The 54891-nt window shown below is 68.2% G+C and carries 54 protein-coding genes, 2 tRNA genes and 14 pseudogenes (1 of these 70 only partly in view); 37 read left to right on the forward strand and 33 right to left on the reverse strand.

The window, feature by feature from the left end:
- A partial coding sequence (gene fliF / locus x551_RS02280; protein ID WP_036247436.1) for a flagellar basal-body MS-ring/collar protein FliF occupies nt 1–982 on the reverse strand: 982 nt, incomplete at its 3' end.
- Nucleotides 983–1167: 185 nt separating this feature from the next.
- Here fliF and fliE point away from each other — a divergent pair.
- Nucleotides 1168–1500 (forward strand): flagellar hook-basal body complex protein FliE, encoded by a 333-nt coding sequence (fliE, locus tag x551_RS02285; RefSeq protein WP_011828164.1) that lies wholly within the window; start codon nt 1168–1170, stop codon nt 1498–1500.
- A gap of 33 nt (nt 1501–1533) precedes the next feature.
- Here the strand turns inward: fliE and x551_RS02290 are convergent, their stop codons facing one another.
- From x551_RS02290 to glmS, 4 genes and pseudogenes are all read right to left on the reverse strand, one after another.
- A complete protein-coding gene (locus tag x551_RS02290) occupies nt 1534–1893 on the reverse strand; it encodes a translation initiation factor Sui1 (RefSeq protein WP_036229650.1) in 360 nt (119 codons plus the stop codon).
- A 38-nt stretch (nt 1894–1931) separates the two neighbouring features.
- Nucleotides 1932–3058 (reverse strand): annotated as a pseudogene (locus x551_RS02295) (aminotransferase class V-fold PLP-dependent enzyme).
- 291 nt (nt 3059–3349) lie between these two features.
- Nucleotides 3350–3850 (reverse strand): hypothetical protein, encoded by a 501-nt coding sequence (locus x551_RS02300; RefSeq protein WP_152543376.1) that lies wholly within the window; start codon nt 3848–3850, stop codon nt 3350–3352.
- Nucleotides 3851–3896: 46 nt separating this feature from the next.
- Nucleotides 3897–5755: pseudogene (gene glmS / locus x551_RS02305) on the reverse strand (glutamine--fructose-6-phosphate transaminase (isomerizing)).
- Between the two features lie 152 nt (nt 5756–5907).
- Here glmS and x551_RS02310 point away from each other — a divergent pair.
- The gene (locus x551_RS02310) at nt 5908–6396 is read left to right on the forward strand and encodes an Lrp/AsnC family transcriptional regulator (RefSeq protein WP_036229646.1); all 489 of its coding nucleotides are present in this window, start codon (nt 5908–5910) and stop codon (nt 6394–6396) included.
- A 140-nt stretch (nt 6397–6536) separates the two neighbouring features.
- Here the strand turns inward: x551_RS02310 and x551_RS02315 are convergent, their stop codons facing one another.
- Nucleotides 6537–6902 carry a DnaJ domain-containing protein gene (locus tag x551_RS02315; RefSeq protein WP_036247447.1) on the reverse strand — a complete coding sequence of 122 codons (366 nt, stop codon included), beginning with the start codon at nt 6900–6902 and terminating at the stop codon, nt 6537–6539.
- Nucleotides 6903–7146: 244 nt separating this feature from the next.
- Nucleotides 7147–8520: pseudogene (gene glmU, locus x551_RS02320) on the reverse strand (bifunctional UDP-N-acetylglucosamine diphosphorylase/glucosamine-1-phosphate N-acetyltransferase GlmU); the annotation flags it as partial.
- On the opposite strand from glmU, the gene x551_RS02325 reads away from it, so the two are divergent.
- Entirely contained in the window at nt 8519–9394 is an 876-nt protein-coding gene (locus x551_RS02325; RefSeq protein ID WP_148210875.1) for a DUF6279 family lipoprotein, read from the forward strand. The pseudogene glmU and the gene x551_RS02325 overlap by 2 nt on opposite strands.
- Before the next feature lie 4 nt (nt 9395–9398).
- On the opposite strand, the gene x551_RS02330 is transcribed toward x551_RS02325, so the two are convergent.
- The 4 genes from x551_RS02330 to x551_RS02345 are packed head-to-tail and all read right to left on the reverse strand — an operon-like array spanning nt 9399 to nt 12174.
- Nucleotides 9399–10034 (reverse strand): DUF4136 domain-containing protein, encoded by a 636-nt coding sequence (locus tag x551_RS02330; protein ID WP_011828155.1) that lies wholly within the window; start codon nt 10032–10034, stop codon nt 9399–9401.
- Between the two features lie 19 nt (nt 10035–10053).
- On the reverse strand, nt 10054–10995 hold the full coding sequence (ttcA, locus tag x551_RS02335; protein WP_011828154.1) for a tRNA 2-thiocytidine(32) synthetase TtcA: 942 nt from the start codon (nt 10993–10995) through the stop codon (nt 10054–10056).
- Nucleotides 10992–11393 carry a dihydroneopterin aldolase gene (locus x551_RS02340; RefSeq protein WP_036229644.1) on the reverse strand — a complete coding sequence of 134 codons (402 nt, stop codon included), beginning with the start codon at nt 11391–11393 and terminating at the stop codon, nt 10992–10994. Before x551_RS02340 ends, ttcA begins: the two co-directional genes overlap by 4 nt.
- A gap of 1 nt (nt 11394) precedes the next feature.
- On the reverse strand, nt 11395–12174 hold the full coding sequence (locus tag x551_RS02345; RefSeq protein WP_036229643.1) for an SDR family oxidoreductase: 780 nt from the start codon (nt 12172–12174) through the stop codon (nt 11395–11397).
- A gap of 78 nt (nt 12175–12252) precedes the next feature.
- Here x551_RS02345 and x551_RS02350 point away from each other — a divergent pair, with 78 nt between their 5' ends.
- Nucleotides 12253–13329, forward strand: coding sequence for an SAM-dependent methyltransferase (locus x551_RS02350; protein WP_152543377.1), 1077 nt, complete (start codon nt 12253–12255; stop codon nt 13327–13329).
- 15 nt (nt 13330–13344) lie between these two features.
- On the forward strand, nt 13345–13539 hold the full coding sequence (locus x551_RS02355; RefSeq protein ID WP_011828150.1) for a DUF2905 domain-containing protein: 195 nt from the start codon (nt 13345–13347) through the stop codon (nt 13537–13539).
- Nucleotides 13540–13549: 10 nt separating this feature from the next.
- On the opposite strand, the gene x551_RS02360 is transcribed toward x551_RS02355, so the two are convergent.
- Nucleotides 13550–13948: a hypothetical protein gene (locus x551_RS02360; RefSeq protein ID WP_011828149.1), complete on the reverse strand. Its 399-nt coding sequence runs from the start codon at nt 13946–13948 to the stop codon at nt 13550–13552.
- Between the two features lie 121 nt (nt 13949–14069).
- On the opposite strand from x551_RS02360, the gene x551_RS02365 reads away from it, so the two are divergent.
- From x551_RS02365 to x551_RS02375, 3 genes are all read left to right on the forward strand, one after another.
- A tRNA-Met gene (locus tag x551_RS02365) sits at nt 14070–14146 on the forward strand.
- A gap of 122 nt (nt 14147–14268) precedes the next feature.
- A complete protein-coding gene (locus x551_RS02370; protein ID WP_036229640.1) occupies nt 14269–14514 on the forward strand; it encodes a hypothetical protein in 246 nt (81 codons plus the stop codon).
- Nucleotides 14515–14626: 112 nt separating this feature from the next.
- A complete protein-coding gene (locus x551_RS02375) occupies nt 14627–14875 on the forward strand; it encodes a hypothetical protein (RefSeq protein ID WP_041929503.1) in 249 nt (82 codons plus the stop codon).
- Between the two features lie 35 nt (nt 14876–14910).
- On the opposite strand, the gene x551_RS02380 is transcribed toward x551_RS02375, so the two are convergent.
- Complete coding sequence (locus tag x551_RS02380) at nt 14911–15363, reverse strand: DUF3568 family protein (protein WP_036229638.1); 453 nt, start codon at nt 15361–15363, stop codon at nt 14911–14913.
- Between the two features lie 377 nt (nt 15364–15740).
- Between x551_RS02380 and x551_RS02385 the strand changes: the two genes are divergently transcribed.
- Together x551_RS02385 and miaB are read left to right on the forward strand one after the other, a co-directional pair.
- Nucleotides 15741–15992, forward strand: a complete 252-nt coding sequence (locus tag x551_RS02385) for a hypothetical protein (protein WP_231497506.1) — start codon at nt 15741–15743, stop codon at nt 15990–15992.
- Entirely contained in the window at nt 15989–17362 is a 1374-nt protein-coding gene (gene miaB, locus x551_RS02390; RefSeq protein WP_036229637.1) for a tRNA (N6-isopentenyl adenosine(37)-C2)-methylthiotransferase MiaB, read from the forward strand. The genes x551_RS02385 and miaB overlap by 4 nt, the downstream gene beginning before the upstream one ends.
- 18 nt (nt 17363–17380) lie before the next feature.
- Here the strand turns inward: miaB and x551_RS02395 are convergent, their stop codons facing one another.
- The 7 genes and pseudogenes from x551_RS02395 to x551_RS02425 form a co-directional block, all read right to left on the reverse strand.
- A complete protein-coding gene (locus x551_RS02395; protein ID WP_011828131.1) occupies nt 17381–18025 on the reverse strand; it encodes a hemolysin III family protein in 645 nt (214 codons plus the stop codon).
- 24 nt (nt 18026–18049) lie between these two features.
- Nucleotides 18050–19318: an 8-amino-7-oxononanoate synthase gene (gene bioF, locus x551_RS02400; RefSeq protein ID WP_253950275.1), complete on the reverse strand. Its 1269-nt coding sequence runs from the start codon at nt 19316–19318 to the stop codon at nt 18050–18052.
- On the reverse strand, nt 19308–20021 hold the full coding sequence (gene bioD / locus x551_RS02405) for a dethiobiotin synthase (protein ID WP_036229634.1): 714 nt from the start codon (nt 20019–20021) through the stop codon (nt 19308–19310). Before bioD ends, bioF begins: the two co-directional genes overlap by 11 nt.
- A complete protein-coding gene (bioA, locus tag x551_RS02410; RefSeq protein WP_036229632.1) occupies nt 20018–21349 on the reverse strand; it encodes an adenosylmethionine--8-amino-7-oxononanoate transaminase in 1332 nt (443 codons plus the stop codon). Before bioA ends, bioD begins: the two co-directional genes overlap by 4 nt.
- Nucleotides 21346–21735 (reverse strand): 6-carboxytetrahydropterin synthase, encoded by a 390-nt coding sequence (locus x551_RS02415; RefSeq protein WP_011828127.1) that lies wholly within the window; start codon nt 21733–21735, stop codon nt 21346–21348. The genes bioA and x551_RS02415 overlap by 4 nt, the downstream gene beginning before the upstream one ends.
- Nucleotides 21736–21881: 146 nt before the next feature.
- Nucleotides 21882–22516 (reverse strand): annotated as a pseudogene (queE, locus tag x551_RS02420) (7-carboxy-7-deazaguanine synthase).
- A 10-nt stretch (nt 22517–22526) separates the two neighbouring features.
- Complete coding sequence (locus tag x551_RS02425; protein WP_036229630.1) at nt 22527–22802, reverse strand: hypothetical protein; 276 nt, start codon at nt 22800–22802, stop codon at nt 22527–22529.
- A 116-nt stretch (nt 22803–22918) separates the two neighbouring features.
- On the opposite strand from x551_RS02425, the pseudogene hemA reads away from it, so the two are divergent.
- The 6 genes and pseudogenes from hemA to x551_RS02460 all read left to right on the forward strand — a co-directional run bounded on the left by hemA (nt 22919) and on the right by x551_RS02460 (nt 28167).
- Nucleotides 22919–24249: pseudogene (hemA, locus tag x551_RS02430) on the forward strand (glutamyl-tRNA reductase).
- A 66-nt stretch (nt 24250–24315) separates the two neighbouring features.
- Nucleotides 24316–25394: pseudogene (prfA, locus tag x551_RS23215) on the forward strand (peptide chain release factor 1).
- A 2-nt stretch (nt 25395–25396) separates the two neighbouring features.
- Nucleotides 25397–26235: pseudogene (gene prmC, locus x551_RS02445) on the forward strand (peptide chain release factor N(5)-glutamine methyltransferase).
- 177 nt (nt 26236–26412) lie between these two features.
- On the forward strand, nt 26413–27102 hold the full coding sequence (locus tag x551_RS02450; protein WP_036229620.1) for a hypothetical protein: 690 nt from the start codon (nt 26413–26415) through the stop codon (nt 27100–27102).
- 90 nt (nt 27103–27192) lie between these two features.
- A pseudogene (gene grxD / locus x551_RS02455) lies at nt 27193–27524 on the forward strand (Grx4 family monothiol glutaredoxin).
- Nucleotides 27525–27603: 79 nt separating this feature from the next.
- Entirely contained in the window at nt 27604–28167 is a 564-nt protein-coding gene (locus x551_RS02460; protein WP_036229617.1) for a UbiX family flavin prenyltransferase, read from the forward strand.
- A gap of 13 nt (nt 28168–28180) precedes the next feature.
- Here x551_RS02460 and x551_RS02465 read toward each other — a convergent pair whose 3' ends face one another.
- Together x551_RS02465 and x551_RS02470 are read right to left on the reverse strand one after the other, a co-directional pair.
- A complete protein-coding gene (locus x551_RS02465) occupies nt 28181–28801 on the reverse strand; it encodes a lytic transglycosylase domain-containing protein (RefSeq protein WP_011828118.1) in 621 nt (206 codons plus the stop codon).
- Nucleotides 28695–30545 carry a proline--tRNA ligase gene (locus tag x551_RS02470; protein ID WP_081771185.1) on the reverse strand — a complete coding sequence of 617 codons (1851 nt, stop codon included), beginning with the start codon at nt 30543–30545 and terminating at the stop codon, nt 28695–28697. The genes x551_RS02465 and x551_RS02470 overlap by 107 nt, the downstream gene beginning before the upstream one ends.
- 149 nt (nt 30546–30694) lie before the next feature.
- Between x551_RS02470 and x551_RS02475 the strand changes: the two are divergent.
- Nucleotides 30695–31294: pseudogene (locus x551_RS02475) on the forward strand (RNA pyrophosphohydrolase).
- 15 nt (nt 31295–31309) lie between these two features.
- Here x551_RS02475 and x551_RS02480 read toward each other — a convergent pair.
- The 5 genes from x551_RS02480 to rplU form a co-directional block, all read right to left on the reverse strand.
- On the reverse strand, nt 31310–32215 hold the full coding sequence (locus x551_RS02480; protein WP_011828115.1) for a DMT family transporter: 906 nt from the start codon (nt 32213–32215) through the stop codon (nt 31310–31312).
- 80 nt (nt 32216–32295) lie between these two features.
- The gene (gene proB / locus x551_RS02485; RefSeq protein ID WP_036229614.1) at nt 32296–33414 is read right to left on the reverse strand and encodes a glutamate 5-kinase; all 1119 of its coding nucleotides are present in this window, start codon (nt 33412–33414) and stop codon (nt 32296–32298) included.
- A 36-nt stretch (nt 33415–33450) separates the two neighbouring features.
- Complete coding sequence (cgtA, locus tag x551_RS02490; RefSeq protein ID WP_011828113.1) at nt 33451–34563, reverse strand: Obg family GTPase CgtA; 1113 nt, start codon at nt 34561–34563, stop codon at nt 33451–33453.
- 103 nt (nt 34564–34666) lie between these two features.
- Nucleotides 34667–34924, reverse strand: coding sequence for a 50S ribosomal protein L27 (rpmA, locus tag x551_RS02495; RefSeq protein ID WP_011828112.1), 258 nt, complete (start codon nt 34922–34924; stop codon nt 34667–34669).
- Nucleotides 34925–34950: 26 nt separating this feature from the next.
- Nucleotides 34951–35262, reverse strand: a complete 312-nt coding sequence (gene rplU / locus x551_RS02500) for a 50S ribosomal protein L21 (protein WP_011828111.1) — start codon at nt 35260–35262, stop codon at nt 34951–34953.
- Nucleotides 35263–35515: 253 nt separating this feature from the next.
- Between rplU and ispB the strand changes: the two genes are divergently transcribed.
- The 8 genes and pseudogenes from ispB (at nt 35516) to x551_RS02540 (ending at nt 42228) form a co-directional block, all read left to right on the forward strand.
- Entirely contained in the window at nt 35516–36460 is a 945-nt protein-coding gene (gene ispB, locus x551_RS02505) for an octaprenyl diphosphate synthase (RefSeq protein WP_129452174.1), read from the forward strand.
- Between the two features lie 38 nt (nt 36461–36498).
- Nucleotides 36499–36575, forward strand: a tRNA-Pro gene (locus x551_RS02510).
- A gap of 146 nt (nt 36576–36721) precedes the next feature.
- Nucleotides 36722–38440, forward strand: a complete 1719-nt coding sequence (gene pilB / locus x551_RS02515) for a type IV-A pilus assembly ATPase PilB (protein WP_036229607.1) — start codon at nt 36722–36724, stop codon at nt 38438–38440.
- Between the two features lie 33 nt (nt 38441–38473).
- Nucleotides 38474–39698: pseudogene (locus tag x551_RS02520) on the forward strand (type II secretion system F family protein).
- 14 nt (nt 39699–39712) lie between these two features.
- Nucleotides 39713–40563: pseudogene (locus x551_RS02525) on the forward strand (A24 family peptidase).
- Between the two features lie 6 nt (nt 40564–40569).
- Nucleotides 40570–41193, forward strand: a complete 624-nt coding sequence (gene coaE / locus x551_RS02530; RefSeq protein ID WP_011828106.1) for a dephospho-CoA kinase — start codon at nt 40570–40572, stop codon at nt 41191–41193.
- Nucleotides 41194–41262: 69 nt separating this feature from the next.
- Nucleotides 41263–42014: pseudogene (gene zapD / locus x551_RS02535) on the forward strand (cell division protein ZapD).
- 19 nt (nt 42015–42033) lie between these two features.
- Complete coding sequence (locus x551_RS02540) at nt 42034–42228, forward strand: DNA gyrase inhibitor YacG (protein ID WP_011828104.1); 195 nt, start codon at nt 42034–42036, stop codon at nt 42226–42228.
- 16 nt (nt 42229–42244) lie between these two features.
- On the opposite strand, the gene x551_RS02545 is transcribed toward x551_RS02540, so the two are convergent.
- The 5 genes and pseudogenes from x551_RS02545 to argB form a co-directional block, all read right to left on the reverse strand.
- Complete coding sequence (locus tag x551_RS02545) at nt 42245–42658, reverse strand: NUDIX domain-containing protein (protein WP_011828103.1); 414 nt, start codon at nt 42656–42658, stop codon at nt 42245–42247.
- 8 nt (nt 42659–42666) lie between these two features.
- The gene (locus tag x551_RS02550) at nt 42667–43578 is read right to left on the reverse strand and encodes an ATP-binding protein (protein WP_036229602.1); all 912 of its coding nucleotides are present in this window, start codon (nt 43576–43578) and stop codon (nt 42667–42669) included.
- Between the two features lie 53 nt (nt 43579–43631).
- Nucleotides 43632–44293: pseudogene (gene slmA, locus x551_RS02555) on the reverse strand (nucleoid occlusion factor SlmA).
- Nucleotides 44271–45002, reverse strand: coding sequence for a pyrimidine 5'-nucleotidase (locus x551_RS02560; protein ID WP_011828100.1), 732 nt, complete (start codon nt 45000–45002; stop codon nt 44271–44273). Before x551_RS02560 ends, slmA begins: the two are co-directional and overlap by 23 nt.
- Nucleotides 45003–45005: 3 nt before the next feature.
- On the reverse strand, nt 45006–45920 hold the full coding sequence (gene argB, locus x551_RS02565; protein ID WP_011828099.1) for an acetylglutamate kinase: 915 nt from the start codon (nt 45918–45920) through the stop codon (nt 45006–45008).
- A 133-nt stretch (nt 45921–46053) separates the two neighbouring features.
- Here argB and x551_RS02570 point away from each other — a divergent pair, with 133 nt between their 5' ends.
- The 12 genes and pseudogenes from x551_RS02570 (at nt 46054) to dmeF (ending at nt 53563) form a co-directional block, all read left to right on the forward strand.
- Nucleotides 46054–46416 carry a hypothetical protein gene (locus x551_RS02570; RefSeq protein WP_011828098.1) on the forward strand — a complete coding sequence of 121 codons (363 nt, stop codon included), beginning with the start codon at nt 46054–46056 and terminating at the stop codon, nt 46414–46416.
- 108 nt (nt 46417–46524) lie between these two features.
- Nucleotides 46525–46866 carry a hypothetical protein gene (locus x551_RS02575; RefSeq protein WP_011828097.1) on the forward strand — a complete coding sequence of 114 codons (342 nt, stop codon included), beginning with the start codon at nt 46525–46527 and terminating at the stop codon, nt 46864–46866.
- A gap of 10 nt (nt 46867–46876) precedes the next feature.
- Nucleotides 46877–48321 (forward strand): annotated as a pseudogene (locus x551_RS02580) (TolC family protein).
- Between the two features lie 20 nt (nt 48322–48341).
- On the forward strand, nt 48342–49766 hold the full coding sequence (locus tag x551_RS02585) for a copper oxidase (RefSeq protein ID WP_036247453.1): 1425 nt from the start codon (nt 48342–48344) through the stop codon (nt 49764–49766).
- Between the two features lie 42 nt (nt 49767–49808).
- Entirely contained in the window at nt 49809–50315 is a 507-nt protein-coding gene (locus x551_RS02590) for a cupredoxin family protein (RefSeq protein WP_036229593.1), read from the forward strand.
- 6 nt (nt 50316–50321) lie between these two features.
- Nucleotides 50322–50798, forward strand: coding sequence for a DUF411 domain-containing protein (locus x551_RS02595; protein ID WP_036229654.1), 477 nt, complete (start codon nt 50322–50324; stop codon nt 50796–50798).
- Nucleotides 50799–50840: 42 nt separating this feature from the next.
- Complete coding sequence (locus x551_RS02600; RefSeq protein WP_343252105.1) at nt 50841–51110, forward strand: copper-binding protein; 270 nt, start codon at nt 50841–50843, stop codon at nt 51108–51110.
- Entirely contained in the window at nt 51107–51406 is a 300-nt protein-coding gene (locus x551_RS26780; protein ID WP_253950276.1) for a hypothetical protein, read from the forward strand. Before x551_RS02600 ends, x551_RS26780 begins: the two co-directional genes overlap by 4 nt.
- A 152-nt stretch (nt 51407–51558) precedes the next feature.
- Nucleotides 51559–51759 carry a hypothetical protein gene (locus tag x551_RS26785; protein WP_253950277.1) on the forward strand — a complete coding sequence of 67 codons (201 nt, stop codon included), beginning with the start codon at nt 51559–51561 and terminating at the stop codon, nt 51757–51759.
- 17 nt (nt 51760–51776) lie between these two features.
- Entirely contained in the window at nt 51777–52109 is a 333-nt protein-coding gene (locus x551_RS02610) for a heavy metal-associated domain-containing protein (protein WP_036229588.1), read from the forward strand.
- On the forward strand, nt 52106–52528 hold the full coding sequence (locus x551_RS02615; RefSeq protein WP_231497504.1) for a hypothetical protein: 423 nt from the start codon (nt 52106–52108) through the stop codon (nt 52526–52528). Before x551_RS02610 ends, x551_RS02615 begins: the two co-directional genes overlap by 4 nt.
- A gap of 9 nt (nt 52529–52537) precedes the next feature.
- Nucleotides 52538–53563 (forward strand): CDF family Co(II)/Ni(II) efflux transporter DmeF, encoded by a 1026-nt coding sequence (gene dmeF / locus x551_RS02620; protein ID WP_036229587.1) that lies wholly within the window; start codon nt 52538–52540, stop codon nt 53561–53563.
- Nucleotides 53564–53608: 45 nt separating this feature from the next.
- Here dmeF and x551_RS02625 read toward each other — a convergent pair whose 3' ends face one another.
- On the reverse strand, nt 53609–54891 hold the 3' portion of the coding sequence (locus tag x551_RS02625; protein ID WP_036229584.1) for an SDR family oxidoreductase. 724 nt of this gene lie beyond the right edge of the window; 1283 of the gene's 2007 nt are visible here — the last part of the coding sequence; the start codon falls outside the window, past its right edge — the gene reads right to left on this strand; it ends in the stop codon at nt 53609–53611.

Genomic DNA, 54891 nt, shown 5'->3' on the forward strand with positions numbered 1-54891 from the left:
CGCCAGCCGGCGTGGCGCTGCCGCCGCCGCTGGCTTCGCTGACCTGGTGGCTGCGCAGCGTGGCCGCGGCCGGCTTGCCGTCGGCGCCCAGGCCCTGGTTCGGCGCATAGGCCTCGGAGGTGGACTCGGTCTGCGAGAAATCGACTTCAGCGGTGACCTGGGCACGCAGGTTGTCGCGGCCCAGCACCGGCTCGAGGATGTCGAACACGCGCTTGGTGTAGTTGCCCTCGATCTGGCCCACGTACTGCAGTTGCTGGGCATCCAGGCCACCCGCCGAACCGGCATCGCCGGCGCCGGAGATCAGCGCGCCGGTGGCGTCGAGCACGGTCACCGCCTTCGGGTCCATCTCGGGAACGCTCGACGACACGAGGTGGACGATGCCGGCGATCTGCGTGCGGTCGAGCGTGCGGCCGGGGTGCAGCGTCAGCAACACCGAGGCGCTGGGCTTCTGCTGTTCGCGGAAGAAGCCGTTCTGGTTGGGGAGCGCCAGGTGAACGCGGGCGCTCTGCACCGCAGCCAGCGCACCGATCGAGCGGGTCAGCTCGCCTTCGAGGCCGCGCTGGAAGGTCAGGCGCTCCTGAAACTGCGTCTGGCCGAACTTGGCGTTGTCCATCAGCTCGAAGCCGACGATCGAGCCCTTGGGCAGGCCGGCCGAGGCCAGCTTCAGGCGAACGTCGTGCACCTTGTCGGCCGGCACCAGGATCGCGGCGCCGCCGTCGGCGTGCTTGTAGGGCACGTTCATCGTCGACAGCTGGGCCAGGATCGCGCCGCCGTCCTTGTCGGACAGGCCGGCGTACAGCACCTTGTAGTTGCCCTGCGAGGACCACATCGACATCGCGAAGGCGATGCCCACCAGCGCGGCCAGGCCGATACCGAGCGTGAACTTGCGGCCGGCGGGCAGCGCGGCGAGGCGCGAGCCGAAGCCGTCGGCGTTGGCCGGCGTGAGCGGCAGGGAATTCACGGGGGCAAGTGCGGTGTCCATCGGCAGGGGTCGGGCGTCGCGGCGTGTCCGTGTCGGATCGTGGGTCGAAAAGCGCGACGGGACCATTCCCATCGGCGCCTCGGCATTGTTTCGTTACCCTTGAGCCGGAAAAGCGGCGAACAGGCCGGCCAAATCCCGCCAGTTCCCTCCATTGCGCCGCGAGCCCCTGGCTACGATCCTTCCCCATGGACGTGAAGCTCAAGCCCTTCGACTTTGCCCAAGCCGCCGCCCGCGCCGGGATGCCGCAGGTGGCCGAGCGCGTGCGCCTGGCCACGCAGTCGCAGGGCGTGGAGCCGGCGAGCTTCCAGACCAGCTTCAGCGCCGCGCTGAAGTCGGTGAGTTCCGCACAGAACCAGGCCACCGAGCTGCAGAAGCAGGTTCAGCTGGGCAACTCGTCGGTCTCGCTGGAAGAAACGATGGTCGCGATGCAGAAGGCCCAGATCGGCTTCCAGGCGACGCTGCAGGTGCGCAACAAGCTGGTGCAGGCCTACACCGACATCATGAACATGGCCATGTGAGGCCGGTGAGCGACCGCCCGGCGTCGCGGTCGGTCAGCCGCCGGCGCGCTTGACCGTATGTCCGCGGGCCTGGAGCCAACCGATCACGCGTTCGCAGTGATCGCCCTGCACCTCGATCACCCCGTCCTTCGTCGTGCCGCCCGATCCACAGGCGGCCTTCAACTGCTTGCCCAGTTGAGCCAGCGCGGCCGGCTCCAGCCCCAAGCCCTTGACGAGCGTGACGCCCTTGCCGTTGCGACCCTTGGTTTCGCGCGAGACGCGAACGATGCCGTCGGTGGCCGGCACGGCGCCGGCGCTGCGGCAGGCGCACTGGGCGATCGCCTGGCGGCAGGCCGGGCAGGTCCGGCCGAGTTCGGTCGAGTAGACCAGGCCGCCGGTCGACCGGCTCTTCATGCCGGACGCTCCGGCACGGTGCAGCGCCGATCCATCGGCTAGAGGATGCGGGTCAGCGCCTCGTCGAGGTGACGGACCGTGCGCTCGATGTGATGCAGCTTGTCGAGACCGAACAGGCCGATGCGGAAGGTCCGGAAGTCGGCCCCTCGTCGCACTGCAAGGGCACGCCGGCGGCCACCTGCAGGCCCAGCCCGAGGAACTTCTGCCCCGACTGGATGGCCGGGTCCTCGGTGTAGCTGACCACCACGCAGGGCGCCTGGAAGCCTTCGGCCGCCACGCTGCGCAGGCCCTTGCGCACCAGCAGCGCACGCACCTGCTCGCCCAGTTGCTGCTGTTCCGCGCGCACCTTCTCGAAGCCATAGGCCTCGGTCTCGCGCATCACATCGCGCAGGCGGGCCAGCGAATCGGTCGGCATCGTGGCGTGATAGGCGTAGCCACCGGCCTCGTAGGCCTCCATGATCTGTAGCCACTTGCGCAGGTCGCAGGCGAAGCTGGTGCTCTGCGTCCCGTCGATGCGCTCGCGCGCCAGAGCGCTCATCGCGATCAGCGCACAGCAGGGCGACCCGCTCCAACCCTTCTGGGGCGCGCTGACCAGCACGTCGACACCGGTCGCCTGCATGTCGACCCACAAGGTGCCCGATGCAATGCAGTCCAGCACGAACAGCCCGCCGACCTCGTGCACGGCGTCGGCCACGGCGCGCAGGTAGCCATCGGGCAGGATCATCCCGGCCGAGGTCTCGACGTGCGGCGCAAACACGACCGCCGGACGCTCCGCGCGGATCGTGGCCACCACCTCGTCGATCGGCACCGGCGCGAAGGGCGCCTGCGCGCCCGGCCCGGTGCGGCGAGCCTTCAGCACCGTGGCGTCGGAAGCGATGCGGCCCATGTCGAGAATCTGCGTCCACCGGTAGCTGAACCAGCCGTTGCGGATGACCAGAACCTTGCGGTCGGTAGCGAACTGTCGCGCCACCGCCTCCATGCCGAAGGTGCCGCTGCCGGGCACGACGACGGCCGACTTCGCGTTGTAGACGCGCTTGAGCGTGGCCGAGATGTCGCGCATGACCCCCTGGAAACTCTGGGACATGTGGTTGAGGGCACGGTCGGTGTAGACCACCGAGTACTCGAGCAAACCCTCCGGGTCCACGTTCGGCAGCAAGCCAGGCATCGATCACTCCACTGAGAAAAACTGTCTCTGTTGTAGGGGCTGTGGCCGCCATGCGGGCCACGGGTGCCACACGAAAACCTGCCGTCGGCGCAGAGCGCTGCCGAGAGCCGTGCCGGGAGAGGCACACCGCCCACTGTGTACCAAAACATCACTGCAGCACGCTGAGGTCAACCCGAATGACCCGGCTCCCGTTTCGAGCCGTCGCGCTGCGTTGACTGGCCCGCCAACCTCTGCATTGTCTCCTCGGCCGAGAAACCGCGCACGGCGCGGCCCATCCGATCGGACCTCGCATCAGGTGCGGCCTGCGCCCGGAAAGTACTTGCGGATCAGCGCGGGCGTGAACTCGAAGGGTTCGGCGGTGAAGGTGGCCGTGAAACACGACCGCTGCGCATCGCCGTCGACCGGCAGCACGCTCACGTACACCCACTCTCCCGGCCCCTTGTCCCACAGCATGATCTGCACCGGCGCGAACGCGCTGCGGTCGAGCACACGGTAGAGCGACAAGGCCGCGCCCTGGAATCGTTCGCGATCTTCGGGATCCAGCAGCGCGCGCGGGTCGCCCCTGGCGAAGACCAGCGGCGGACTGCCCTCCACGCAGCTGGCCATGACGAGCGCACCGCCATCACGCGCTGCCCCTGAGCCGTTTTCAGCCGCGGAGACGCGAAGCGCCGGCAGAAGGACCAGTGCCGTTGCCACCAGCAGGCCACTCAGCGTGGCAACCGATTCCTTGCTTCCCATCGCGCGCCCTCCGCCGGCAGATCCCCTCGTCGGGTCGATCTTCAGCCGCGGCACCGGAGAAAGCAATGAGGAGTCACGCCAGCGACGGCGCCTCGTTCTATCACTCCACCGTCACGCTCTTCGCGAGGTTGCGCGGCTTGTCGACATCGGTTCCCCGCGCGCAGGCTGTGTGATAGGCCAGCAGCTGCAGCGGCACCACGTGCAGTAGCGGCGACAAGGCGCCGTAGTGCTCGGGCATGCGGATCACGTGCACGCCTTCGCTGCTTTCGATCCGCGTGTCCGCATCGGCAAACACGAACAGCTCGCCGCCGCGTGCGCGCACTTCCTGCAGGTTGCTCTTGAGCTTCTCGAGCAACGCGTCGTGCGGCGCCACGGTGACGACCGGCATCGCGCTGGTCACCAGCGCGAGCGGGCCGTGCTTCAGCTCGCCGGCCGGGTAGGCCTCGGCGTGGATGTAGCTGATCTCCTTGAGCTTGAGCGCGCCTTCCAGCGCCACCGGGTAATGCAGCCCGCGGCCCAGGAAGAGCGCGTTCTCCTTGCGGGCGAACTCTTCCGCCCAGGCCATGACCTGGGGCTCGAGCGCCAGCACGGCCTGCAGCGCCACCGGCAGGTGGCGCAGTGCCTTCAGGTGCCCGGCCTCGGCGTCCTCGCTCAGGCGCCCACGGGTCTTGGCCAGCATCAGTGTGAGCAGGAACAGGCCCGCCAGCTGCGTGGTGAAGGCCTTGGTGGAGGCCACGCCGATCTCGACGCCCGCCCGCGTGATGTAGGCCAGCGAGCACTCGCGCACCATCGCGCTGGTGGCCACGTTGCATACGGTGAGCGTGTGCTTCATGCCCAGCGAGCGGGCATGCTTCAGCGCGGCCAGCGTGTCGGCGGTCTCGCCGCTCTGCGTGATGGTGACGACCAGCGTCTTGGGGTTGGGTACGCTGTCGCGGTAGCGGTATTCGCTGGCCACTTCCACCTGCGTCGGAATCTGCGCGATGGACTCCAGCCAGTACTTGGCGGTGCAGCCGGCGTAGTAGCTGGTGCCGCAGGCCAGGATCAGCACCGAGTCGATCTCCTTGAACACGCGGTGCGCGCCGTCGCCGAACAGCTCCGGCACGATGCCCTGCACGCCTTCGAGCGTGTCGGCAATGGCGCGCGGCTGCTCGAAGATCTCCTTCTGCATGTAGTGGCGATAAGGCCCGAGTTCGGCCGCGCCGGTGTGGGCATGCACGGTGCGCACTTCGCGCTGCACGCGCTCGTGGCGGCCGGTCGTTGCATTGCGCGCCACGATCCAGTGCTTGCCGAGTTGGAGGTCGACCACATCGCCCTCTTCCAGGTAAACGATCTGGTCGGTCACGCCGGCCAGCGCCATGGCGTCCGACGCGAGGAAGCTCTCGCCCTGCCCCACGCCCAGGATCAGCGGCGAGCCTTCTCGCGCACCCACCACGCGGTGCGGTTCGTCGCGGCAGAACACGGCGATGGCGTAGGCGCCCTTGAGCCGCTGCGTGGCCTGCTGCACGGCGTCGAACAGGTCGCCGTCGTACAGCGAATCGATCAGATGGGCGATGACCTCGGTGTCGGTCTGGCTCGCGAAGACGTAGCCGCGCGCCTGCAGTTCGGCGCGCAGGTCGTCATGGTTCTCGATGATGCCGTTGTGCACGAGGGCGATACGCGCCGGCCGCGCAGCATCGGCGCCCGGGCCGCTGGAGAAATGCGGGTGGGCGTTGTGCACCGCCGGCGCACCGTGCGTGGCCCAGCGCGTGTGGGCGATGCCGGTCGTTCCCTGCACTGCGTCGGCGGCCACCTGCACGTCGAGTTCCGCAACGCGCGACGTACTGCGGCTGCGGCGCAGCGCGCCGTCCTGATGCACCGCGACTCCGCAGGAGTCATAGCCCCGGTACTCGAGCCGCTTCAGGCCTCGACGAGGATGGGGACGATGTTGCGCGCGCCTACCGCGCCGACGATGCCGCACATGAGATGGCCTTGCTGAGCTGTGGATGGCGCATCCTAGGGACGGCAGCAACAAATATGCTTTCTAAATTCATCATGAAACGGCATAAAAATCTCAAAACTTTCTACAATGAAAATTTAGAGCAAAATTTATTTAATTAGATATAATTTATTTCGTGAACAAGATCACGCTGGATCCCCTCGACCTCCGGCTGCTCGCGCAACTGCAGCGCGACGCGTCGCTCTCGAATCAGGCGCTGGCGGCCGAGGTCCACGTGGCCACGGCCACCACGCACCGCCGCGTCCGACGCTTCCATGCGCTGGGATTGATCGAGCGCGTGACCGCCCAGTTGTCGCCGCAGCGCCTGGCCGACGCCGGCCTGCCGCAACTGCATGCGCTGCTCGAGGTCACGCTCGACGTGCAGACCAGCGAGGGCCTGGACGCGTTCGAGGCACGCGCCGTGGCCGACGCCAGCGTTCAGCAGTGCTGGCGGGTCTCTCCAGGGCCTGACTTCATGCTGGTGGTGGGTGTGCGCGACATGGAGGCCTACCAGGCCTTCACCGCGCGGCTGCTGACGGCCGATGCCAACGTGCGCAACGTGCGGGCCTTCTTCAGCATCAAGCGCGCGAAGTTCGGCAGCGAACTGCCGCTGCCCGCGCGGTGAGCTGCGCCGACCGGCGAGCGCCGCCGCGGCGACCACTCCTCAGTTCGACGCGGATGCCGCGCCTTCCGCCGCGGAAAGCGACTTGTGCAGCGCGGCCGGCGACGTCAATCCGCTCAGCACGTCGTCGTGCGGCAACAGCATCACCACCAGGCCACCGAGACCGAGCCCCAGGCCACCACGCCGACGGCACCGACCGCCAAGCGCTGGGCGCCGGTGAGGTAGGTGAGCCAGGCTTCCCCGAACGACAAGCCGCCCTCCCGCACGCCGGACGCCAGCAACTGCAATCGCACCCGCAACCCGGGTGCCGGTTGATCTTCAGGATCGCGATAACCCAGGCGGATCTCCTCGCGCCGGATCCACTGGTCGTGGGCGGCACGCCGGTCGGGGTCGAGCAGCACGTCCTGCGCCTTGTTCAAGGCCGTCAGCACCAGCTCATGGCGGACGCTGCCGTGATGGCGATCGGGGTGGTACTTCTGCACCAGCGCCTTGTAGGCGGCACGGATCACTTCGGGCGGCGCGTCGGGCGCCACCTTCAGGCGGCCGTAGTAATGGGGGATCTTGGGGCGTCGCATCGGTTTCCGATGCTACTGGCGCGATGTCACGGCATGTCGTGCAGAGTTGGCGCGTCTGCAACCGGAACGATATCCTCCAACCCGCTGTTGCAACTGTGCCGCCGGCGCGCCCACCGTGCCCACGCAAGGCCGCGCGCCCGCTCGGCCCGCCGTTACCGGCGTAACAACTGCTAGCGTTTTTCTGCGGCCGTTGCCAGCCTGCGATCACGGTCTGCCGCGCCCGGGCCACACCCAGTTGCCCAGCCGGCACGTCCTTGCTGATCGTGCTGCCGCCGCCGATCGTGGCGCCCGCGCCCAGCGTGACCGGTGCAACGAGCACGCAGTTGCTGCCCACATGCACGTCGTCGCCGATCACGGTGCGGTGCTTGTTCGCGCCGTCGTAGTTGGCGGTGATGCTGCCGGCGCCGTAGTTCACGCGTTCGCCGACCGTCGCATCCCCCAGGTAGGCCAGGTGGTTGGCCTTGGCGCCGCGCGCGAGCGTGGAATTCTTGACTTCGACGAAGTTGCCGATGTGCACCTCGGCGCCCAGTTCGGCGCCCGGCCGCAGGCGCGCGAACGGCCCGACCAGCGCGCCCGCACCGACCTCGGCACCGTCGATGTGCGTGAACGGATGGATCACCGCACCCGCGGCGATGCGCGCGTCGCGGATCACGCAGTGGGCCCCGATGCGCACGCCGTCGCCGAGTTCGACCCGACCTTCGAAGACGCAGTTGACGTCGATCTCGACATCGCTGCCGCAGCCCAAGGTACCGCGCAGGTCGAAGCGCGCCGGGTCGGCCAGCCGCACGCCGGCCTCGAGCAGTGCCTCGGCCTGCTTGCGCTGCAGACGGCGCTCCAGATCCGCCAACTGCAGCGGGCTGTTGACGCCCAGCACCTCGGTCTCGCTGGCGGGCTGCGCAGCGACCACCGCCACGCCGTCGGCAACGGCCATCGCGACCACGTCGGTGAGGTAGTACTCGCGCTGGGCGTTGTCGTTGGACAGGCGCGCGAGCCAGCGCTTCAGCAGCGCGGTAGGCGCGGCCATCATGCCGGTGTAGACCTCGCGGACGGCGCGCTGTTCCGCGCTGGCATCCTTGTGCTCGACGATGCCGAGCAGCTTCTCGCCCCGCCCGTCGCCGTCACGGAGGATGCGGCCGTAGCCGGTGGGGTCGGCCAGGTCGATGGTCAGCAGCGCGAGCCGTGTGCCGTCGCAGGCATCGACCAGCGCACGCGCCGTCGACGCCTCGATCAGCGGCGTGTCGCCGTTGAGGATCAGGGTGGTGCCGGCATCGTCGAGCAGCGGCACCGCCTGCTGCACGGCGTGCCCGGTGCCGAGCTGCGGCTCCTGCCGCACGAAGGCGAGCGGCGCCGCGGGAAAGGCCGAGCGCATGGCCGCCTCCACCTGCTCGGCGCCATGACCCGTGATCGTGATGAGTCTTTGCGCCCCCAGACCGGCGGCCGTGGCCAGCACGTGCTGCAATAAGGTTCGCCCGGCCAGGGTGTGCAGCACCTTGGGCCGACTCGACTTCATGCGGGTGCCCTTGCCGGCGGCCATGATCACGATGTCCAGCATGCTGATGGTCAGGTGGTTGAGAGGTTGGAGAATTATCGCGGCCTGTGTGCTGTTGGCACTGGGCGGCTGCAGCGCGCTGCGGTTGGCTTACACGCAGGCCGGGGAATTCGCGTACTGGTGGCTCGACGGCTACGTCGATTTCAACGGCGATCAAACGCTGCGCACGCGCGACGCGATCACCCGGTGGTTCGCCTGGCATCGCAGGACCGAGCTACCGGACTATGTGGCGCTGCTCGACCGCGCGGCGGCCGAGGCAGGCCAGGACGCCACGCCCGCCCAGGCCTGCCGCTGGTTCGACGAGGTGCGCCTGCGCATCGATCGCGCTGTCGACCACGCACTGCCCGACACCGCAGCCATTGCCATGAGCTTCAGCCCGGAGCAATTGAATCGCCTGGAACGCAAGCAGGCGAAGAACAACGCCGAGTTCCGAGACGACTTCCTGCAGCCCGACCCGGCCGAGCGGCGCGCGGCGGCGGTCGAGCGCGTGGTCGATCGGGCCGAGCAGCTGTATGGCCGGCTCGACCGCTTGCAGCGCGAGCGCATCGCGCAATCCTTGAGCAAATCGCCGTTCGAGCCGGAACGCTGGCTGGCCGAGCGGCAGCGTCGGCAGCGCGACCTGCTGCTGATCCTGCGGCAGGCGCAGTCCGGCGCACTGTCGGTCACCTCGGCCACCGACGCACTGCGGACTCACTGGCAAGAGGTCAAGCGCTCGCCGGACGACGCCTACCAGAGCTACCAGCGTCGCCTCGACGCGGCGAACTGCGAACTGCTCGCGCAGATCCACAACCGCACGACGCCCGAGCAACGGCACGAGGCCCAGCGCAAGCTCAGAGGGTGGGCGGCCGACCTGCGGCGTCTCGCGACGCCCGCCTGATCGATCAGCGCGCCGAGGGGGGCAACGCCACCGTCACCGTCCGCGGCGTCAGCGCCGGCAGCGGAAAGTCCTTCATCGCCGCCTCGAACATCGCCGGCAGCAGCGCCTCCGAGGTCCAGCGACTCGAATAGGCGGCACGCGTCTCGTAGACGATCTGCTGGCTACGCCGATCACGGATCAGGATGCCGACCTCGCGCTGGTAATCCGGGATGTCGTAATAGTCATAGCCGAACCCCGGTGCATAGCCGAAGCCCGGCCCATGGAAGAACGGTCGGCGCGCGCCGTAGAACCACCAGTCGTTGCGCCAGGCCCAATGGCTCATGTAGGGATCGCGGCGCGCCACCTCGAACACCCGGGCCCCGACCTGGATCAGCACATCGGCCTGCTCGGACGGGACGCGAGTGAAGCCGGCTGCCTCGAGCGCCGGCAGGGCCGCGGCCTCGATGCGGTCCTGCTCGGCCGCGTTCGCCTGTTGCGACGGCAGGCGTTCGACCGCGTAGCTGCCCGGCTTGCGATCGGCCGGCCAGCTCCCTTGGCTGGACACGTCAACGGCCACGCTGTTGAGGCTGGCGCAACCGGCGACGAGCAGCGCCGCGGCGCATGCCGCCAGCGATGCCATGGCGGATCGGGTTCGATGCATGCGGACTCCTTGCCCTGACTCAGCCTTGCCCATGCCAACGGATAGGCATCGCGGCCTCGATGACCGACGCCGCGCCGGGCGGCGCACAGGTCTCGTCGTCATCGAAGGCCTTGTCGCCCAGTTCGTCGGCTCTTCCGGTGGCTTGGAGGGTGGTGAAGGGGTAGAGGTTCCGGTCCTGCAGATGAGAAGGCACCACGTTGGCCAGCGCGCTGGCCATGTTGTCGAGCCGGCCGGGGTGCTGGCGCTCCCAGTCGCGCAGCATCTGCGCGATCTGCTTGCGCTGCAGGTTCTCCTGGCTGCCGCACAGGGTGCAGGGGATGATGGGGAACTGGCGGTGCGCGGCCCACGCTTCCAGGTCGTGTTCGGGCACGTAGGCCAGCGGGCGGATCACGACATGCCGGCCGTCGTCGCTGACCAGCTTGGGCGGCATGCCCTTGAGCTTGGCGCCGAAGAACATGTTGAGGAACAGCGTCTGCAGCATGTCGTCGCGGTGGTGGCCGAGCGCGATCTTGGTCGCCCCCAGCTCACCGGCCACACGGTACAGGATGCCGCGCCTCAGCCGCGAGCACAGGCTGCACATCGTCTTGCCTTCTGGCACCACGCGCTTGACGATGGAGTAGGTGTCCTGGTTCTCGATGTGGAAAGGCACACCGCGGCTCGCCAGGTATTCGGGCAGCACGTGCTCGGGAAAGTCGGGCTGTTTCTGGTCGAGGTTGACCGCGACGAGCGAGAAGTCGATCGGCGCGCGCTGCTGCAGGTTCAGCAGGATGTCGAGCAGCGCGTAGCTGTCCTTGCCGCCCGACACGCAGACCATGAGCTTGTCGCCGGGCTCGATCATGTTGAAGTCGCCGATGGCCTGGCCGACCAGCCGGTGCAGGCGCTTGCTGAGCTTGTTGGCCTCGAAGGCGGGCTTGCCGGCCTGACGTTGCGTGACGCCGGGCTCGATGACGACGGCACTCATGCGTCGCTCTCCTTGATGTGGAACACCTCCACGCCGACCGCAGCGCAGTCGGCGTAGACGTCGGGTTTCTCGGTCGACACGCGTACCGCGCGCACCTGTGGATGGGCCAGCATGCGCGCGGCGATCTCGTCGCACAGCGTTTCCTGCAGCCCGATGTGGCCCTGCGCCACGCGCTCGGCGATGGCGTGGCGGATGAAGTCGTAGTCGACCACCTCGTCGAGCCGGTCGTCGCGCGGCGTGCTGGCCACCAGCGGCACGTACAGATCGACGTCGATCAGCAGCCGCTGCGGACCCACGCGCTCGAAGTCGTGCACGCCGATGCGCACCGGCAGCGCATACGACTTCAGGAACACACGCCGGCACGCCGCCAGCCGGGGATGCAGGGTCCAGTGCGGCACCTCAAACCCCCTCGCGCGCAAGGAACAGCACGTCGCGCGGCTGCGCGGACAGGTGCTGCCCGCCGTCGACCAGCAGCGTGGTGCCGGTGATGGCCGGCGACTCGATCAGGAAGCGCACGGCACGGGCCACGTCCTCGGGCGTCGATGAACGGCGCAGCGGCGTCATCGCGTGTGCGCGCACGAACTCCGTGCTGTCCATCGGGCCCGACGGCAGCGTGACGCCGGGCGCGACACCAACCACGCGCAGCGTGGGCGCGAAGGCCTGCGCCTGCAGCGTGGTCGCCGCCTCCAGCGCGGCCTTCGACAGCGTGTACGAAAAATGATCCGGATTCGGGTTCCACAGCTTCTGGTCGAGCAGGTTGACGACACAGCCACGCCCCGCGCTACCGCTCAGCCGCTGGTGCAGCGCGGCCGCCAGCAGCACCGGCGCGGCGGTGTTGACCTGCCAGTGCTCGGCCATCGACGCGTAGCTGCAGTCCCCTGCGCCGTCGTACTCGAAGCGCGAGGCGTTGTTCACCACCGCGTCGATGCGCCCCATGCGCTCGGCCACGGCAGGCAGCAGCGCGCGGCAGGCGGTCTCGTCGGCCAGGTCGGCCACGAAAGCCTCGGCGCGCGCACCGGCCGCGCGGGCTGCCTGCAGCGTGTCGATCGACTCGTCGCTGGCCCGATGGCTGTGCACCGCCACGTCGAAGCCGTGCGCGGCCAGTTCGAGCGCGATGGCGCGGCCGACGCGCCGTGCGGCACCGGTGACGAGCACCACGGGACGGGAATCGACGCTCATGTCGTGCGGGACAATGGAGGGGTGGAATCGAGCCCCGTCAGTGTAGCCAGCCCCCCTTTGCCGAGCCTGCAAGAGGCCTTGAAAGCGCGGATCGCAACGGAGATCGAGCGCGCCGGAGGCTGGCTCGGCTTCGAGCGCTACATGGAGCTCGTACTGTATGCACCCGGTCTGGGCTACTACGTGCGCGGCGATCGCCAGTTCGGCCTGATGCCGGGCTCGGGCAGTGATTTCGTCACCGCACCCGAGCTGAGCCCGGTGTTCGGCCGCGCCCTGGCGCGCCAGATAGGCCAGGCCCTGGACGCCACCGGTACGCGCGAAGTGTGGGAGTTCGGCGCCGGTTCGGGAGCGCTGGCCACGCAGTTGCTGGAGGCACTGGGCGAACGGATCGACCGCTACGTCATCGTCGACCTGTCCGGAGCGCTGCGCGAGCGTCAGCGAACCACGATCGCCGCGCGGGTGCCGACGCAGCACGCGGCGAAGGCCGTGTGGCTGGACCGCCTGCCGGAGCGGATCGACGGCGTGCTGGTCGGTAACGAGGTGCTCGATGCGATGCCGGTGGCCCTGCTGCACTTCGATGGCCGCCAGTGGCTCGAGCGCGGCGTGGTGTTCTCCGACGGCCGCTTCATGTATGCCGACCGCCCGACCTCACTGCGCCCGCCGCTGGCCGCCGACCGCGTACCTGGCACCACCGTCGAACTGCAGCGCCAGGGCGAGGCCTTCATCCGCACGCTGGCCGCCACGCTCCGGCGCGGTGCGGCCTTCTTCATCGACTACGGTTTCCCCGAGGCCGAGTTCCATCATCCGCAGCGCATCGGCGGCACGCTGATGTGCCACCGCGCGCACCAGGCCGACGGCGACCCGCTGAGCGACGTGGGCGACAAGGACATCACCGCCCACGTCGATTTCACCGGCATCGCGCTGGCCGGCCAGAACGCCGGGCTCGCGGTGCTGGGCTACACCACCCAGGCGCGTTTCCTGATGAATTGCGGCCTGCTCGACGACCTGCAGGGCGCCGACCTGCGCGCCATCGCCGCGGCGCAGAAGCTGCTGACCGAGCACGAGATGGGCGAGCTGTTCAAGGTGATCGGCTTCGCGGCCTGCGAGCCTTTCGATGCGATCGGCTTCGCCCAGGGCGATCGCAGCCACATGCTCTGAGACCGGAACCCCACCATGCTGCGCTGGCTGCTCGTTGTCGTCATCACGCTGGTCGTCTTCAACGGCCTGCGGCCCTGGCTCCAGAAGTTCGGCCTCGGCCGCCTACCCGGCGACCTGAACTTCCGCCTAGGCGGCCGGGAATGGTCGCTGCCGATCGCGACGACGCTGCTGCTGAGCTTCCTGGCCATGGCCGTCGGCGAACTGATCTGACAGGCGCTCCTCAGCGCGTGATCGTCCACTCCTGCCCGCAGCCACGACATCGGACGGCGACCGCATCGGCCTCGGCCTGCGGCCCGGCAGCCACATCGAAGCGGGCATAGGCATCGCACTGCGGGCACACCGCCTGGTTGGCGGTGGTTTCCGCATGCAGCAACAGGAACAGGTAGCGGCGCAACGCCCACAAGCCGATCCCCGCCGACAACAGCACCGAGATACCCGTCACCATCTGGTCGCTCAACGGCGCGCGGCGGTCGTAAACCTCCAAGCCGCCCAGCAGCCCGACCATGCACATGAAGGTGAGCACCAGATGCGCATGGCTGGAGATCAACTCGCGCTCGTACCACTTGCGGAATCCGCGCTTGCGGATCCCATCCGCGAGGTCTGATCGCCACCAGCCCATGGAACACCTCGTTCGATGCGTGCTGCGCATCGCGGCCCGATGCTGGCACAGGCAGGGCGCTGCCCCGAAAACCGTGCGGCACTCGCAAGCCAAGAGAAGGCTCGCTATAATGCGCGGCTTTGGCGCTTTAGCTCAGTCGGTTAGAGCGACGGAATCATAATCCGCAGGTCCGGGGTTCGAATCCCTGAAGCGCCACCAAGACACCCGAGCCCCGCCCCGTGCGGGGCTTCTCGTTTGCGGCGTGGCGTCGGTCCACCCGCATCTGCGGGGCCCGCGAGCGCGGGATTCAGCACGGCTGGGTGCAGGCAGACACTGCGCGCATGCGCCACGACACTCAAGCCTTCAACTGGGACCGCGAGCGGACCGACGACCGGCCGAGCGAGTTCAAGACCTCCACGTCCTATTCGCTGCTGCATGGCGAAGATGACCATGCGCATCGACAACGCCGGGCCCCACCGTCGCGTCACCACAGGAGCGGTGCGTTCAATGCCTGGCGTGCGCTATCCGTGGTGCTGTTCGCCGGCACGGTCGCCATCTATCTGCTTGCCAAACATGTCCGTGGCTGAACAGCTCGACCTCCCCCATTCGGGGCGGACGCCAGTGAGGGATGGTTCGCTGCCGGCGAATCACCGATGCTTCGATTCAACTTTGGCGACCGCCGCCGAAAAGGAGCTCTGGATGAACCTGCAAGAACGTGAGGTCGGCGATTTCCGCATCTACGCCGGCGCCCTGGACGCCGCCCGCGGCGGCTACACGGCCGCGGTCGAGGTGCATCGCGTGCGCGGTGCTGACCAACCGCCCGAAGTGGTGTTCAGCAGCGACCGGGTCTCCGGCGGCCACCGCTTCGAGGCGCCGGCCGCGGCGCTGCGGCATGCGCTCGACATCGGTCACCAGGCGATCCGGCTGCGCGAGGCCGTGGCCTCCTGACATCCGCCGTCAAGGTCCCGGGCAAATGCTCCGGATCACAGTGAGCCCGAAGCCCTGACCAGGTAGCTGGTGGTCGCGGCCTTGGCACGCTTGTCGGCCGCCGCCATGGCGCGCTCGGTCTGCTCGACGATCTCCTTCGCCGTGGCGGCATCGTGGACGAACAGGTTGCGCTTCGCCGAAGCGCGCATCTGCGTCGTGGACTTGCTCATCGCCTCGAGTTCGACCTCGATGCTGCGATCCGCAGAGTTGCCCTTGATCAGTTCACCACTCTCGGTCTTGGCGATGCCTTCGACGGTGACGCCCATCTTGCTCAGGGCCGCGAGCGAGGCCGCCTTCACCTGCGTGGCGCTGGCTGTGAAAGTGCGGTAGCTCGTGCCGCTCGCCGTGTGCGAGACGCCGGCCGAGGCGCCGACGCCGAGTGCGGTGATCGCCAGCGCGCCGCAGCCGGACAGCGACGCCCCCATCCCCACCAAGGCCAGCAAGCGCATCCACGACGCCAGGATCCGACCAGGGTTCGATGACATTCCGCGCTCCGGCACTTGAGAATCGAAGGGGCAAGGCAACTTCCGCGCCATGAGGCGGCATGCGGCCAGGGTCGTTCAAACCTCCCGAAACCTGCCAGCGTTCGTGACGGATCTGGCATCCGCGAAAGTCACCGCCGGTACGTTTTCGAACAAGTCCGACAGGCTCTGCGGGTCACTACAATTTCGAGCTTCCCCCTCTGCAGCCACTGGATCCACACCATGTACCGCTGTGCCCTGCTCGTGCTCGCTCTGAGTGCCCCGTTCGCCGCGTCTGCCCAGGTGCAGCGCAACTTCCCCTACAACGCGCTGCGCGGTGAGATCGCGATGGTGAATCCCCCGACGTGCTGCTCAACGGCAAGCCGGCTCGGCTCGCGCCCGGGGCCAGGCTGCGCGACACCAACAACCTCGTGCAGGTGTCCGGGGCACTGATCGGCCAGCGTTTCATGGCGCACTACACCGTCGACACGCTGGGCCTGGTCAAGGACGTATGGGTGCTGCGCGCCGAAGAGAAAACCGGCCTCTGGCCGAAGACCGCCGACGAGGCCGCGCGCTGGTCCTTCGACCCGGCCGCGCAGGCCTGGACCAAGCCATGAGCGCCGCCGGCACCGGCAAGAAGGTCTTCATCAAGACCTTCGGTTGCCAGATGAACGAGTACGACTCGGACAAGATGGCCGACGTGCTGCGCGCGGCCGAGGGCTATGAGCCCACGACCGACGTGGAGCAGGCCGACCTGATCCTCTTCAACACCTGCTCCGTGCGCGAGAAGGCACAGGAGAAGGTGTTCAGCGACCTGGGGCGCGTGAAACACCTGAAGGCCAGGGGCGTGAAGATCGGCGTGGGCGGCTGCGTTGCCAGCCAGGAAGGCGCGGCACTGATCGAGCGTGCGCCTTACGTCGACGTGGTGTTCGGTCCGCAGACGCTGCACCGCCTGCCGGAAATGCTGGCTCGTCGCGATGCGCAGCAGCGCCCGCAGGTCGACATCAGCTTCCCCGAGATCGAGAAGTTCGACCATCTGCCGCCGGCGCGCGTCGACGGCGCGACCGCCTTCGTCTCGATCATGGAAGGCTGCTCCAAGTACTGCAGCTACTGCGTCGTGCCCTACACGCGCGGCGAGGAAGTGTCGCGGCCGTTCGACGACGTTCTCACCGAAGTGGCCAGCCTGGCCGACCAGGGCGTCAAGGAAGTGACGCTGCTGGGCCAGAACGTCAACGGCTACCGCGGCCGCATGGGCGACACGGCCGAGATCGCCGACTTCGCGCTGCTGCTGGAGTACGTGGCGGAGATCCCGGGCATCGCCCGCATCCGCTACACCACCAGCCATCCGAACGAGTTCTCGCAGCGGCTGATCGACGTGTACGCCCGCGTGCCGCAGCTCGTGAACCACCTGCACCTGCCGGTGCAGCACGGCAGCGACCGCATCCTGAGCGCGATGAAGCGCGGCTACACGTCGCTGGAGTACAAGTCTTCGATCCGCAAGCTGCGCGCGATCCGGCCCGACATCAGCCTGTCGACCGACTTCATCGTCGGCTTCCCCGGCGAGACCGATGACGACCACGCGCGCACGATGAAGTTGATCGAGGACGTGGGCTTCGACCACAGCTTCAGCTTCATCTACAGCGCCCGCCCCGGCACGCCGGCCGCGGCACTGCACGACGACGCGCCGCGCGAACTCAAGCTGGCCCGTTTGCAGCAGGTGCAGGAAGCGATCGAGGCCAACGGCCGGCGCATCGGCCAGAGCCGCGTCGGCACCGTGCAGCGCATCCTCGTCGAAGGGCCGTCGCGCCGGCCTGATCTCAATGCCGGCCACGAGTTGATGGGCCGCACCGAGTGCAACCGCATCGTCAACTTCGCCGGTCCGGCCCGCCTGACCGGACAGCTGATCGACGTGACGATCACCGAGGCCTACCCGCACTCGCTGCGCGGCGAGGTGCTGCTGCGGGAGCGCAGCCCGCAGCCGGCCTGACGGCTGCTGCGCGGCCGCTCAGACGGCCGGCCCCAGCACCGCAAAGAAGTGGCAGGTGCTGCCGGCCAGCACGAACAGGTGCCAGACGAAGTGCCCGAAGCGCAGACGCGAGTCGAGCACGAAGAACACGACGCCCACCAGGTAGGCCAGGCCGCCCGCCAGCAGCCAGGCCAGCATGCCCAGCGGCAGGTCGCGCAACACCGGGCCGGCGGCAAACACCGCGAGCCAGCCCATCGCCACGTAGAGCGCGGTCGACAGCAATGGATTCGCCAGCCGCCGGGTGATCTTGAGCAAGGCGCCGATGACGGCCAGCGCCCACACCAGACCCAGCAGCGTCCAGCCCGGCCCGTCGGGCAGCCGGCCCAGCGCGACCGGTGTGTAGCTGCCTGCGATGAAGAGGTAGATCGCCACATGATCCAGCGTGTTGCACCATCGCTTGGCCCGCCCCGGCGGCAGCGCGTGATACAGCGCGGACGCGAAGTACACCAGGATCATCGTCGCCGAGAACACGCTGACGCCGACCAGCTTCACCGGGCTGCCGTGCCGCGCCGCGAACTCCACGACCACCGGCAAGGACGCCAGCGCCAGCAGCAGCCCGAGGCCATGGCTGACCGCGTTGGCCAACTCCTCGGCGGCAGTCTGTGGGCGCTCGGGCAGGACCATGGCGCACGCTCCGGCTTCTCTGCATCACGGTGCTGCGATGCGATGCCTTGATTGTGCGAAGCGCCGTGCGCAGCGGCGCGGCTCACCCCGCGAAACGGGCAGCTCAGACAGGGGCCGGGCGCTGGCCGCGAGCAGCGCGGCGCACAGACGATCCACGTCATCCGGCGTGTGAGCGGCCGACATCGAGATGCGCAGGCGCGCGGTGCCGTCCGGCACCGTGGGCGGGCGGATCGCCGGCACCCAGATGCCCTGGGCATCGAGCGCGGCCATCACCCGCAGCGCCGTGCCGTTGTCGCCCAGCAGCAGCGGCTGGATGGCGCTTTGCGAAGCAGGCGCCGGCCAAGGCAGCGCGGCCAGTCCGCAAGCCAGGCGCGTGCGCAGCTGCAGCAGCCTTTCGCGCCGCCAGCCTTCCGACTCGATGACCTGCAGGCTGGCGCGCAGCGCCTCGGCGATCATGGGCGGCGCACCGGTGGCGAAGAAGAAGGTGCGTGCCTTCTGCACCAGCCACTCGATCACGGCGGGTGCGCCGGCGATGAAGGCCCCCGCAACGCCGGCGGCCTTGCCCAGCGTGGCCATGTAGATCAAGCGTGACGACATCGCGTCGGTCGGCACGCGCCAGTGCGACAGGCTTCCGCGCCCGCCCTCACCGAGCACGCCGAAACCGTGGGCGTCGTCGACGTAGAGCCAGGCGTCATGGCGCTCGCACAGGGCGAGCATCTCCGGCAGCGGCGCCAGGTCGCCGTCCATGCTGAACACCGCGTCGGCCACGACGAGCCGCCGGCGCGCGCCACGCGTCGCGACCAGCGCCCGCTCCAGCGCCGCCAGGTCATTGTGCGGGTAGACCGTGAGGTCGGCCCGCGACAGGCGGGCGCCGTCGATCAGGCAGGCGTGGTTCAGGGCATCGGAGATCAATGCATCGCCGCGCTCGACCAGCGCCGGGATCGCACCGGCATTGGCCGCGTAGCCCGCGTAGAAGTACAGCGCGCGCGGCAGACCGACGAAACGCGCCAGCTCCTGCTCCAGCGCCTCGTGCGCCGGGCTGTGACCGCAGATCAGCGGCGAGGCTGTCGCACCGACACCATAGCGCGCCGCGCCCTGCCGGGCGGCCTCGATCAGTGCCGGGTGCTGCGACAGGCCGAGGTAGTCGTTGCCGGCAAAGGCGAGGCGCGGCTGCGTGTCGGCCTGCACCATCGCGCCGTCGAGCGCCGAGACCACGCGGCGGTGGCGGCGCAGTTGCTGCGTGTCGAGCGCGGCGAGCGCCGACACGAAAACGTCGTGGATGTCAGGCGGCATCGAGAACTGGCTCAGGGGGAAGTTGCAACAGCAGCGTGCCCGGGTCGGCATCGGGCTGCCAGGGCCAGTCGGCCAACAGGGGTGCATCGAGCTGCCGGCGCAGGTAGTCGACGTTGGCGTCCTGCTCCGGCATCGCGGGATCGAGCCGGCTGACGATCCAGCCGGCCAGTGGCAGGCCACGTTGCCGGATCGCGTCACGCGTCAACAGCGCGTGGTTCAGGCACCCCAGGCGCAGGCCGACGACGAGGATCACCGGCAGGCCGAGCGCCGCGGCGAGGTCGGCACCGGTCAGCGTGTCGGACAACGGCACGAGAAAGCCTCCTGCGCCTTCGACCACCACCGCATCGGCTTGCGCGGCCAGCGCGCGGTAGGCCGCGACCAGCGGTTCGATCTCGATCGTTCGGCCGGCGCGCCGCGCGGCGAGGTGCGGCGACATCGCGTCGTGGAGACGCACCGGGTTGTCGAGCGCAGCGGCCACGCGTGCCGTGCCCGCGGCACGCAGCGCCAGCACATCCTCGTTCTCTCGCTCGCCGCCATCGGGCGCCGGCTCGGTGCCTGCCGCGACCGGCTTCATGCCGACACAGCGCGCGTGTCGCGCGCGCAGCGCCCGCAGCAGCGCGACGCTCGCGCGGGTCTTGCCGACCCCGGTGTCGGTGCCGGTCACGAACCAGCCGCGCGCGGCGGGTGTCTGCTGTGCCGTCATGCCAGCGCGACCTCGAGCGCGCGCAGCGCACCGCCGGCCAGTTGCTCCAGCGCCCCGTCGTCCAGCACATAGGGCGGCATGAAGTACAGCGTGTTGCCTATCGGTCGCAGCAGCAGGCCCTGCTCACGCGCCGCGAGGTGGTAGGCGCTGGAGAAACCCGCCACGCCGTCGTCGTCGATGTCCCAGGCCCACAGCATGCCGAGCTGGCGCACCGCGCGCACGCGCGGGTGGGCGTTCAGCGGCTCGCACAGCGCGGTCAGTCGCGCGGCGGTGCGGCGGTTGTGCGCCAGCACCGGCTCGCCTTCGATCGGCTGCTCGAACAGATCGAGCACGGTCAACGCCGCGCGGCAGGCCAGCGGATTGCCGGTGTAGGAGTGCGAATGCAGGAAGCCGCGCGACGCCAGGTCATCGTAGAAGGCCTCGTAGACCGCGTCGGTCGTCAACACCGCCGACAGCGGCAGCGTGCCGCCGGTCAGGCCCTTGGACAGGCAGATGAAGTCGGGCCGGATGCCGGCCTGCTGGTGCGCGAACAGCGTGCCGGTGCGGCCGAAGCCGACCGCGATCTCGTCGCAGATCAGGTGCACCTGGTAGCGGTCGCACAGCGCGCGCGCCAGCCGCAGGTACTCGGGGTCGTGCATGCCGAAGCCGGCAGCGCACTGCACCAGCGGCTCGACGATCAGCGCTGCGGTGCGCTCGTGGTGCCGATCCAGATAGGCCTCGAGCGTCGCCGCACAGTGCCGGGCGTGGGCCACGGCGTCCTCGCCCGGCGCGGCATGACGCGTGTCCGGTGACGGCAGCGCGGCACTCAGGCGCACCAGCGGCGCATAGGCTTCGCGGAACAGCGCGATGTCGGTGACCGACAGCGCACCCACGGTCTCACCGTGATAGCCGCCGGCCAGTCCGACGAACTCGCACTTCTGCGGCCGGCCGCGGTTGCGCCAGCTGTGCGCGCTCATCTTCAGTGCGATCTCGGTGGCCGAGGCGCCGTCGCTGGCATAGAAGGCGTGGCCCAGGCCGGTCAGCGCGGCGAGGCGCTCCGAGAGCTCGACCACCGGCTCGTGCGTCAGGCCGGCGAGCATCACGTGGTCGAGCGTCGCCAGCTGCTCGGCCAGTGCGTCCCGCAGCTGAGGGTGGCCGTGGCCGAACAGGTTGACCCACCAGGAACTGACAGCGTCGAGGTAGCGATGCCCGTCGGTGTCGAACAGCCACGGTCCCTGCGCGCGTGCGATCGCCAGCAGCGGCTCGCGCTCGTGGCGCTTCATCTGCGTGCAGGGGTGCCAGACCGCGCGCCGGCTGCGCTCGGCCAGGGTGTCGGGTCCGCGCGTCATCGCCGGCGATCCGCGAGCACCGGCCGGAAGGTACAGCGGTCCCCACTGCTCTGCCGCCCGACGCTGACGCTGGCGATCGCCGGCACCGTGGTCAGCAGCCGCTCGTGGATGAAGCGGCACAGGTTCTCCAGCGTCGGCAGCCCCAGGCCGGGCACCTCGTCGAGAAAGTGATGGTCGAGCTGCTCACGCACCGTGGCGATGGCGGAACGCAGCAGCGCCAGGTCCACCACCATGCCGGTGGCAGGATCGGCCTCGCCACGGACGGTGACCTCGGCCGTGTAGGTGTGGCCGTGGACACGCCGGCTGCCGTCGGCCTCGTTGCGCTCGACCTGGCGGCGAAGCGTGTGCGCCGACTCGAAATAGAAGGACTGGCTCAGTTCGAACATCTCAGAGGTCCATTGCGCTCTGCGCCACCCGCGACGCACGAGGCGGCAAGGTCCGAGCAGCCGCCGCGGACCGGCTCTGCCGGGCCGCCCCAGCGGCTCCCCCTCGAGGGGAAGCGGCATAGCCGCAACGGGAGTGATTCATATGTTCAGCGGATGCCGAGAAGTTTGTGGGTTTGCAAGCTGAGCTGCCAGCGTGGATGCGCCAGGCACCAGCGCACGGCCCAGTCGGTGTTGGCGGCCAGATCGGGACCGTCCATCGGCTGCACGCGGCGCTGCGCGAAATCGAGTGCGTCGAGTTCACCGAGATCGATGCCGTCCTGCGGCACCACCACCTTCAGCTCCTGGCCCGAGCGCTGCAGCAGCGGCGCACCAGCCTTCGGACTGACGCAGAGCCAGTCGATGCCGGGCGGCGCCGGCACGCTGCCGTTGGTCTCGACCGCGATCTCGAAGCGCTGTGCGTGCAGCGCGTCGATCAACGCGGCATCGACCTGCAGCAGGGGTTCACCACCAGTCAGCACGACGAAGCGGGGACCCGCATCGCCCACGGGCCAATGCGCCGCCACATGCGATGCGAGCGATTCGGCGATGGTGAACTTGCCGCCGCCGGTGCCGTCGGTACCGACGAACTCGGTATCGCAGAAGCGGCAGACCGCATCGGCCCGGTCCGCCTCGCGCCCGCTCCACAGGTTGCAGCCGGCGAAGCGGCAGAACACCGCCGGGCGGCCGGCATGGCTGCCTTCTCCCTGAAGGTATAGAAGACTTCCTTGACCGAGTAAGTCATCGGTTGCGCCTCAATGCCGGCCCCAGCCGGCCCAACCCAGCGCCGCGGCACAAGCCAACACCATGGCGCCGTAGGTCAGCATCGCGCCGTCGCGGCCCGTCAGCAGCAATCCGCCGACCAGGGCCGCCGTGGCAGCCGCGCTGGCCCAGCCGGCCAACCGCCGCAACGGCACGGATTTCAGTGCACGGAACCACACCAGCTTCGCCAGGCCCGCGGCCAAGCCCCCGAGGAGAAGGGCCGGCAGCACGAAGTTGAGCAGATGGGTCAGGGCGTCAAGCGCGGTCATGGGGTGTGCGGGCGGCATCAGAGCCGGGGCCGCTGGCCGTTGCAGAAGGCGCCGATGGCGCTCGAACTGCTGGTAAGTACGGCCGTTGAAGTCGACATCAATTTTATAATCAGGCCATGTCAGTGTTTGCCCTGGGCCTGAACCACACGACCGCGCCTGTGGATTTGCGCGGTCGTTTTGCGTTCACGCTCGAACAACTGGCTCCCACGCTGCAAGGATTTCGCGAACGCCTGACCACAGGGCAACGCCCCGGCACGCCCGAGGCCGCCATCCTCTCGACCTGCAACCGCACCGAGCTGTATTGCGCCGCCGAGCCGCAACTGGTGCGCCCGGCGCTCGAGTGGCTGGCCGGGGTGGGCGGCGTCGGCGCCGACACGCTGAGCCACCACGCTACATGCTGGAGGGGGGCGAGGCGGCCCGCCACGCCTTCCGCGTGGCCAGCGGACTGGACTCCATGGTGCTGGGCGAACCTCAGATCCTGGGTCAGATGAAGCAGGCGGTGCGCGAGGCCGACGCCGCCGGCACCCTGGGCAGCACCTTGCACCAGCTGTTCCAGCGCAGCTTCGCGGTGGCGAAGGAAGTGCGGACGGCCACCGAGATCGGCACCCACTCCATCAGCATGGCGGCGGCGGCCGTGCGCCTAGCCGCGCAGTTGTTCGAGGATCTGCGCGAGATCCGCGTGCTGTTCGTCGGCGCCGGCGAGATGATCGAGTTGGCCGCCACGCATTTCTCCGCGCGGGCACCGGCCCGCATGGCGGTGGCCAATCGCACGTTGGAACGCGGCGAGCGACTGGCCTCGCGCTTCGGTGCCGAATCGATCCGGCTGTCGGATCTGCCGCAGCGGCTTCACGAGTTCGACGCGGTGGTCTCCTGTACCGCCAGCTCACTGCCGCTGATCGGCCTGGGCGCGGTCGAGCGCGCGCTGAAAGTGCGACGCCACCGCCCGATCTTCATGGTCGACCTGGCCGTGCCGCGCGACATCGAGCCCGAGGTGGCGCGGCTCGACGACGTCTACCTGTACACCGTCGATGACCTGTCGGCCATCGTCCAGAGCGGCGGCGAGAAGCGTCTGGCTGCCGTGGCGCAGGCCGAGGCCATCATCGAGACCGGCGTGCAGAGCTTCGTGCACTGGCTGGGTCAGCGGGGCACGGTGCCGCTGATCCAGGCGCTGAACGCCCAGGCCGACAGCTGGCGCGAGAACGAACTGGTGCGCGCGCGCAAGCTGCTGGCCCGCGGCGAAAGCGTCGACGCCGTGCTCGACGCGCTGTCACGCGGGCTCACGCAGAAGATGCTGCACGGCACGCTGGCCGAGCTGCATGCCTCGGACCCGACCCAGCGTGCTCAGCTCGCCACCACAGTGTCGCGCCTGTTCCTGCGCGGGGCGATCCCGCCCGACGCGGTGCGGCCCAGCGGGCCCCGCGAAGACGATCATCTCGACGGGGTGTAGCCCGCCGGCCGTTGCCGGCTACCGGGAGCCGCAGCGGCTGCCGGTCTGGCGCTCCCCTGCCCACCGATGAAACCCGCCCTGCGCCTGCAACTCGACCGCTACGTCCGCCGTCTCGCCGAGCTCGATTCGCTGCTCGCCGATCCCGCGGTGATGCGGGACGCCGGCGGCTTCCGGGCTCTGAGCCGCGAACACGTCGAGGTGTCGGGCATCGTCGAGCGCCAGCGCCGCCACGCCCAGCGTGAGCGCGACCTGGCGGCCGCCGCGGAAATGGCCTCGGACCCGGAGCTGGCCGCCATGGCCGCGGAGGAAGCCGCGAGCGCGCAGGCCGAGCTCGATCGCCTGGCCACCGAGCTGCAGCGCCTGCTGTTGCCGCGAGACCCGGACGATGCGCGCTCGGTGTTCCTGGAGATCCGCGCCGGCACCGGCGGCGATGAATCGGCCCTGTTCGCCGGCGACCTGCTGCGGATGTACACCCGCTACGCCGAGCGCAAGGCTGGCGCGTCGAGCTGCTGTCGGCGAGCGACAGCGAGCTGGGCGGCTACAAGGAGGTCGTGGCGCGCATCGAGGGCGACGCGGTGTTCGGTCACCTGAAATACGAATCCGGCGGCCACCGCGTGCAGCGCGTGCCCGCTACCGAGACGCAGGGCCGCATCCACACCAGCGCCTGCACCGTCGCCGTGCTGGCCGAGCCCGACGAAGCGCAGGAGGTGACGCTGAATCCGGCCGACCTGCGCATCGACACCTACCGCGCCAGCGGGGCCGGCGGGCAGCACGTCAACAAGACCGACTCGGCCGTGCGCATCACCCACCTTCCGACCGGGCTGGTGGCCGAATGCCAGGACGACCGCTCGCAACACCGCAACAAGGCCAAGGCCATGGCGGTGCTCGCAGCCCGCCTGCGCGACAAGGACCGGCTGGAGCGGCAAGCCAGGGAAGCAGCCACACGCAAGAGCCTGATCGGCAGCGGCGACCGCAGTGACCGCATCCGCACCTACAACTTCCCGCAAGGGCGACTCACCGACCACCGCATCAACCTCACGCTCTACCAGCTCGGCGCAATCATGGACGGTGACCTCGACCCGGTCGTGAAGGCGCTGGTAGCGGCGCGCGAGGCCGAGTTGCTGGCCGAGCTGGAAATCGGCTGAGGATGAGCTGCCCAGTGCCGCCCCCCGACAGCGTCGCCGCCGCGCTGCTGGCGGCCCGCGAGCGCGGCATCGACCGGCTCGACGCGCAGTGCCTGCTCAGCGCGGTTCTCGCACGCCCCCGCAGCTGGCTGCTGGCGCACGCGGACGAGGCTCTCGATCCCCAGGCAGCCCGTCACTACGACGCCTTGCTGGCGCGCCGCGCTGCTGGCGAACCCTTGGCCTATGTGCTGGGCGAGAAGGAGTTCTTCGGCCTGAGCTGGAGGTGACGCCCGATGTCCTGATCCCCCGCGCCGATACCGAGACCCTGGTGGAATGGGCGCTCGAGCTGCTGCCCTGCAATGTCGAGACTGCCGTGGCCGACCTTGGCACGGGAAGCGGCGCGATCGCGCTGGCGCTGGCCGCGCGACGCCCCACGTGCCGTGTGACCGCCGTGGACGCCAGCTCGGACGCCCTCGCGGTCGCCGAGCGGAACGGCGGCAGACTTGGCTTGGCGGTCGAATGGCGGCTCAGCGACTGGTTCTCGGCCCTCGAAGGCCGCCGATTCGCGCTGATCGTCAGCAATCCGCCCTACATCGCCGATGGCGACTGCCACCTCGATGCCCTGACACATGAACCGCAGCGTGCGCTCACCTCCGGACCTGACGGCTTGGCAGCGATCCGTCACATCGTTGCGAGCGCCGCGAGCTTCCTGACAGCGGGCGGCTGGCTGCTGATCGAGCACGGCTATGACCAAGCCGAGGCGGTCCAGGCTTTGCTCGGCGTGGCGGGCTTCGAGCACATCGCCATCCGGCATGACCTGGGCGGCCAGCCACGCTGCTCGGGCGGTCGCTGCCGCGACTGAGCCTGGGAGGGCCCCGGCCCCGGTGCGCGGACCGTGCGAAAGATCGCACCGCCACGTGCGTGCCTGTTGCGATCCGACGACCCCGATCCCACAAACCGTCGCAGCGGCGTAGGATCGATTTTCGGAAGGCCCGGATGCAATGCCCGGCGCTTTCCCGGTCTGCCCGAGGAGCTCGCCATGCCTGTGTGCCGCACCTTGTTCCGCCCGACACTGCCCCTGGTCTTCGTGATGGCGGCGGGCGTCACGCCCGCCTGGAGCGGCGAACCCATCACGTCCTCCCCCCACGCCGGTGGCCTCGGACTGCGCGGCAGCGACAGTATCTGGCCCCGTTGGCAAGGCCGGCTCGGACTCATCAGCGGCAGCCCAGCGGCCTTGGCCGGCGGGCGCTACGACCCGGGGCTGGACACCATCACCGCCTACGGCGGGGAACGTCCGCAACAGAGTCTGAGCCTGTTCGGCGACTATTACTTTTTTCAGCGAGGCATCGCCGGCGCAGGCTACAGCGGTGGGCTGCGTGCCACCGGCGGGCTGATCTACGGACCGCGTAGCGCAGCATGGTCCTCGCTGCCGTCAGGCCTGACGGCATTGAGCGGCAGCTTCAGCGCGGTGCGACGCAACTTCAGCCTCGCGAACCCAGGGCTGGGCACGGAGGAGGGCAACAGTTCGGTGCCTTATGTGGGCGTGGGTTACACCGGGCTGCAGTCCTTGCGCGCCACCGGTGGCGGCTGGGGCTTCAGCGCCGACGTCGGTCTGGTGGCGCTGCAACCGCGCTCGGCCGTGCGCTTCGGCCAACAGGGCCTGAGCGACAGCCTGCGCGATCTGCAACTGAGTCCGTTGCTGCAACTCGGCGCCTCATACTCATTCTGACCCGGGTGGGGATTTGCCGCGGCGGCGGCCGACAGCGGCCCGCTTTGCCGTATAACCGCGGCTGTTTCCGAATTCTTGCCGCGAGCCATCATGACCCAGACCACCTCCTCCGACGTCCAGCAGCGCATCGACCAGTTGGTCAAGTCCCACCGCGTGGTGCTGTTCATGAAGGGCAGCGCGCAGTTTCCGATGTGCGGCTTCTCGGGCCGCGCCGTGCAGATCCTGAAGGCCTGCGGCGTCACCGACCTGGCCACGGTGAACGTGCTCGAGGACGACGGCATCCGCCAGGGCATCAAGACTACGCCAACTGGCCCACGATCCCGCAGTTGTATGTGAACGGCGAGTTCGTCGGTGGCTCGGACATCATGGCCGAGATGTACCAGTCCGGTGAACTGCAGCCGCTGTTGAGCACCCAGGCCTGAGGCCCCGCTCCGCACGGCCACCGTCCTGGCCGCCGTCGTCCTGCCTCGCAGGACGACCCTTCACCTGAAGGTACAGCACATGACCCGACGCCTCGTGGTCGGCATCACCGGAGCGACCGGCGCGGTCTACGGCACACGCTTGTTGGCACGCGCTCGCGCGCTGGGCGCCGAGACGCACCTCGTCGTGACGCCGGCCGGCGTGCTGAACGTGCATCACGAACTCGGCCTGGACCGGCAGGCGCTAGAAGCGCTGGCCGATCACGCGCATGCGCCCGGTGACATTGGCGCCTGCATCGCCAGCGGCAGCTTCGCGACCGCGGCCATGGTCATCGCGCCGTGTTCGATGAAGTCGCTGGCCGCCATTGCGCATGGCTTCGGCGACAACCTGCTGACGCGCGCTGCCGACGTGACGCTGAAGGAGCGACGCCGGCTTCTGCTGCTGGTGCGCGAAACACCGTTCAACCTGGCACATCTGCGCAACATGACCGCGGTGTCCGAGATGGGCGGCATCGTGTTCCCACCGTTGCCGGCCTTCTACCACCGGCCGGCGAGCATCGACGAGCTGGTCGACGACACGGTGGAACGAGTGCTCGGCCTGCTGGGGCTCGACGCCGCGACGCCCAGGGCGTGGTCGGGTCTCTGAGGTTCGGAGCCGCTCAGCCGGGCTTGTATTCCCACCGCTTGCGCGCGGCGAACACGGCGTTCGGATACTCGGGGCGGCCGCGACTGCCGTTGTAGCGGCCCAGCGCGAGGTACAGGTCACCGCGCTCGCGGTCGAGGTAATGCCGCAGGATCACGCAGCCGAAGCGCAAGTTGGTCTGCAGATGGAACAGACGGCCGACGTCGCCATCGCCGATGGTTCGCATCCAGAACGGCATCACCTGCATGTAACCGCGCGCGCCGGCCACCGACACCGCGTACTTGCGAAAGCCACTCTCGACTTCCACCAACCCCAGTACCAGCCCCGGATCGAGTCCGGCGCGGCGGCTTTCATACCAGAGGGTTTCGAGGAACTCGACGCGCGTGAGGTGTTCGGCCTTGCGCTTCTGCAAACGCTGGCTCATCGCACCAAGCCAACGCAGGTAGGCGAGCCGTTCCTCGGTGCTGGCGAAGCTCGGGCGCGGCGGTGCCCCGCGAGAGACCGCCGCGGACAGCGCGGTGCGCACCGCATCAGCCAGAGGCTCCTCGATCTGCGATCCGGCACGGGCCGGCGCGGGCGACAGGCCTGCGGCGAGGCCCAGGCCAGCGAACAGGACGAGCCGGCGGGTGCCCTGCATCAGTCGCGCAAGCGCGCACGCAACTGCGCGACCACCTCGCGACTGCCAGCTTGCCGGCCTCGGCCTCCTGCCGGCCCTGCAACTCGACCTGCCCCTCCTTCAGCCCGCGGTCCGAGATCACCACGCGCTGCGGAATGCCGATCAGTTCCCAATCGGCGAACATGGCACCGGGACGCTCACCGCGGTCGTCGAGCATCACGTCCATGCCGAGTGCCTGCAGTTCGTCGTGCAGAGTGTCGGCGGCCTGCCTGACCTCGGCCGAACGGTCGTAACCGATCGGGCAGATGACCACCTCGAAGGGCGCGATCGCGGTCGGCCACACGATGCCTCGCGCGTCGTGGCGCTGCTCGATCGCCGCGCCGAGGATGCGCGTGACGCCGATGCCGTAGCAGCCCATCTCCATCAGCCGCGGCTTACCGGTCTCATCGAGGTAGGTGGCGTTCATCGCGGCGCTGTACTTGGTGCCGAGGTAGAACACGTGGCCGACCTCGATACCACGCTGGATCGCCAGCACGCCCTTGCCGTCCGGCGAAGGGTCGCCCACGACGGCATTGCGGATGTCGGCCACGAGGTCGGGCTCGGGCAGGTCGCGGCCCCAGTTGACGCCGGTGTAGTGGAAGTCGGCGTCGTTGGCGCCGCAGACGAAGTCGCCCATGTGCGCCACCGTCCGGTCGGCGATCACACGCACCGGCTGCTTCAGGCCGATCGGTCCCAGGTAGCCCGGCTTGCAGCCGAAGTGCGCATCGATCTCACCGACGGTCGCGAAGCGAAAGCCCGCCTTCAGGCCTGGCAGCTTGCCGGCCTTGACCTCATTGAGCTCATGATCGCCCCGCACCAGCAGCAGCCAGACGGTGGTCTTGACGATGTCGCCGCCGTCATTGCGATCGTCAGTCGCCAGCACCAGCGATTTCACTGTCTGCGTCAGCGGCAGATTCAGCAGGGCCGCCACATCGGCGCAGGTCGCCTTGCCGGGCGTCGGCGTCTTGGTCAGCGGCTGAATCGGCACCGGCCGTTGCGCGGCGAGCGGCAGACACTCGGCCAGCTCGATGTTGGCCGCGTAATCGCTGGTCGGGCAGTAGACGATCGCATCCTCACCCGTCTCGGCGATGACCTGGAACTCGTGCGAGCGGTCGCCACCGATCGCGCCGGTGTCGGCCGCCACCGCACGGTAGCTGAGGCCGAAACGGTCGAAGATGCGTCCGTAGGCAGCGTACATCGCGTCGTAGCTCCTGCCGGCAGCCGCTTCATCACGGTCGAAGGAGTAGGCATCCTTCATGGTGAACTCGCGCCCGCGCATCACGCCGAAGCGCGGCCGTCGCTCGTCACGGAACTTGGTCTGGATGTGATAGAAATTCTTCGGCAGCTGACGGTAGCTGCGCAGTTCCTGCCGCGCGATGTCGGTGACGACCTCCTCGCTGGTCGGCTGGATGATGAAGTCGCGGTCGTGGCGGTCCTTCACGCGCATCAGCTCGGGCCCCATCTTCTCGAAGCGACCGGTCTCCTGCCACAGCTCGGCCGGCTGCACCACGGGCATCAGCAGTTCGACGGCGCCCGCCCGGTTCATTTCCTCGCGGATGATCGCCTCGACCTTGCGGATCACGCGCAGCCCCATCGGCATGTAGCTGTAGATGCCGGCTCCGAGCCGCTTGATCATGCCGGCGCGCATCATCAGCTTGTGGCTCGTGATCTCGGCATCGGCCGGTGCTTCTTTCAAGGTGGAGACGAAGAACTGGGAGGCTTTCATGGCGTCGGCCGGGGCATGCGAGAGGGAGGCTGCGTGATGAACTGAGGGAGCGATGCCGCCGGGCCGACCCCGCAACCTGGGGCGGAGCGGGCTTGCATCGCGGAAGCCCGGTGCAATAATGAATTCAAGACTGAATTCGAGGTTTCATTATGCTCGACCGTGAAGGCTTCAGGCCCAACGTCGGCATCGTTCTGCTCAACTAGCGGAACCAGGTGTTCTGGGGCAAACGCATACGCACCCACTCCTGGCAGTTTCCGCAAGGCGGCATCAAGTACGGTGAGACGCCCGAGCAGGCGATGTACCGTGAGCTGCACGAAGAAGTGGGCTTGCAGCCCGAGCATGTGCGCATCCTGGCGCGCACGCGCGATTGGCTGCGCTATGAGGTGCCCGACCACTACATCCGCCGCGAGGCCCGCGGTCACTACCGCGGCCAGAAGCAGATCTGGTTCCTGTTGCAACTCACCGGCCGCGACAACGACATGAACCTGCGCGCCTGCGACCATCCGGAATTCGACGCGTGGCGCTGGAACGAGTACTGGGTACCGCTCGAGGTGGTGATCGACTTCAAGCGCGATGTCTACCAGATGGCGCTAACCGAACTGGCGCGCTTCCTGCCACGCGCCAACCACCACAACCGCTACCTGCGCTCGGGCATGCGGGCGCACCGGCGTGAGGACGAAGAGCGCTCCAACGGCGAGGCGCCCATGGAAGCCGCCGACGGTGAGACGACGCCCGAAGGTCCGCGCTGAGGCTCTGCGTCGGCGTCAGCGGTGCCGGCGGTTGAGCAGGCTCAGCCCCACAGCCACCGCCACGAGCGCCACCAGCAACTCGACGCCCACCGGCTCCTCCAGCAGGCCGGCGGCGAAGGCCGCGCCGAACACCGGCGTGAGGAACACGAAAGCCTGCACCTTGGTCGCCGGATAACGCGTGAGCAACCCGAACCACAGCAGATAACTGGCGAAGGTGACGATCACCGCCTGATAGAACAGCGAGCCGATGGCCAGCGCGCTCCAGGCGGCCGGCCAGGGCGCGCCGCTCACCCAGGCAGCCGCCGGCGACAGCAGCGCCGAAACAAGCAGTTGGTAGGCCAGCGTCTTCTCGGGCGCAGCATGGCGCAGCGAACTGAAGCGGATGATCACAGTGGTCAACCCCCACAACGCCGCCGCAACGAGGATCAGCGCATCGCCCAGCCACGGCCAACCGTCCGCTCGAGGCGCAGGCTCGGCAAACGCGAAAGCGACCCCACCGAAGGCGATGGCCAGGCCGAGCGCCTGCAGGGGCCGCAGCCGCTCGGCCGGCACCAGCCACGCGAGCACCAGGGCAACGACGAACGGCGAGGTGTTGATGAACACGACTGACCGGGCGGCCGTCGTGTACTGCAAGCCGACGAAGATGCACCCGAATTCGATGGCGAACAGCAGGCCGGCGAGCAGGCCGGGCCACAGCGTGCCGTCACGCCAGTGCCAGGGAATGCGGCGCCAGCGCATCCAGGCCAGGACCAGCACCAGGGCGACCACGCTGCGAACGGACAACTGGATCAGCGACCCGACCTCGGGCAGCGCGGCCTTGATGGCGACTTGGTTCAATCCCCAAAGCGCGCAGCAGCAGACCAGCGCCAGAGCCGCCGGCGCATCGATGCGCGCGGCGCGGGGTTCGCGCTCCGTCGTCACGCGGGGTGCTCCGCACCGCGTCGGGAGCACCGGATGCGGGGGATTCGGGGACAGCCAGAGCGCAGACGCAAGAGTTCTCGTCAGGCCAGCACGAGATTCGTGCGGTGGATCATCTCGGGCTCGTTGCTGTAGCCCAGCAGACTCTCGATCTGTGACGACGGCTTGCGCGCGATCAGCCGCGCCTCGCTGCTCGCGTAGTTGGCCAGGCCCCGCGCGATTTCGATACCGACCTGGCTCCGAACCGCGATCACGTCGCCTCGCACGAACTCGCCCTGCACCTCGACCACGCCGATCGGCAGCAGACTCTTGCCTTCGTCGCGCAGCTTGGCGACGGCGCCGTCGTCGATGACGACCGTGCCGCGCATCTGCAGGTGGTCGGCCATCCACTGCTTGCGCGCCGCGAGCTTGGCAGTGCGAGCGACCAGCAGCGTGCCGATCGCCTCACCGTCAGCGAGTCGCAGCAGCACGTCGGGTTCACGACCCCAGGCGATAACGGTCGAGGCCCCGCTGCTGGCGGCACGCTTGGCGGCCAGCACCTTGGTGATCATGCCGCCACGCCCGAGGCTGGAGCCCGCACCACCTGCCATCCGCTCGAGTTCCGGCGTTCCGGCGACAGCCTCACCGATGAACCGGGCCTGCGGGTCCTTGCGCGGATCGGCGGAGTACAGGCCAGGCTGATCGGTCAGGATCACCAGCGCATCAGCGTCGACGAGGTTGGCGACCAGTGCGCCCAGCGTGTCGTTGTCGCCGAACTTGATCTCGTCGTTGACGACCGTGTCGTTCTCGTTGATGACCGGGATCACCTTCAGTGACAACAGGGTGAGCAGGGTCGAGCGTGCGTTCAGGTAGCGCTCGCGGTCCGCGAGGTCGGCGTGCGTCAACAGCACCTGCGCGCTGCCGATGCCATGCTCCGAAAGCTTGCTCTCGTACATCTGCGCCAGCCCCATCTGTCCGACGGCGGCAGCGGCCTGCAACTCATGAATCTCCTTCGGTCGCGCGTTCCAGCCCAAGCGCTTCATGCCTTCGGCGATCGCGCCGCTGGACACCATCAGCACCTCGCGCCCCTGACCCGCCAGCGACGCGAGCTGGCGGCACCAGTTGCCGATCGCGGCGGCATCGACACCGCGCCCCTCGTTGGTCACGAGGCTGGATCCGACCTTGACGACGATGCGCCTCGCTCCACGCAGCACTTCGGACATGCGGCCTCTACTCTCTCGGTCCGAAACAGGCGCGCTTCAACGGAAGCGCGGGTCATCCGCCTGCGGTGCAAAGCGGGGCTCGTCATCGCTCTCGTCGGCCTCGGGCTCGGCGAAGCGCACGTCGGGATCGACATAGTGGGTCTGATAGCTGGCCACGTGCTGGTAGATCGCCTGCACCAGCGTCTCGCAGCCCTCGCGCGTCAGCGCCGAGATCTCGAAGACCGGCCCCTTCCACTTGAAGCGCTTGACGAAATCCTTCACGCGCGCGGCACGCTCCTCGGCCGGCACGACGTCGAGCTTGTTGAGTACCAGCCAGCGCGGCTTGTCGTACAGCGCCGGGTCGTACTTCTTCAACTCGGCGACGATCGCCTTCGCCTGTGCGACCGGATCGGTGTCGTCGAACGGCGCCATGTCGATCATGTGAAGCAGCAGCCGGGTGCGCTGCAGGTGACGCAGGAAGCGGTGGCCCAGCCCGGCGCCCTCGGCCGCTCCCTCGATCAACCCGGGCACGTCGGCAACGACGAAGCTCTGCTCCGGTCCGACGCGCACCACGCCAAGGTTGGGATGCAGCGTCGTGAAGGGATAGTCGGCAATCTTCGGCCGGGCGTTCGAGATCGCGCTGATCAGCGTGGACTTGCCGGCGTTCGGCATGCCCAGCAGGCCCACGTCGGCGAGCACGCGCAGTTCCAGCTTGAGCTTCTTCTGCTCGCCGGGCCAGCCCGGTGTCTTCTGGCGGGGCGCGCGGTTGGTGCTGGTCTTGTAGTGAAGGTTGCCGAAGCCGCCGTCGCCGCCCTTGGCGATCAGGATGCGCTCGCCCGGCTCAAGCAATTCGGCGACCGGCGCGCCGGTCTCGGCATCGCTGATGATGGTGCCCACCGGCATGCGCATCACGATATCTTCTGCGGCCGCGCCGAACTGATCGGAACCGCGGCCGTGCTCACCATGGCGGGCCTCGTGTCGCCGAGCGAAACGGAAATCTATCAGGGTGTTGAGGTTCCGGTCGGCCACTGCGTAGACGCTACCGCCACGCCCGCCATCGCCACCGTTCGGACCGCCGAATGGGATGAACTTCTCGCGCCGAAAGCTCACGCAGCCGTTGCCGCCGTTGCCGGCGATCACGTCGATGTAAGCCTCGTCAACGAATTTCATGGGGAATGCCTGTTGCTCGAACGAGCCAGTGAGATGTTATCTGGAGCTCTGCAACGAAAAAGCCCCGGCGGGCCGGGGCTTCGTCGCGGCGCCAAGCGCGCTGTCAAACGGGATCGATCGCCACCGTGCGGCGATTGCGCTCGCCCTTGACGGCGAAGCTCACCTTGCCGTCGACAAGCGCGAACAAGGTGTGATCCTTGCCGATGCCCACGTTGCTGCCCGCGTGGAACTGCGTGCCACGCTGACGGACGATGATCGAGCCGGCCTGCACGGCCTGGCCGCCGAAAGCCTTGACGCCGAGCATCTTCGGTTGCGAATCGCGGCCGTTCCGGGTGGAACCGCCACCTTTTTTCTGTGCCATTTCCTAACTCCTTCTCGGTTGCCGTGTCAGCCGTTCACCGTGCTGATTTCCAGCTCGGTGAAGTTCTGGCGGTGACCCTGCCGCTTCTGATAATGCTTGCGGCGACGCATCTTGAAAATGCGCACCTTGTCGTGCCTGCCGTGGGCCACGACCGTGGCCTTGACAGTCGCGCCGGCAACCAAGGGAGTGCCAACTTTGAGGTCCGCGCCGCTTCCGACGGCGAGCACCTGGTCGATCACGATCTCTTGGCCAACGTCCGCAGCAATCTGTTCTACTTTGATTTTTTCGCCGGCAGCAACCTTGTACTGCTTGCCACCGGTTTTTATGAGCGCGTACATATCAGCCCTTTCACTCGAATGACCCGCCTCGGTGCCTGCCGGCCCCCAGACGGTCCCTGCGAAATGCGCAGAGCCTGAGATTGTAGCATCGCTCGGGAGGTCGGCATGCACCGGGTACGCTGGGCGCCCTGAGCCGCAGGTCGCGCGCGATCCCCCTCCCTATAATCGAAACGCTCGAAATTCCTCGAGTTCCTCCTCCTTCAGCGTGACTGCCGTCTCGAACGTCTCCGGGTCGACACTTTCCTTCGCAGACCTGGTCGCCGCCGACATGGGCGAGGTCGATGCGTTGATCCGGCGCCGACTGGCTTCGGATGTCGCGCTGATCAACCAGATATCGCACTACATCATCAGCGCCGGTGGCAAGCGGTTACGTCCAATGCTGGTGCTGTTGTTCGCGCAGGCACTCGGCTTCCGGGGTCCGGAGCGCTTCGAACTGGCGGCGACGGTCGAGTTCATCCACACCGCGACCTTGCTGCACGACGACGTCGTCGACGAGTCCGCGCTGCGGCGCGGACGTGACACGGCCAATGCGCGTTTCGGCAATGCAGCGAGCGTGCTGGTTGGCGACTTCCTTTATTCGCGCGCCTTCCAGATGATGGTCTCCGTGAACCGCATGAGGGTTCTGGAAGTGCTGGCCGACGCCACGAATGTGATCGCCGAGGGCGAAGTCCTGCAGTTGATGAACATGCACGACCCCGACCTGTCCATCGACGACTATCTCCGGGTGATCCGGTTCAAGACGGCCAAGCTGTTCGAGGCCAGCGCTCGGCTCGGCGCCATGCTGGCCGACGCCTCCCCCGGCGTCGAAACCGCGTGCGCCGATTACGGGAGGGCGCTGGGCACCGCATTCCAGTTGGTCGACGACCTGCTGGACTATGAAGGCGCCACGTCGGCACTGGGAAAGAACATCGGCGACGACCTGCGGGAAGGCAAGCCGACGCTGCCCTTGCTGGTGGCCATGACGCGAGGGACGCCGGCGCAAAGGGACGTCGTGCGTGCGGCCATCGAGCAAGGCGAGGTGCAGCGCCTGCCGGAGATCATCGAGATCGTCCGATCCACCGGCGCCTTGGAGGCCACCAGGGAAGTGGCGCGCGCCGAGGTCGCCCGAGCCTGCGAAGCCTTGTCGGTCCTGCCAGACTCGCAGTACCGCGAAGCTCTGCTACACTTATGTGCTCAGTCGACAGAGCGTTCCTCGTGAACCGTTGACCTGAGCAGTCAGCATCGATCTGACCCAATCGGGGTGTAGCTTAGCCTGGTAGAGCGCTACGTTCGGGACGTAGAGGCCGGAGGTTCGAATCCTCTCACCCCGACCATCTTCTGACAGGTTTTGCCAACACAGTCGTGGCGTCTGCACGGCATCGCGTGGTGGATGCTCACATCCGCGGACCTCGGTCGTTTACAGGGCCGCATGAATCGGCGATCATGATTCGGTTGCAGCCCTGACTTCGCCGATTGCCCTGTGGATACCCTCGCCGATGCCCCGCAGAGTTCGCTGTCCGGCGTCGCGCGCGTGCTCGTGCACGCGGGCAAGCTCAACGTCAAGACCGCCGAAGATCTGGTCCGCAGCGCCAAGGAGCAGAAGCGCAGCTTCATCTCGGCGGTCCTGAGCGCTGGCGCCGTCAACCCTTCGGATCTTGCCCATACGCTGTCCAGCGTGCTGGCGATGCCCTTGCTCGATCTGGCGGCGGTCGATCCGCAGCGCCTGCCTCGCAACGTCATCGATGCCAAGCTGGCCACCCAATATCAGGTATTGGTGCTGGGCAAGCGCGGCAACCGCCTCTTCATCGCCGGGGCCGACCCCACCGACCAGGAGGCCGCTGAACGCATCAAGTTCGCAACGCAGCTGACGCCCGAGTGGGTGATCGTCGAGCACGACAAGCTGTCCCGGCTCGTCGATGCAGCTACGACAACGGCCAGCGAGTCTCTCGAGTCGCTGGTCGCCGGTGATTTCGAGTTCGACGTCACCGAGGAAGACACCAGCGCATCCGACGCCGCCGAGGTCACCACCGACGTCGAGGACGCACCGGTCGTTCGCTTCCTTCAGAAGATGCTGATCGATGCGATCAACGCACGAGCCTCCGATCTGCACTTCGAGCCGTTCGAATACAACTACCGGGTCCGCTTCCGCGTCGATGGCGAACTGCGCGAGATCACGCAACCGCCGATTGCCATCAAGGACAAGCTCGCCTCCCGCATCAAGGTGATTTCCCGGCTCGACATTGCCGAGAAGCGCGTGCCGCAGGACGGCCGCATGAAGCTCAAGTTCGGCAGCAAGGCGATTGATTTCCGGGTCAGCACCCTGCCCACGCTGTTCGGCGAGAAGATCGTGATCCGTATCCTCGACCCGTCGAGTGCCAAGCTCGGCATCGAGGCGCTCGGCTACGAGAAGGTCGAGAAAGACCGCTTGCTGGAAGCCATCAAGCGCCCCTATGGCATGGTGCTGGTCACCGGTCCCACAGGCTCCGGCAAGACGGTGTCTCTGTACACCTGCCTGAACATCCTGAACCAACCCGGCGTCAATATCTCCACGGTGGAGGACCCGGCCGAAATCAACCTCCCGGGCGTCAACCAGGTCAACGTCAACGACAAGGCAGGACTGAACTTCTCGGTCGCCTTGAAGGCCTTCCTGCGGCAGGATCCGGACGTCATCATGGTCGGCGAAATTCGCGATCTCGACACGGCGGACATCGCCATCAAGGCGGCGCAGACCGGGCACATGGTGATGAGCACGCTGCATACCAACGACGCGCCGACGACGCTGACCCGCCTGATGAACATGGGCGTCGCGCCGTTCAACATCGCCTCCAGCGTGATCCTGATCACGGCGCAGCGGCTGGCGCGCAAACTCTGCGAGAACTGCAAGGCGCCGGCCGATTACCCTCGCGAGGCGTTGCTTCGCGCCGGCTTCGCTGAATCGGACCTGGATGGCAGTTGGAAGCCCTATCGTGCCGTCGGCTGCTCCAGTTGCAGCAATGGCTACCGGGGGCGTGTCGGCATCTACCAGGTCATGCCGATCAGCGAAGAGATCCAGCGCATCATCCTGACGCAGGGCAATGCGGTCGACATCGCAAAGCAGGCACAGCAAGAGGGCGTGCGCGATTTGCGTCAGTCGGGTCTGGTCAAGGTGCGAGCGGGTGTGACCACCCTGGAAGAAGTCATCTCGGTCACCAACGAGTAAGCCCATTAGGCGGCGGGGAGAGTCGGAGACACCATGGCCACAGCAGCAACGGCTTCGGCGCGAGACATCAAGGAATTCGTCTTCGAGTGGGAAGGCAAGGACAAGAACGGCAAGGTCGTGCGCGGCGAGATGCGAGCCGGCGGCGAGTCGGTCGTCAGCGCGTCCCTGCGCCGCCAGGGCATCCTCGTCAACAAGGTGAAGAAGCGCCGCATGAGCGGCGGCAAGTCCATCAAGCCGAAGGATATTGCGATCTTCACGCGCCAGATCGCGACGATGATGCGCGCCGGCGTTCCCTTGCTGCAGTCCTTCGACATCGTCGCGCGGGGCAGCACCAACCCTCGCGTGACCAAGCTGCTGACCGACATCCGCTCCGACATCGAGACCGGCACCAGCCTGTCGTCGGCCTTCCGCAAGCACCCGCTGTACTTCGACGCGCTCTACTGCAACCTCGTCGAGGCCGGTGAAGCCGCAGGTATCCTGGAAACACTGCTCGAGCGGCTGGCGACCTACCAGGAGAAGACGCTCGAGATCAAGCGCAAGATCAAGTCGGCGCTGATCTACCGGTGGCCGTGCTGGTGGTGGCTTCGTGGTCGTCGCGGTCATCATGATCTTCGTGATCCCGGCCTTCAAGGAAGTCTTCACGTCCTTCGGAGCCGACCTCCCGGCCCCGACGCTGTTCGTGATGTCCATGTCCGAGATCTTCGTCAGCTACTGGTGGCTGATCTTCGGCGTCATCATCGGCGGCACCTACTTCTTCTTCGAGTCGTGGAAGCGATCCGAGAAGATGCAGAAGACCATGGACAGGCTGCTGTTGAAGCTGCCGGTGTTCGGTGATCTGATCTTCAAGTCGGCCGTCGCTCGCTGGACGCGCACGCTCGCCACGATGTTCGCGGCCGGCGTACCGCTGGTCGAGGCGCTCGACTCGGTCGGTGGCGCCTCTGGCAATGCCGTGTTCGCCGAAGCGACGGAGCAGATCCAGAAGGACGTCTCCACCGGCACGGCACTGACCACCTCGATGCAGGCGACCGGCATCTTCCCCGTGATGGTGCTGCAGATGGCTGCCATCGGTGAGGAATCGGGCGCCCTCGATCACATGCTGTCCAAGGCTGCCGAGTTCTACGAGGCCGAGGTCGATGAGGCCGTCAAGGGCCTGTCGAGCCTGCTCGAGCCGATCATCATCGTCGTGCTGGGCACCATCATCGGCGGCATCGTGGTCTCGATGTACCTGCCGATCTTCAAGCTCGGCCAGGTGGTCTGAGCACGCCCGGAGGCATGTCGTCCGACCTGCAGGGCGTGCTGCTGTCGCCCTGGGCTCTGGGGCTGCTCGGGCTGTGCATCGGCAGCTTTCTCAACGTCGTCATCCACCGCCTGCCACAGATGATGGAGCGGGCCTGGCGACTCGAAAGCGCCGAGCTGCTCGGGGTCACGGCCCCAGAATCTCCCGCGCTCACGCTGGCGAAACCCGCCTCGCGCTGCCCGCAATGCGGTCATCGCATCCGCTGGTTCGAGAATGTCCCGGTGCTGAGCTGGCTGCTGTTGCGCGGACGCTGCTCAGCCTGCAAGACGCCGATCTCTCCGCGCTATCCTCTCTTCGAGATCGCGACAGGGCTGTTGTTCGCCTCGCTGGCCTGGCGTTTCGGCGCGCAACCGACGGTGCTGGCCTGGTGCGCCTTCGTCGCCGTCCTGCTGGCACTGTCCGGCATCGACTGGGACACGACGCTCCTGCCCGACAGCCTCACCTTGCCACTGCTCTGGGCCGGCTGGTGGCTGCCGCGCTCGGCTGGACGCTGCCGCTCTCGACGTCCGTCTGGGGCGCGGTGTTCGGTTATTTGTCGCTGTGGTCGGTGTACTGGCTGTTCAAGCTCACGACTGGCAAGGAAGGCATGGGCGCGGGCGACTTCAAGCTGCTGGCCGCCCTCGGTGCCTGGCTCGGATGGCAGATGCTGCTTCCCATCGTGCTCGGAGCTTCGTTGATCGGTGCCATCGTCGGCATCGCCATGAAGCTGGCTGGCGCTCTGCACGAAGGTCGCTACGTGCCCTTCGGCCCCTTCCTGGCCGGTGCCGGACTGGTCGTCCTGTACGCAGGCGCCGAGCGCGTGATGGGCTGGCTCGGCTGGGCCTGAGGCTCGATGGGCAGCGAACGCATCAGCTTGCGCATCGGTCTCACCGGCGGCATCGGCAGTGGCAAGAGTACGGTGGCCGCGCTGCTCGAAGGGCGCGGCGCGCTACTGGTGGATACCGATGCCATCGCACGCAGGCTTTCCGCGCCGGGTGGCGCCGCGCTTCCGGCGCTGCGCGCGCAGTTCGGGCCGGACTGCATCGACCGCGCTGACGGAGGTCTCGACCGGGTCTGGATGAGGGCCCAGGCCTTCGCCGACCCCGCCGTGCGTCTGCAGCTCGAGGCCATCCTGCACCCCCTGATCCGCGACGAGACGGAACAGTTCGCACGCGCCGGCGTCGACGCAGCCTGCGTCGTGTTCGACGTACCCTTGCTGGTCGAGTCGGATCGCTGGCGTGATCGCGTCGATCGCGTGCTGGTGGTCGATTGCCCCGAGGAAGTCCAGGTCGCGCGCGTGGCGCGACGGTCCGGCTGGACTCCCGACGAAGTGCGGCGCGTGATGGCTCAGCAGGCCCCGCGGCCCCTCCGCCGAGCTGCGGCCGACGCCGTGATCGACAACCGGGGGGACTCGCTCGATGCGCTACGGACGGTCATCGATGTCCTCTGGAAGCACTGGATGGCTGTAGACCGCTGAGGCTGGGCATTCGCTCGGGGCGAACCCTGTGGAACAATCGGACGCGTTGCAGCGCGCAGGTGGCCCGCCTTGATCCTCTACGAGTACCCTTTGAACGAGAGCATCCGCACGATGCTGCGCCTCGAACACCTGTTCGAGCGGCTCACGGTGCTGGCGGACCGCGAGCCGGCGATCGATCATCACTTCGCCATCGCGACGATCTTCGAGATCATGGATGTTGCATCCCGGGCCGACCTGAAGAGCGACCTGCTCAAAGACCTGGAGCGCCACAAGACGCAACTGGCCCAGTACCGCGGCAATCCCTCGATCTCCGAGGCCGCGCTCGACCAGGTCATCCTGCGCATCGATGAGGCCTTCGCGTCGCTGAACCACCTGCCGGGCAAGGCCGGCCATGCGCTGACCACGAACGAGTGGTTGATGGGCATCCGCAGCCGCATCAGCATCCCCGGAGGCACCTGCGAGTTCGATCTGCCGGGCTACTACGCGTGGCAGCACGAGAGCGTGGCTCACCGCAAGGCCGACCTGCAGCGCTGGATGGCAACGCTGCTGCCGCTCGCCGACGCCTGAAGGTTCTGATGGCCCTGCTGCGCGAGTCGGGCAGCCCGCACATGGTGTTCGCCGCCGCCGGCCAGTACCAGCAGAGCTTGCCGTCGGGGCGCAGCTTCAGCCTGATGCGGGTGCGTCTTGAAGAGTCGGCCGGGCTGGTGCCGGAGATCAGCGGCCACCGCCTGATGGCGTCGATCCGCCTCATGCGGCAAGATGGTGAAGGCCGGTTGCGGCCCAGCGGCGACGATGTGAGCTTCGAGCTCACGCTGTGCTGACGAGCGCTCTCCTGCGTCGATGACCGGCAGCGACATCCCGCCACGCACCGTGCGCTGCCCGGGCTGCGGGCAGTTCAGCATCTATGCGTCGACCAATCCCTACCGCCCCTTCTGCAGCGAGCGCTGCAAGAACGGTGATCTGGGCGCCTGGGCCAACGAACGCTATCGCGTCGAGGCCTCACCGCCGGTGGAAGGCGACGACGCCGAGCACTGAAGCATCGGGCTGCGCGCTAGTCCGCGTGGGTGCTGCCCGAAAACGCCTGCTCCTCGGCCAGCCAATTCAGCACCGGCACCGTTCCCGGCAGGATCGGGCGTACCTCGACCGGCAGCATCTGCCAACGCGCCGCCTGCCGTTCGCGCATCTCCAGTTCGCCGCTCCACGCGTGCACCTTGCAGAAATGCAACCGGACGCGAGCGTGCGGATAGTCGATCAGCTCCGTTTTCCAGAGTTGCGCGTCGGCAATGCAGATGCCCAATTCTTCCTGCAGTTCGCGGCGCAGTGCCTGCTCGACCGTTTCACCGGCCTCCAGCTTGCCGCCCGGAAATTCCCAGTAGCCGGCATACACCTTGCCGTCCGGCCGCGAGGTCATCAGGAAGCGCCCCTGCGCGTCGAACAGCACCCCGACCGCCACATCGACCGGCATGCGCTCGCTCACCCCGGCACCTCGTCGCGCTGACGGCCGCGCCCCGCGTAGTCACGCGCGAACTGCCAGGCCACCCGGCCCGAGCGCGAACCCCGCTCCAGCGCCCAGACCAGCGCCTCGGGTCGCGCCGCGGCGATGTGGTCCGCGTTGGCGCCGAAGGCGCTCAGCCACTGCGCGACGATCGCCAGGTACTCGTCCTGACTGAACGGATAGAAGCTGATCCACAACCCGAAGCGTTCGGACAGCGAGATCTTCTCCTCCACCACCTCGCCGGGATGCACCTCGCCATCCTCGGTGTGCTGGTAGCTGAGGTTCTCCTTCATGTATTCGGGCAGCAGGTGGCGGCGGTTGGACGTCGCCACGATCAGCACGTTGTCGCTCGACTGCGCCACCGAGCCGTCGAGGATGGACTTCAGCGCCTTGTAGCCCGGCTCGCCCTCGTCGAAGCTGAGGTCGTCGCAGAACACCAGGAAGCGCTCGTCGCGTTCGGCCACCAAGTCGACGATGTCGGGCAGATCCACCAGATCGGCCTTGTCGATCTCGATCAAGCGCAGTCCGCGCGGCGCGAACTCGTTCAGGCAGGCCTTCACCAGCGAGGACTTGCCGGTCCCACGCGCGCCGGTCAGCAGCACGTTGTTGGCCGGCCGGCCGCTGACGAATTGCTCGCTGTTGCGCACCAGGCGCTCCTTCTGGGGCTCGACCTCCTTCAGGTCGGCCAGCCGGATCGATGCCACGTGCCGGACCGGCTCCAGCCAGCCGCCTCCCAGCAGCGAGGCACCCCGCCGGCGGTAGCGGAAGGCGATCGATGCCGACCAGTCCGGCGCCGTCACCGGCCGGGCGCCCGGCCCCGGCAGCAGGGCATCGAGCCGCGCGAGCACGCGCTCGGCCTGCTGCATCAAGGAAAGAAACTCGGGATTCATGGCCGCCGAGTGTAGGGGCGGGCGCCGAAGCCCCTCGCCGGGGCGGGGCCGGATCAGGTGGCGAGTTGCCGCAGTGCCGCGTCGAGGTGTTCGCTCGGCAGGCGCTTGAAGCCCGAACGCGCATAGCGCTGCAAGCGGCCCAGCACGAAGCTGACGAGGACCGAAGCCTGCGCCTGGGCATCGACGGTCGGCGTCTGCGACCCGCCGGCCTCGGCCAACGCTCGCAGGCTCTGTCGCAGCTGCGACTCGAAGCGATCGAAGAACTGGTTCATGCGCGCCGTCAGGCGCTCGTTCTCGAACACCAGGCATCGCCCGCCATCACGCGTGACATGCCGGGGTTCTTCTCGCCGAACTGCAGCAGCACGGTGGTCATCTTGTGCACCTGATCGCGCGGATCGGTGTCGCGCTCGACGATCTGGTTGACCAGCGTGAACACGCTGCTCTCGATGAAATCGATCAGCCCCTCGAACATCTGCGCCTTGCTGGCGAAGTGCCGGTACAGCGCCGCTTCGCTGACGTCGAGCTTGGCCGCCAGGGCCGCCGTCGTGATGCGCTCCGCACCGGGCTGTTCCAGCATGGACGCCAGCGTCTGGAGGATCTGGATGCGGCGCTCGCCCGGCTTGGGCCGCTTGCGCACGGGTGCTGCGGCGGCGACCCCCTCGGCGGGCGTGTCGTCGGCGGCATCCAGCGGCTCAGGGATCGGCGTGTCGGACATGCGCGCGGGCGGGGAGGAAGTGGGTGGCTAGCGTCGAAAGCGAGCGAATTCTTGCATACACATAAGCGGGCTTTCGACGCAAGCGCGCACCTACTTCGGGTCCATGAGCATTGCGCCACACATATCGCTGCATCCAGACGGTGCGCAGTCCGACGGCGCGCGCCGCGCGCTGGTGGGCCAGCGTGTCCTCGACCAGCACGCACTGCGCCGGCCGCAATTTCAGCCTCGCCAGCACCACCCGGAACATGCGTGCATCGGGCTTGGGGCGCAGATGACCGAACAGGCGCATGCCTTCGATGCTGACGATGCCCTCGAAGCAATCCGCCAGGTCGAGCGCCGTCAGCACGCGCTTGGCGTAGCTGGCCGGCGCATTGGTCAGCACGAACTTGCGCCCCGGCAACGCTCGCAACGCAGCGCGGTCACGCGGGCTCCCGCGCAGCCGTTGCTCGAGGTCCGGCAGGCGGTGGGTGTGCTCGAGGAAGTGCGCGGCGCGAATGCCGTGATGCCGCTCCAGCCCCAACAACGTGGCGCCGTAGCGGCGCCAGTAGTCGAGCCGCAGGAAGTCGGCCTGCGCCGCGTCGACCCGAAGCGCCTGCGCGATGTAGTCGTTCATCGCCTCGTCGAGCAGGCCGAACGCCGCGTGCGAGGCGTCGTGCAGCGTGTTGTCGAGGTCGAACAGCCAGACGACCGGCCGGCCGGCGGCAGCCACTGCTCAGTGCGACCGGATCATCGTGCCGTAGGCCTGGTCGCTCAGGATCTCGAGCAGCATCGCATGCGGCACCCGGCCGTCGATGATGTGCACCGCATTGACGCCGCTCTTCGCGGCATCCAGCGCGCCGGCGATCTTCGGCAGCATGCCGCCGCTGATCGTGCCGTCGGCGAACAGTTCGTCGATCTCGCGGGCCGACAGGTTGGTGAGCAGCTTGCCCGCCTTGTCGAGCACGCCCGGCGTGTTCGTCAGCAGCATCAGCTTCTCCGCCTGCAGCACGGTGGCCAGCTTGCTCGCCACCATGTCGGCGTTGATGTTGTAGCTCTCGTTGTGCTCGCCGAAGCCGATGGGGCTCACGACCGGGATGAACTGGTCGTCCTGCAGCGCCTTGACCACCGCGGGGTCGATGGCGGTGATCTCGCCGACCTGGCCGACGTCGTGCTCGATGCTGGGGTCGTCCTTGTCCACCATCTTCAGCTTGCGCGCCCGGATCATGCCGCCGTCGCGGCCAGTGAGCCCGACCGCCTTGCCGCCCACCGCGTTGATGAGACCGACGATGTCCTGCTGCACCTCACCGCCGAGCACCCACTCGACGACCTCCATCGTTTCCTCGTCGGTCACGCGCATGCCCTGGATGAAGGTGCCCTTCTTGCCCAGGCGCGACAGCGCCTCGTCGATCTGCGGCCCGCCGCCGTGCACGACCACCGGGTTCATGCCCACCAGCTTGAGCAGCACGATGTCCTCGGCGAAGTCCTGCTGCAGCGCGGGGTCCGTCATGGCGTTGCCGCCGTACTTGATGACCAGCGTCTTGCCGTGGAACTTGCGGATGTAAGGCAGAGCCTGCGCGAGGATCTCTGCCTTGTCGCGCGGAGCGATGTTCGGCAGGTCGGACGAGGGGGCGGGAACGGGTGGGGCCATGACGGGATCTCCGAACTCAGGGTCTGTCGCAAGAGATTCTAGGGTTCGCCCTAGTCCAGCGCCTGCACCGGACCGTGCGCCGCGGAACTTTTCGCCGCAGCCCCGGCTCAGTCTGACGCATACTTTTGTCCTCATGCGCCGCGCCACCTGGATCCTCTACCTGATGCTGGCCCTGCTGCCTTTGCGCAGTTGGGCGGTGGCCTCCATGGGCCTGCCGCAGGTCACCGAGGCGCCCGCCGTCGCACTCTCCGCAGACCACCACACCGCCACATCCGGGGCGGCGCTGCCGCCCTGCCATCAGGGCGATGAGAATGGCGCCGCGCCGTCGAACTGCCAGTCCTGCGACTGGTGCCACGCAGCGATCGGCATCGTGCCGCACGGTGAATCGGCCACGGTCGCCCTGCCGGCCGAGGCGCCAATTCCCGCGCTCGCACGCGATACCGGCCAGCCCGCGATCGGCGGGCTCGACCGCCCTCCCCGAACCGTCCTCGCCTGACGCGGCCCGACGGGCGTGTGCCTCGGCACGCGCTCGCGAGCGCCGCCGCCTCGATCCCGGCCGGTCCCGACCGCCCGGACCTCGAACGTGTTCCCGCGAGGATGCTCCATGGCTCTGTCCCGATCGCACTGCTGGTTGCCGGTTGCCCTGCTGGCCTGCTCCCTGGCCGCTGTGGCCACCGAACGCCCCGACCCGCTGAACGCCAGCGCGGCCGTCCCGACCTTCACCCCTCCATCGGCGTTCACCGGCTACAGCCGCCACGGCGACACGAGGCTGCAGTCCTGGAAGGACGCGAACGACGCGGTCGGCCGCATCGGGGGCTGGCGCGCCTATGCGCGCGAGGCATCGCAGGCCTCGCGGCCGGCAAACGCTGCGCCGGTCACGCCCGCCGCGAGTGAATCGACCGGAGCCCCGTCGACGCCCCACGGCGCTCCTCATCACCATCACTGAGAAGCGAGCGATGACGACACCACGACACGCCTGCGCCGCAGCGGCCCGCGGCCTGCCGCTCGTGCTGGCGAGCCTCGCGCTGGCCGGCTGCGCCTCGTTCAGCCCCGATGGCGGCTTCGACACCGTCGAGCAGGTGGCCCAGGAGCGTCTCGGCAAGGACGTCGTCTGGGCCCGGACTGCCGAGAATCAGAACCGCATCGATACCCGCGTGGCCGAACTGCTCACGCGTCCACTCACGGTCGACGATGCGGTGCAGGTCGCGCTGCTCAACAACAAGGGGCTCCAGGCCCGGTTCTTCGAGCTGGGCATCGGCGAGGCCGAGCTGGTGCAGGCCAGTCGCCTGCCGAACCCGGGCATCAGCTTCGGCCGACTGAAACGCGGCGACGAGATCGAACTCGAGCGCGGCTACCACCTCAATCTCGCGCGGCTGCTGGCGATGCCGCTCGTGCGCCAGGTCGAGGAGCGGCGCTTCGCACAGACCCGCGGCGTCGTCACGTTGCAGCTGCTGTCGCTGGCGTCCGAGGCCCGCAAGGCCTACTTCAACGCGGTCGCCGCCGAGGAGACGGTGCGCTACCGGCGCCAGGTGCAGCAGGCGGCCGAGGCCGGCGCCGAACTGGCTCGGCGCATGGCCGAAGTCGGCAACTTCAACAAGCTGCAGCGCCTGCGCGAGCAGGGCTTCTACGCCGACGCGACGCTGGGCATGGCTCGAGCCGAGCACGCCGCGCTGGCCTCGCGCGAGAGACTGACGCGGTTGATGGGCCTGTGGGGCCCGCAGACGCGCTTCCAGTTGCCCGAGCGGCTGCCCGACCTGCCAGAGGCTCCGACGGATCAGCCGAGATCGAGCGCGCCGCACTGGCTCAGCGCCTGGACGTCCAGGGGGCCAAGCTCGCGGCGGAGCAGACCGCGAAGAGCCTCGGTCTCACGAAGACGACGCGCTTCGTCAACGTGCTGGAGCTGGGCTGGGCCCACAACAGTTCGAACGAGGAACCGACGCAGACGGGTTGGGAGCTGGGGCTGGAGCTGCCGCTGTTCGACTGGGGCGGAGCGCGCGTCGCGCGCGCCGAGGCGGTCTACATGCAGGCGCTGAACCGCGCTGCCGAGACGGGGGTCAACGCCCGCTCGGAAGTGCGCGAGGCCTATGGGGCTTATCGCTCGGCCTGGGACATCGCGCGTCACCACCGCGACGAGATCGTGCCGCTGCGCCAGCGCATCGCTGAAGAAAACGTGTTGCGCTACAACGGCATGCTGATCGGCGTGTTCGAGCTGCTCGCGGATGCACGCTCGCAGATCGCCGGCGTCAACGCCTGCATCGAGTCGCTGCGCGACTTCTGGCTGGCCCAGGCCGATCTCGAGATGGCACTGATCGGCAAGCCCGGACTCTCGAGCAGCAGCGGCATGGCGCTCGGCACCGGCATGGCGGCCGGCAGCGCCGATGCCAGCGTCGGCCGCCACTGAAGCCCAACAAGGACACACCCATGGTTTCCCGACGCAACTTCCTCGGCCGTGCCGGCGCGGTCACTGCGGCCGTCAGCGCCGCCGCCGTCAGCAAGGTCGCGATGGCCGCGCTGCCCGAACCGGTGATGCAGCACTCGCCCGACACGCTGCCTCCGCTGGTGCCCGAGAGCGGCCGGCCCTACAAGCCGGTCGTCACGCTGAATGGCTGGACACTGCCCTGGCGCATGAACAACGGCGTCAAGGAGTTCCACCTGGTCGCCGAACCGGTGGTGCGGGAGATGGCCCCCGGCTTCAAGGCGCATCTTTGGGGCTACAACGGCCAGAGCCCCGGGCCGACGATCGAGGTGGTGGAAGGCGACCGCGTGCGCGTCTTCGTCACCAACAAGCTGCCCGAGCACACCACCATCCACTGGCACGGCCAGCGCCTGCCCAACGGCATGGACGGCGTCGGCGGGCTCACGCAGCCCGCCATACAACCCGGCAAGACCTTCGTCTACGAATTCGTCGCGCGCCGCCCCGGCACCTTCATGTACCACCCGCATGCCGACGAGATGGTGCAGATGGCGATGGGCATGATGGGCTTCTGGATCACGCACCCGAAACAGAAGCACCCTCTGATCGACGAGGTCGATCGCGACTTCGTGTTCCTGCTCAACGCCTACGACATCGATCCCGGTGCCTACACGCCGAAGGTCATGACGATGCTCGACTTCAACCTGTGGAGCTGGAACAGCCGCGTGTTCCCGGGCATCGACACGCTCAACGTCCGCAAGAACGATAAGGTGCGCATCCGCATCGGCAACCTGACGATGACCAACCACCCGATCCACCTGCACGGCCACGAGTTCGCGGTCACCGGCACCGACGGCGGGCCGACGCCGAAGGGCACGCGCTGGCTTGAGGTGACCACCGACGTGGCGGTGGGCCAGATGCGCCAGATCGAGTTCCGGGCCGACGAGGAAGGCGACTGGGCCTTCCACTGCCACAAGAGCCACCACACGATGAATGCCATGGGGCACGGTGTGCCGACGATGATCGGCGTCGACCACCGCGAGGTGGTCTCGAAGATCACGCAGCTCGTACCCGACTACATGGTGATGGGCGAGCGCGGCATGGCCGACATGGCCGAGATGCCGATGCCGCTGCCCGACAACACCGCGCCGATGATGAGCGGCGCCGGCCCGTTCGGCTCGGTCGAGATGGGCGGCATGTTCACGATGCTCAAGGTCCGGAAGGACCAGAAGCCGGGCGACTACAAGGACCCGGGCTGGTTCAGGCACCCGGCCGGGACGATGGCCTACGAGTGGACCGGCGCACTGGCCGAGCCGGCACGCTTCAAGGCCGAGAGCACCAGTGCGATGCCCGCGAAGAACATGCCGGCGACCGACATCGAGGTCCAAGTGCGCAAGCCGGCGCGTGGCGGTGGCGGCCACGCCGGCCATTGAGCTCGACATCAAGCCCGATCACCACCCATGACGAGGACCTCCATGCTGAACATTGAAACCCTGCTGTTGGCGGCGCTGGTCGCCACCTCCGGCCTCGCCCGGGCCCATGGCGATGCCGAGCCTGCGAAGAAGCCCGCTGTCGCCAAGAAGGAACAGAAGGACTGGGGCATCGCCGGTGACGCCAAGGCCGCGCGGCGGACGATCGAAGTGAGGATGCTAGACAGCATGCGCTTCAGCCCCGAGCGGCTCGACGTGAGGCAGGGTGAAACGGTTCGTTTCGTCTTCCGCAACGACGGCAACTTGATGCACGAGTTCGTGATCGGCACCCGGGCCGAGAACGACGCGCACGCCGCGCTGATGATGAAGTTCCCGGACATGGAGCACGACGAGCCCTACATGGCGCACGTCGGTCCGGGGCAGACCGGCGAGATCGTCTGGACCTTCAACCGCCGCGGCGAGTTCGACTTCGCCTGTCTGATCGCCGGGCACTACCAGGCCGGCATGGTCGGCAGGATCGTCGTGGCCGATGCGCGCACATCCAAGGAGTGAATGACCATGAAGCACCGACATCAGGACAATCGACGCCGGACCTTGAAGGCTCTCGCCGCGCTGTTCGCAACCCCAGCGCTGCCGGCGGCTGCCGCCGCCGGCAAGCCGCTCGTCGACGTCTGGAAGAGCCCGACCTGCGGCTGCTGCAAGGACTGGATCCGACATCTCGAGGCCCACGGCTTTATGGTGCGTGCCCACGACGACGGCAACACCGATGCGCGGGCCCGGCTGGGCATGCCGCTGCGCTACGGCTCCTGCCACACCGCGAGCGTGGGCGGCTATGCGGTCGAGGGCCATGTGCCGGCGCGCGAGGTGTGGCGGCTGCTGAGGGAGCGGCCACAGGCCGTCGGGCTGGCCGTGCCGGCGATGCCGATCGGCTCGCCCGGCATGGACGGCCCCGAGTACGGTGGCCGCCGGGATCCCTACGAGGTGCTGCTGGTGCAGAGCGACGGCCGCTCGACCGTCTACCAGGCCTATCCCTGAACGGAACTTGCAACACGGAGCCACCCGATGATGAAAAGCCACATGACCGCCCTGCTGCTCACCGTCGTCACGACGCTGGCGAGCGCCCAGCCCCTGATCGACGGCGAGGTGCGCAAGGTCGATGCCGCGCAGAACAAGATCACGCTCAAGCACGGCGAGATCAAGCACCTCGACATGCCGCCGATGAGCATGGTGTTCCAGGTCAAGGACCCGGCACTGCTGGCCAGGGTGAAGGTGGGCGACAAGGTGCGCTTCGGCGTCGACCGGATCGACGGGGTCTACACGGTCACGGCGATCGAGAGCGCGAGATGAGATCGACCACGGCCCGGGGCTGCCTCGCCGCCGCCGCGCTGATCGCGCTCGTCAGCGGCGCCCGTGCCGGCCCGATGGGCTTCGACGGCAGCCAGATGGCGATGGGCGACTTCGGCCCGAACTGGCGCGAGGCCTGGGTCAACCATGCCTACACGCCGCGCGACGCGATCGGCATCGGCGGCCTGTTCATGCGCTCGGACGACGAGCGCATGACGCGCGATGTCGCCGAACTCACCTACACGCGCCTGATGGTCGGTGGAACCTGCCGCATGCCCAGGCCAACGCCTGGCTCGTAGTCGGCGCCGGCGGCATCCGCGGCAACGACTACGCGGGCACGCGCACGCTGCTGGCGCCCGGCATCCAGCTCGACTACGAGACCACGCGCGTCTATGTCGCCGCCTTCGGGCGCCTGTACCGCGCCGAAGGCATTCGCCACGACTACGCCGCCGTGCGCGCCGGCTTCTCTTTCTACGAGGCCGCGTACGAGGAGACCCAGCCCTGGCTCATCGTCGAGGCGCGGCACATGCGCGGCCTGTCGGAGCGCGTCGAGATCACGCCGATGCTCCGGCTGATCGACAAGGGCTATTTCGTCGAGGCGGGCCTGAACACCGAGAAGCAGGCCCGCTTCAATTTCATGTACATCTTCTGAACCGAAGGAAACTCATCATGAGAACCTTGCTGATACTGGCCACCGCGGGCCTGTTCGTGGCCTCTGCGCAGGCCGCGCCCACCACCAGGATCACCGTCAACGGCATGGTCTGCGCCTTCTGCGCGCAGGGCATCGAGAAGAAGCTGACCGCCATGCCGCAGACGCGCGCGGTCTACGTCGATCTCGGCGAGAAGATCGTCGCGGTCGAGGCCCGGGAAGGGCAGACGATCGACGTCGACAAGGTGCGCGCCGAGATCAAGGACGCCGGCTACGACGTGGTCAAGGTCGAGTCGGTCGAGCAGTCGGTCGAAGAGCTGCGCGCCGCCGCAGCCAAGGCGAAGAAGAAGTGACGCCCCTCGCTGCGCCGCAGGCCGGGCCCGACGGGCGCACGGGTCTGCGTGCGGGCACCTGGGGCGCCTTCGCCGCGCTACTGGCGAGCAGCGGCACGCTGGTGTGCTGCGCGCTGCCGGCCCTGCTGGTGGCACTGGGCGCCGGTGCGGTGCTGTCGTCGCTGGTCGCCGCGGTACCGCAACTGGTGTGGCTGAGCGAGCACAAGGCGCTGGTGTTCGGCTTCGCCGCGCTAATGCTGGGCGTTGCCGGCGCGCTGCAATGGCGGCAGCGTCATGCACCCTGCCCGATCGATCCGTCGCTGCGCGACGCCTGCCTGCGCACGCGTCGCACCTCCCGCCGCGTGTACGCCGTGTCGGTTGCTCTGTTTGCCATGGGGGCGTGGTTCGCCTTCGTGCAACCCCTGCTGTCGGCCGGCTAAGCTAGGACCATGCACGCGCACGACCTCAGCCCCTGGCAGCATCGTCACGACTTCGCCGCCGACCGCGGGGCCGCGGAGCGTCGCACTCACTGGGTGATCGGCATCACGCTCGCGATGATGGTCGCCGAGATCGCGGCTGGCTGGTGGTGGCACTCGATGGCCCTGCTGGCCGATGGCTGGCACATGGGCACGCACGCCGCCGCCATCGGCGTGGCGGCGCTGAGCTACGCGCTGGCGCGGCGCTGGGCCGGCGATGCCCGCTTCTCGCTCGGGCCGTGGAAGGTGGAGGTGCTGGGGGCCTACACCAGCGCCGTGCTGCTGGGCGTGGTGGCGATCGGCATCGCGGTCGAGTCCGGCCTGCGCCTGTGGGCGCCGGAGCCGGTGTCCTACGACGAGTCGCTGGTCGTCGCTGTGATCGGGCTGGCCGTGAATGCGGTGTGCGCGAAGCTGCTGCACGGCGGCCACGACCACACGCACGGAGCGGGGCACGCCGGCCACGGCCATGGCCCCCACGAACACCACGCACACGCCGCCGAACACGCTGCACACGCCCATGACCACGCCGACGGCAAGGACCTGAACCTGCGCGCCGCCTACCTGCACGTGCTGGCCGATGCCGCCACCTCGGTGTTGGCGATCGGCGCGCTGCTGGCCGGCAAGTACGCCGGCTGGGTGTGGGTCGACCCGCTCGTCGGCCTGCTGGGCGCGGCGCTGATCGCGGTCTGGTCGTTCGGCCTGCTTCGGCAGACGTCGACCATCCTGCTCGACCGTGAGATGGACCATCCGCTCGCACAGAAGGTGCGCGAGCGGCTCGAATCCGACGGCGACGCGCGCGTGGCCGACCTGCACCTGTGGCGCGTCGGCGATGCGCAGTTCGCTTGCCAGGCCACGCTGGTGGCCGACGCGCCGCTCGCCGCCGACCACTACCGCGACCGGCTGGACGGACTGGCTGGGCTGGCGCATGTGTCGATCGAGATCAACCGCTGCCGCGGAGCATCGCCCCCCGCCGCGCACGGCCACGGCCACGCGCACTGAAGTCCGCACCGGCCGCGACGGGCGGAGCGGCGCTTGCGCCGCCCCTCAGAAGTGGATGCCGCGCATCATCTGCTGCAGCGCCACCGCCTCGGCCGAGAGCTGCGGCTTCGCGCCTTTCTCGCCCTTGGCTGCCTCGCTGTCGGGGAACATGCGGAAACTGGTGTTCATGACGATCTGCGCTACGCGCGGCGCCAGCGCGTGTAGCACCTGGCCGGCGGTGCCCAGGCGGGTGGCAATGCGCACCGGCTTGTAGACGCAGGCCTGGGCGATCATGTCGGCCGCCTCCTCGGGCGCGAGCGTCGGCACGTTGTTGTAGATCTTGGTCGGCGCGATCATCGGCGTGCGCACCAGCGGCATGTTGATGGTCGTGAAGCTGATGCCGGTGTCGGCGTACTCGCTGGAGGCGCAGCGCGTCCACGCATCGAGCGCGGCCTTGCTCGCCACATAGGCCGAGAAGCGCGGGGCATTGGTCAGCACGCCGATCGAGCTGATGTTGACGACATGGCCCTTCCTCTTGGCCACCATGCCCGGCAGCACGCCCATCGTCACGCGCAGGCAGCCGAAGTAGTTGAGCTGCATCGTGCGCTCGAAGTCGTGGAAACGCTCGTAGCTGTTCTCGATCGCGCGGCGGATCGAGCGGCCGGCGTTGTTGATGAGGAAGTCGACGCCGCCATGCTCGGCCTGCAGCGCCTCGAGGAAGGCCTTGCAGCCGGCCTCGTCGGCGATGTCGACTGAATAGCTGAACACCCGGGCCTCCTTGCCGGCAAACGCCTTGATCTCCTTCACGGCCTCGTCGAGCTTGTCGGCGTCGCGCGCACAGATCACCGTCACCGCGCCGGCCTCGGCGAACTTGCAGGCTGCCGCCAGGCCGATGCCCGAGCTGCCGCCGGTGACCAGCACCACCTTGCCGCCGACCGTGCCGCGAAGGCTGCGGTCGATGAAGAGATCGGGATCGAGATGGCGCTCCCAGTAGTCCCACAGCCGCCAGGCGTAGTCCTTCAGGTTCGGGCACTCGATGCCGCTGCCCTTCAGCGCCGCCTGCGTGTCGCGGCAGTCGAAGCGGGTCGGGTAGTTGACGAAGGTCAGCATGTCCTCGGGCAGGCCCAGGTCCTTCATCACGGCGTTGCGGATGCGGCGCACCGGCGCCAGCGCCATCAGCCCCTTCTTCACGCTCTTGGGAATGAAGCCGAGCAGCGCCGCGTTGACGAACAGGTTCATCTTCGGCGCATGGGCGGCCTTGCCGAAGATGTCGAGCACGTCGCCGACGCGGTAACCGACCGGGTCGACCAGGTGGAAGCACCGGCGGTCGAGCTCCAGCTTCGCATGGC

The sequence above is a fragment of the Methylibium sp. T29 genome, assembly GCF_000576205.1.
Classification (GTDB): domain Bacteria; phylum Pseudomonadota; class Gammaproteobacteria; order Burkholderiales; family Burkholderiaceae_C; genus Methylibium; species Methylibium petroleiphilum.

What these genes read in the sequence shown, in the direction of transcription:
- bioD (WP_036229634.1), bottom strand. Translation starts at nt 20,021, where the DNA reads ATGACGGCACAGCAGACACCCGCCGCGCGCGGCTGGTTCGTGACCGGC.
- x551_RS02375 (WP_041929503.1), top strand. Translation starts at nt 14,627, where the DNA reads ATGAACCTGCAAGAACGTGAGGTCGGCGATTTCCGCATCTACGCCGGC.
- x551_RS02575 (WP_011828097.1), top strand. Translation starts at nt 46,525, where the DNA reads ATGGCTCTGTCCCGATCGCACTGCTGGTTGCCGGTTGCCCTGCTGGCC.
- x551_RS02570 (WP_011828098.1), top strand. Translation starts at nt 46,054, where the DNA reads ATGCGCCGCGCCACCTGGATCCTCTACCTGATGCTGGCCCTGCTGCCT.
- fliE (WP_011828164.1), top strand. Translation starts at nt 1,168, where the DNA reads ATGGACGTGAAGCTCAAGCCCTTCGACTTTGCCCAAGCCGCCGCCCGC.
- x551_RS02550 (WP_036229602.1), bottom strand. Translation starts at nt 43,578, where the DNA reads ATGAATCCCGAGTTTCTTTCCTTGATGCAGCAGGCCGAGCGCGTGCTC.
- x551_RS02415 (WP_011828127.1), bottom strand. Translation starts at nt 21,735, where the DNA reads ATGTTCGAACTGAGCCAGTCCTTCTATTTCGAGTCGGCGCACACGCTT.
- x551_RS02450 (WP_036229620.1), top strand. Translation starts at nt 26,413, where the DNA reads ATGCCTGTGTGCCGCACCTTGTTCCGCCCGACACTGCCCCTGGTCTTC.
- x551_RS26780 (WP_253950276.1), top strand. Translation starts at nt 51,107, where the DNA reads ATGAGATCGACCACGGCCCGGGGCTGCCTCGCCGCCGCCGCGCTGATC.
- miaB (WP_036229637.1), top strand. Translation starts at nt 15,989, where the DNA reads ATGAGCGCCGCCGGCACCGGCAAGAAGGTCTTCATCAAGACCTTCGGT.
- x551_RS02345 (WP_036229643.1), bottom strand. Translation starts at nt 12,174, where the DNA reads ATGAGCGTCGATTCCCGTCCCGTGGTGCTCGTCACCGGTGCCGCACGG.
- x551_RS02545 (WP_011828103.1), bottom strand. Translation starts at nt 42,658, where the DNA reads ATGCCGGTCGATGTGGCGGTCGGGGTGCTGTTCGACGCGCAGGGGCGC.
- x551_RS02465 (WP_011828118.1), bottom strand. Translation starts at nt 28,801, where the DNA reads ATGCAGGGCACCCGCCGGCTCGTCCTGTTCGCTGGCCTGGGCCTCGCC.
- dmeF (WP_036229587.1), top strand. Translation starts at nt 52,538, where the DNA reads ATGCACGCGCACGACCTCAGCCCCTGGCAGCATCGTCACGACTTCGCC.
- x551_RS02370 (WP_036229640.1), top strand. Translation starts at nt 14,269, where the DNA reads ATGCGCCACGACACTCAAGCCTTCAACTGGGACCGCGAGCGGACCGAC.
- cgtA (WP_011828113.1), bottom strand. Translation starts at nt 34,563, where the DNA reads ATGAAATTCGTTGACGAGGCTTACATCGACGTGATCGCCGGCAACGGC.
- x551_RS02290 (WP_036229650.1), bottom strand. Translation starts at nt 1,893, where the DNA reads ATGAAGAGCCGGTCGACCGGCGGCCTGGTCTACTCGACCGAACTCGGC.
- x551_RS02585 (WP_036247453.1), top strand. Translation starts at nt 48,342, where the DNA reads ATGGTTTCCCGACGCAACTTCCTCGGCCGTGCCGGCGCGGTCACTGCG.
- x551_RS02600 (WP_343252105.1), top strand. Translation starts at nt 50,841, where the DNA reads ATGACCGCCCTGCTGCTCACCGTCGTCACGACGCTGGCGAGCGCCCAG.
- x551_RS02395 (WP_011828131.1), bottom strand. Translation starts at nt 18,025, where the DNA reads ATGGTCCTGCCCGAGCGCCCACAGACTGCCGCCGAGGAGTTGGCCAAC.
- coaE (WP_011828106.1), top strand. Translation starts at nt 40,570, where the DNA reads ATGGGCAGCGAACGCATCAGCTTGCGCATCGGTCTCACCGGCGGCATC.
- bioF (WP_253950275.1), bottom strand. Translation starts at nt 19,318, where the DNA reads ATGCCGCCTGACATCCACGACGTTTTCGTGTCGGCGCTCGCCGCGCTC.
- rplU (WP_011828111.1), bottom strand. Translation starts at nt 35,262, where the DNA reads ATGTACGCGCTCATAAAAACCGGTGGCAAGCAGTACAAGGTTGCTGCC.
- x551_RS02325 (WP_148210875.1), top strand. Translation starts at nt 8,519, where the DNA reads ATGCTGATGGTCAGGTGGTTGAGAGGTTGGAGAATTATCGCGGCCTGT.
- x551_RS02590 (WP_036229593.1), top strand. Translation starts at nt 49,809, where the DNA reads ATGCTGAACATTGAAACCCTGCTGTTGGCGGCGCTGGTCGCCACCTCC.
- x551_RS02470 (WP_081771185.1), bottom strand. Translation starts at nt 30,545, where the DNA reads ATGAAAGCCTCCCAGTTCTTCGTCTCCACCTTGAAAGAAGCACCGGCC.
- x551_RS02425 (WP_036229630.1), bottom strand. Translation starts at nt 22,802, where the DNA reads ATGACCGCGCTTGACGCCCTGACCCATCTGCTCAACTTCGTGCTGCCG.
- x551_RS02360 (WP_011828149.1), bottom strand. Translation starts at nt 13,948, where the DNA reads ATGGGCTGGTGGCGATCAGACCTCGCGGATGGGATCCGCAAGCGCGGA.
- bioA (WP_036229632.1), bottom strand. Translation starts at nt 21,349, where the DNA reads ATGACGCGCGGACCCGACACCCTGGCCGAGCGCAGCCGGCGCGCGGTC.
- x551_RS02355 (WP_011828150.1), top strand. Translation starts at nt 13,345, where the DNA reads ATGCTGCGCTGGCTGCTCGTTGTCGTCATCACGCTGGTCGTCTTCAAC.
- x551_RS02540 (WP_011828104.1), top strand. Translation starts at nt 42,034, where the DNA reads ATGACCGGCAGCGACATCCCGCCACGCACCGTGCGCTGCCCGGGCTGC.
- x551_RS02595 (WP_036229654.1), top strand. Translation starts at nt 50,322, where the DNA reads ATGAAGCACCGACATCAGGACAATCGACGCCGGACCTTGAAGGCTCTC.
- x551_RS02460 (WP_036229617.1), top strand. Translation starts at nt 27,604, where the DNA reads ATGACCCGACGCCTCGTGGTCGGCATCACCGGAGCGACCGGCGCGGTC.
- ttcA (WP_011828154.1), bottom strand. Translation starts at nt 10,995, where the DNA reads ATGAGTGCCGTCGTCATCGAGCCCGGCGTCACGCAACGTCAGGCCGGC.
- x551_RS02380 (WP_036229638.1), bottom strand. Translation starts at nt 15,363, where the DNA reads ATGCGCTTGCTGGCCTTGGTGGGGATGGGGGCGTCGCTGTCCGGCTGC.
- argB (WP_011828099.1), bottom strand. Translation starts at nt 45,920, where the DNA reads ATGGCCCCACCCGTTCCCGCCCCCTCGTCCGACCTGCCGAACATCGCT.
- rpmA (WP_011828112.1), bottom strand. Translation starts at nt 34,924, where the DNA reads ATGGCACAGAAAAAAGGTGGCGGTTCCACCCGGAACGGCCGCGATTCG.
- proB (WP_036229614.1), bottom strand. Translation starts at nt 33,414, where the DNA reads ATGTCCGAAGTGCTGCGTGGAGCGAGGCGCATCGTCGTCAAGGTCGGA.
- x551_RS02610 (WP_036229588.1), top strand. Translation starts at nt 51,777, where the DNA reads ATGAGAACCTTGCTGATACTGGCCACCGCGGGCCTGTTCGTGGCCTCT.
- x551_RS02330 (WP_011828155.1), bottom strand. Translation starts at nt 10,034, where the DNA reads ATGCATCGAACCCGATCCGCCATGGCATCGCTGGCGGCATGCGCCGCG.